Raw genomic sequence first — 50,882 nt, 5'->3', positions numbered from 1 at the left:
CCAGGAGGCTGAAAACCCCGCGCCCCCGCCCACCCTCCTTTGACCCCCTCTGTTCAACCCCGGGGGGGGGGGGGGGCCCCCCCCGCGCCCCCCCCAACGCCCCCTTTCCATGTCGCGAAGCGGCCTTCTAGGTCCGGACGGCACCGAACCGTATGTCGTACGACGACTCCGGGTGCATGACACGCAGCATCCGCTCCCCCTCCGCGGTGACCTCGTCCCGCTGGGCCCGGGTGAGGCGGTCGAAGGGCTCGATCACGAGTGCGTCCCCCTCCAGCCTCCACAGCCCCGCGAGGAAGCCGTCGACGAGGAGCGTGCAGTAGGCCAGGTTCCCCTTCCACGAGCGGCCCCGGTGCTCGGGCGGGACGACGCGGGTGCGGTCGGCGTGTGAGAGCAGCAGGTTGTCGAACTCGGGCAGGAAGCGCGGCGGCGCGGGGGTGTCCGGCTCGGGGCGGGGGGCGTCCGGGAGGTCGAAGAGTTCGACGCCGCTGTCGTCCCGGAAGGTCACGAGCTGCGGGCGGAGGCGTTCGAAGGCGTCGCGCAGGCGGGTCAGGCCGGCCCAGGTCTGCATGTCCTTCACGGAGGCCGGTCCGAAGGCGGCGAGGTAGCGCAGGACGACCGCGTCGGGCGTGGGGGCCGGCTCCGCGGGCCGGCCGAGCCAGTGCTCGGCGGTCGTGAGCCTGACCTGTCCGCTCCGCCCCCACAGACCGCGCGGCGTCACCTGCACGAGCGGGAGGCGGCAGCGGGCGGCGACGGCCAGGGACTGCGGATCGGCGTCGGGCCACTCCTGGAGCAGGGCCTCGCGCAGCTGCTTCATGGTGCGGGGCTCGGCCTCGACCAGGTCGCGGGCGAGTGCGGCGAGCCGGTCGAGGTCGACACCGGCGAGTCCGGCACGGAAGTTGACCAGTTCCCGGTCCCGGGCGGGCTGCACCAGTGGCCGCAGGGTGAGGCAGTCGTCCGCGGTGTGGGTGTGGATGGTGGAGCGCATCGTGACGATCCGAACGGCCTCGCGGTCCGCCATCAGCCGGGACAGCGCCTCGGGGGCGAACCCGTCGAGGCGGGCGGCGAGTGCGTAGTAGGGAGGCTTGACGTTCTGCGCCTGGAGCCCGAGCAGGTGCTCGACGGCCGCCGCGACGGAGAGCCGGGCGGGGCGCAGGAGCAGCTGCCGGTCGAGGGTCGCGCGGTTGAGGGCACGCGTGCCGAGCAGGGGTGCCGTGCCGGTGACGCTCCGCTTGGTGTTCGTCATGTGAGGCACGGTAGCGGGGCTTGCGGACAGGTTCTGGCCGCGACTCCCGCGCGGACGGCCGGAGGCTGCCGTTCTCGTAGCCGCGTATCCTGCTCGTGTTCCGCTGCGTGATCACGCGTCCGTACGCTCGACCGAGAGGCAGCCGCGATGCCCCAGCGACGCGCCCGCCCCGCCGAGGAGAACCAGCCCGCGGCGCCGCCGCAGCCGGTGAACCACACCTCCCGCAAGTCGGTCTGGCGCCGCGCCCTGACCTCGCCGCAGCCGCCCGCACCCCACCCTCCGGGCATCGGCGCCGGCACCGGCGCTCCACCGGGCCGGGGTGGGACCGCCGAGGTGGCGAGCGTCGTGGAGGCGGCCCTCTACCGCGACGGTGTCCGCGTGTCCTCCCCCGTCACCCTGGCCGACACCTACCGCGCACTGCGCGAGCAGCCGGCCGGTATGGCGTGGATCGGCCTGGCCCGCCCCACCGACGGTGAACTCCTCTCCCTGGCGGCGGAGTTCGATCTGCATCCGCTCGCCGTCGAGGACGCGCTGGAGGCTCACCAGCGCCCGAAACTGGAGCGCTACGGCGAGACGCTGTTCGTGGTCCTGCGGGCCGCCCGCTACCTCGACGCTCCCGAGGTCGTCGACTTCGGCGAACTGCACGTGTTCGTCGGCCCCGACTTCGTGATCACGGTCCGCCACGGCGCGGCCCCCGACCTGTCGGCCGTACGCCGCCGCATGGAGGAGACGCCGGAGCTGCTGAAGCTGGGCCCCGAGGCGGTGCTGTACGCGATACTCGACGCGGTCGTCGACGGCTACGCGCCGGTGGTCGCGGGCGTGCAGAACGACATCGACGAGATCGAGACCGAGGTGTTCCGCGGCGACCCCGAGGTGTCCCGCCGGATCTACGAACTCTCCCGCGAGATGGTCGAGTTCCAGCGCGCCACCCGCCCCTTGGTCGGCATGCTGCACGGCCTGATGGCGGGGTTCGCCAAGTACGGCACGGACGAGGAACTCCAGCGCTATCTGCGGGACGTGGCCGATCACGTCACCCACACCAGCGAGCGCGTCGACACGTTCCGCCAGGCCCTGACCGAGATCCTCACGGTGAACGCCACGCTGGTCACCCAGCAGCAGAACACGGAGATGCGGGCGCTGGCGGAGGCGGGGTTCGAACAGAACGAGGAGATCAAGAAGATTTCAGCCTGGGCCGCAATTCTCTTTGCACCCACACTCGTTGGAACTATCTACGGCATGAACTTCGACACCATGCCGGAGCTGCACTGGGGCTTGGGTTACCCCTTCGCGATCGCCTTGATGGGGGCCGTTTGCACCAGTCTGTACGTGATTTTCAAGCGTCGAGACTGGCTATAGCGGTCGACCGACTCCCCTCACCCGGCGCACAGTGTTTGCTTCTGCACCTCCCGAGCGAAACGGTCATATGGGCGCTGGGGAGTCCCTGGGGAGAAGTGATGCGGGTGATCTCCTCACCCTCCCCTCAAGGGGCCGTCTGACCTGTGAATTTTGAGGCGCCACGAGCGTGGGGAGAATCTGGGGAGAGCCGGAGCCGCCAGCCGTGCCCCGAGTCCCCAGCATCAAGCCACCCCACTGTCCAGTCGACCACCCTCGGCCCGGCTCACCAATGTCGCCGCACATCACACTCGGTGACCCTCGAGACTTAGCCGAGGTTGGTCCTCATCCCGCACTCGCTGTGATCGTGCCCTTCTCCGCGGTCAAGCGCGCCGACTTGCCCCACGCCGACCACCCGGACGTGCCGCCCGCGAGCGCGGACTTCCACACCTCGACGTTGAAGATGTTCGCCCGGATCGCGTTGCCATACGTCGTGGTCAGGACGAGCGGGAGACCTGCCTGTCCCGCTCGAGCTCCGGGCCACCCGACGGCAGCTCGACCTCGACGTTCCGCCACCGCGACGGACGCCCCCTTGCCGACGAAGAACAGGCCCTCGCCGATGACACCACCCTCGAAAAGCTCCAGGCCGCCGACGTTCACGTCCACAACCCCGAAGCCGAGGCTGAATCAGCGGCAGCTGCGAAGGAACTGCCCAAGCTGCTGTGCGGATACGCCGTAGGTCCTCACGAAGTCCTCGTCCCGTTCATAACGCACGAGGACTTGCTCGAGTACGTCCGACTGGGCAGCGTCATCGCTGCGGGCGCCAATACATTGGAGAGCAGCGCGAGCCGTGACCGGCGCCGCGGGCGAGCGCGACCATCCGACGCGCCGGCGGAACGTCGGCCCAGGCCCGCCCCATCAGGTTCACGGGGTCCACGTGCTCCCCGGCAGCGCCGCCGCCCCTCCAAATGACGTTGAGAATCGCCCGCCACGCTCCAGCCCCTCCGACATGCAGCACTCGCGATGAGTAGCGGTGGGGTCGGCCGTGAGCGCTCCCGCGAAGTCGAGGATCAGACCTTTCCGGTCATTCTCGTCGGCGGCGCCATTGCTGTGCAGCATCCCATGGCGTCCCTTCCCTGATGAGCTCTACGGGCGACGCAATCGCGCGCCCAGAACAGTGAGGTACGAGACCTCCCGAGCGATCCGAGAGGTCGGTCACGCGCTCAAGCGAGGTCTGAACCAACGTCGTTTGAGCCCGGTGTATCGCCCTTCGCCGACCGCCTGATATCGCCCCACGGGCATCGCTCGCAACTCGGCCCGGGGTTGTCAGTGGTGGGTGGTAAGCCTGTTCTCCTGACGGTCATCTTCTCGGGTGAAAGGCGAACTGCTATGTCGGGAGAGCGTTACGTCGACCACAGGGTCCTCAAGGCATTCGCGCAGAGCAAGGTCAACGTGCCAGCGGAGGAGGCAAAGGAGCGCCGCCGACAGGTGAACCACCTGCGGGAGCGCCTGGAGGAGTACATCGCCGCCCACCCGGACTTCGACCTGGTGAAACTCCGAGCCTCTGGCAGCACGGCCAAGCATACGGCGATCCGACGCAAGAGCGGCACGGGATCCGACGCGGACGTCGCGGCGTACCTGCGTGTTGGAGACCCCGCGGTCGACGTCTCGACCGTGCTGGCCTGGCTGGAGGAGCGCTGCAAGGAGGTCTACGGCAAGACGAAGGTCGCGGAGGACTTCAAGCCGTCCGACCACGCGGTAGGCATCACCATGCGCGGCTCCGACCTGAAGATCGACGTGGTGCCGGTGCTCTACACCGGTGAACCGGACGACAGGGGCTACCTGGTCACCAGCGACGGCACCAAGGTGCTCACCTCCGTCACACTGCACCTGCGCTTCATCGAGAAGCGCAAGGCGGTGGCCGGCGACGGCTACCGGGAGCTGATCCGCCTGCTGAAGGCGTGGATCCGCGAGAGCAAGGAGATCGACCCGCAGCTGCGCTGCAAGTCGTTCCTGATCGAGCTCCTGGTCGCACACCTGTGGGACGTCGGCTGGAATGGCAAGCCACTCCAGGTCAACGACTACCCGGCAGCGATCGAACAGGTTCTCGCCTACATCGTCCGCACCGGCCTGAAGACGCCGATCCTTTTCACGGACTACTACAAGGCCAACGCGGTGAGCGCGACGACGAAGCCCATCCAGGTCTGGGACCCGGTCAACCCGGAGAACAACGTCGCACGGGGTTACAACGAGGCCCACCGCGTACGGCTGGTGAACCACGCCAAGACCACCCTCGACACCCTCACGATGGCCGCCTACGCGGCCACCAAGAGCGAGGCGCTCGACGCCTGGCGGGAGCTGTTCGGCCCTACTTTCCCGGGAGAATGACCATGACTGGCTCGTACACCAGATCCACCTCCTCCTCGTTCACGATCACTGACGCCCGCTATGTCGGAGGCAGAGTCGCTGCCGACCTCCGCCTCCTGTTCAACCTCTATGGCGAGCCCTCCCTCGACCGAATCGACAACTCAGCCGAAGAGGTCGCCCTGCTCCTGCGCGACGGCTATCTCGACACTGTCGACTACGGCTTCCGCGACACGGCCAACAACGCCTGGAAGCTCCGCCTGCGCTACAAGGCCACGACCGGCGGTCAGCTCGTGGACTCCCGGCCAGGCAACTTTCCCGACCCGGTCAACCTCACCGGCTACGGCTTCTACAGCTTCCTGACCTATAGCTCCACCTTCGACCTCCTGACCGGCACCCAGCAGGCGACGGTCAAGGGAGCTCTGCCGATCTCCCGGACGACCGGCGTCGCCCCGAGCGCTCTCTCAGGCAACACCACTGCAGGGCATAGCTACGCCCGTAACGGCGCTGGCGTCTCACGCGACGTGTACCTCGCCTACTAAGCCCAGTGCTATCAGCAGGAGGATCAAGAAGGTGACCAGCCAGGACGACCTGTTTCACCCCGTCATCGAACTGCCCGAGCCCACCCGCCGCGCCCGCTACGACCGGCTGATCGGCCTGGACAGCACAAAGCTGCGCCTGCGTAAGGAAGCGGCGCTCCTCGCTGATCCGCGCAGACTCCAGGCGTGGGCCGTCACCCATCATGGCGGCGATGTAGCCGCCCTCACTCTCTTCGCGGACCGGGCACCACTGTTCGTCTTCGCAGGCGATGTCGGCTCCGGCAAGTCGGCCCTGGCCGAGTCCTTCGGCTGCGACCTCGCCGACTTCCTCAGCCTGCCCGTCTACCTGTACCGGCTCAAGCTCGCGACCCGCGGCAGCGGCCTGGTAGGCGAGATGACGTCGCTCATCGGCGACGCCTTCACCCACATGCACACGGTAGGCAGGCGCGTCTCCGGCCCCCAGGGTGCTCGCGCCGTGCAGATCCTCGTCGTCGACGAGGCCGACGCCCTGGTCCAGTCCCGCGAGGCCCAGCAGATGCACCACGAGGACCGAGCCGGCGTCGACGCATTCCTGGCCGGAATCGACAGCCTGGCCGGTGCCCAGCTCCCCGTCGTCGTCGTGTTGTGCACCAACCGGCTCGGCGCCCTCGACCCGGCCGTCATGCGCCGCGCCGCGGCCACCTTCACCTTCGCTCGCCCCGACGACGCGCAGCGTCACGCGGTCCTCACCCAGGCGCTCGACGGGCTCGGCATCCGCCCGGAAACAGTCCGCAAGGTCGTCGAGCTCACTGGTCCCACCACCATCCGCCCCGGCTATACCTTCTCCGACCTCACCCAGCGCTTGGTCCCAGCTGCCGTCTTCCGTGCCTTCCCCGACCGACCGGTCACCGACGACGACCTCCTCGCCCTCGTCGAGGAGCTGGAGCCCACCCCCGTCTTCACCGAGGAACGCTGATGCCCCATCTCCCCGCTCCTGGCCCTACCAGCGTTCGCACCACCGGTGACTACTACCAGTGGCTCGTCGCCTGGGAGAGCTGCCTGACCCTCCTGCGGGAGAACGCCACTCGCTCGCACAACCCAATCCGCGCAGTCGGCGTCGAGCTCGACGGCGTGGGCAACCTCGATGATGTCGTCCTGCTGCGTGACGCTCCCCCGAACACCTACAAGCAGGTGAAGTACGCGGTTGACAGCACCACTCCGGTCAACGAGGAGTACCTGACCAAGCCCAGTGCCAGCGGCGGTCCGTCGATTCTCAAGAAGATCGCCAAGACATGGAGGGAGTTGACCGCCGACGGTGGAAGTGCCGACGTGCGCCTGGTAACCAACCGGGCGGCCGACCCCGAGGACGACTTGATGGCGGGCCGCGACGCCCGTACCGGCCTCCTTATGCCCAAGGCAGCCGTCGGCGGAGCCAAGTCGCTCCGAGGTAAGGCCCGTGCCCGGTGGGCCCAGGAGACAGGAGTAACAGAGGCCGAACTCATCGATCTCCTGTCGGTGCTGCGCTTCGACCTGCCTCTGGACATGGTCAGGTTCCAAGAGAACCTCCAACTCCTGATGACTGTCACCGGCCTTCGTCACGACCAGCAAGCACTTGAAAAGGGTGTCGGCTGGGTCGCCAAGATGGTCCGCGAGGGCCACCGAAAGCTAACGAAGACGATGATCGAGGCTGCCGTCACCGAGCTTGAACTCAAGGCTGGGCCTGCCCGAGCCATTCTGTCGATTGCCACTCTCAAACCGGACCCGCTGGCGTCGGAAGCTGACCACGCCATCGACTGGATCGATCGCTTCGACGGAGACTCCGACTACACCAAGCGTCGCCCACTGTCACCGCACACGTGGGATCAGCTGCAGACGGACATCGAGGCCGCGCCTGGACACCTGCCCGCCGGGACAACCGCTGTCTCCGTCACGGGCAGCATCCGTCTCGCGCCAGCCTTCCTCGTGGGCACCACCTTTCGCATGGTCACCGGTACCGACCTCGCAGCAGTTCAACGCGGGAGGACTGGTAGCCAACTCTGGTCCACCAACGATCCATTCGACACCCCTCAGGCGCCCGGAGTCATCGAGCACGACATCAGCCAAGGCGACGAGATCGCTGTCGCCATCGCCGTTGCAACGGACCCCACCGATGACGTCTTGGATTACCTGGACGAGCAGAACCTCCCCGTCAGCAAGCTCATCGTCCTCACCCCGCCGAGCGGCACAGCAAACGACGGATCCGTCCCCAACAGCACCGCCGCCAACGCCTTGGCCGTCGGCATCCGCGACCACGTCCGCCGCTCCACGCGCCGAGTCCGCCGAATGCACCTCTTCCTCGCCTGCCCCATGGGGCTCGCTGTTCTACTGGGCCACCGATGGAACCGCCTTTGCCAGACCATCGTGTATGAAGACATCAAGATCGATGACGGATACGAAGCAGCTTTCACCATCGAGGCATAGTGAGCCCGGTCGAACGGCGACAGAGCACCGCGGATCAGGCACACGCGGCGGCCCGTGACCTAGCCATGGCCACGGGCCCCACCACCCTCACATCCCGAAAACGCCCGGGGGTGTCAGGACGGCCGACTCCCAGGTACGTCCCGTGCAGGTCAGAGCCACCCCCTCCCCCATCCACCGAGCACCTTTTAAGCACTGCCCCTATCGCGCAAACCGGATCAAACCACCTCATGCCGGAGCATCCTCGGCGGCCCGCGGTAGATGGTTTCCGCTGTGCCCATGCCATAGTCCGCCTCGGAGATTCCCGCGAATACGGAGGCGCGAAGGGCTCGGCATGTGGCGGTGGCTCGCGCTGTGCGAGCGGTCGGGCAGACTCACCCGAGGCACGGCAACGCCGCGGGGCGCGCCGAGACGGGGGTGGGACATGAGCGACGGTGTCATCTTGCGAGGACCCCTTGGGGAAATGGCGCAGGCAGAAGCCGGCGCTGCTGGGATCGATCCGTCGGACCTCTACGCGGCGGCGATCAGCTGGTGGTCTGCGTCCATCACCCCAGCGGTCTCGGTCAGTTCATGGCCGGACGCCCCGATGACGGTCTGGACATCTCTCGTGCGTTCTCACGGGTGTGCAGGCGAGCCGATCGATCATCTCCTGGGCCGTCTCCTCGACGGGCTGGGTCCGTTGGCAATTCGCCGCAACGTCACGGACGAACGACGGTTCGGCGCTGCCGCTCACGCCACCCGCCGAGCGGACAACGCCGGCGGAGGCACGCCCGTGTTCCTCCTGACCGGTTCTCCATTCACGTCAGGTCGCAGCGGCTCCGCGATCAGCACGGCCATGGAGAGGCAGATACGCATGGCATGGGACGGGCGGCACACACTGCCCACGCGGGGCGTCGGACGCTATCGGGCAACGAGGAGACCCGTCCCGCCGCACGTGGGAGCCGCGTGGGACGTGTCCATCCGGGATTGGCGAGGCTTTCTGTCCACGGACGCCGCCACGTACTCCCGCGTCCTGCACTTCGTTCGGCGAGCAGCGCCAGTCGCCCTCCGCGTGGACTCGGCGTCGGGCGACTGGCGGGACGCGCTCGCCGCGGCGTACGCCTGGGCCTTCAACACCCGTCCCGTCCTCACCTACACCACGCGCGCAGCGTTGCAGTGGGACATGGTTCGCGCAGCGGAAGCCGAGTGGGACACCGTTCTGCCCGAGCCGCACGCCGACTTCTTCGTCCGGGTCGGTGACCATGTCTCGCGTATCGCCGGCACGCTCGCCGCGACTGAACACACCGCCATCCACAGCGTTCACATTCAAGCCGCCTGGACACTGGTCCGCCGCGCCGTACTGGACACCGCACGCCTCAGCGCCATGGACCGAAGCACGGTAGATCGGCTCATCCGAGCGCTGGACGACGGACTGGGTGGCATACCGGGACCTGAGGAAGACGCCCCGCCGCTTCTCCCGAACGCACCCGAGGCCGGACACTGGGGGTCGACGGGAAGAAGAGGCACTTATGGGGGCCGGCCGCAGGCCGATAGCAGTGCCGTCCGCAAGCTGAAGGAGTGGTATCAAGACCGCTGCCAGATTTGCGGCACCGTCCTGGTCCTGCCCCCGCCTCGCCATCGATCCAGCGAAGCAGCCCATATCCGAGCGAGGGAGGACGGTGGGCCCGACGTCGTCGAGAACCTGCTGTGCCTCTGCCCGAACTGCCACACGCGCTTTGACGCGGGAGCATTGGTCCTGACCGACGGTCTCGTGATCCTCGACACGGTGACAGGCAAACTCCGAGAGAAGATCGCACTCCACCGGTGGCACTTCATCGACCCCCGGTACGTTCGCCACCACCGCCACCGCTGGACCACCAGCGGCCCGGCACCGCTCGCAAGCGCACCGAAGCCGGCGGAGCACTGAGGCAGACGGGCGGCACCCGCCCTCAGGAACTGGGCGCAGTGCACACCTGGGGGGACACCACCGCAACACCTGGGAACTTCCCGGTGGTTGCGTGGAGCCGGGGCGAGACATTCGCCGAGGCCGCGGCACGAGAACTTGCCGAGGAGTCCTGCCTCGACGCGGGCAGCGGGGCACGGGCGTTCGCTTACGACAGCACCCACAGGGATCGCCCGCTTCCCCACGTGTTCAGGCCAAGATGTCCGCCTTACGTTTTCGGACGGCCATGCCTGCGCAGCCTTCAGCGCAGCACCAGTGAGTGCTACTCGCTGCACCCGGGGGGATGCCACCGTGCCGACTGAGCCGACCGAAACAGCGTGGAAGATCCAGTTGGCCGTCGCGGATGCAACGGCCAAGGCTGATTCGAAAGCCGCGCTCGCCTTGACCCTGCAGTCCACCACGCTGGCCGTACTGAGTCTGCTGGCGAGTTCCCGGCGGGCGGTGGGCGGGTTCGAGTCCGCCGCATCGCAGGCGCTGTTGTGGCTCGGCATCGTGCTCATCATGGCGGGTGCCTGTTGTGCCGCATGGGCTGTTTCTCCCCGGCTCCGCAAGGAGCGGCGAGGGCCAGAACCGGATGGCGACTTCCTGTACTTCGGACACCTGCGGCTCATGGAACCAGCCGTACTGGAGAGCGCGCTGCGGAACACAGACCCACTGCCTTCGCTTACCCGGCAGGTGGTGGTGATGAGCGAGATCGCGTGGGCCAAACACCGTCGGGTGCAGTGCTCGCTCGTCCTGGCAGTTGCGGGCTGCGGCTGCTTCGCCTTGGCCGCCGCCTTCGCGTGAGGGCGAGGAGGTGTCACGGTGAACTTCCTTTCCCTCGTCTCTCCTGAGGTATGGCGAGACTTGATCGACCGCGGGCATCGGCGGACCTACCGGAGCCAGGCGGTGCTCCTGGCACAGGGCGAGTCCCCCGACGGTGTGATCGCGCTGGTCGACGGTCTCGTCAAGGTAGTGCAGGGCAATGAGGCCGGGGACCGTCTGACGTTGATGCTCCGCGGCCCCGGCGAAGTCCTCGGCGAGATGGGCGTGCTGCTCGACCGGCCGCGTTCGGCGACCGTGACCGCGGTACGGCCCTGTACCGGGGTCGTCATGGCCGCACACGCCTTCCGTGGATTCGTGACCCGGCATCGCCTGGAGCCGGTCGTGTACCGGCTGAGCGTGGAACGGCTGAACAGCCAGGAGCGTCTGCGCGCCGACCTTGCTCATCTGCCGCCGCCGGCGCGCCTAGCACGGGTGGTCGTCTATCTCGCGGACGAGGTGGGTCACCGCGACAGGAGTGGTGGTCTCGTCGTCGAACTCGGCATACCCAGAGAGGACTTGGCGACGATGGCGGGCATGAGTCGGTCATCAGCGTTTGCCGCCCTCGCGCGTCTCCAGGCCGACGGCATTGTCACGCTCGGCCGTCGGCGGCTCGTTGTCAGGGATGCTGCCCTGCTGAGAGCAGCAGCTCAGGACGACGGGGTGGGAGACGGCGGCCGGCCCCGCGCGGAGCTCCCGTGATGTGACGTGCCGCACACCCGTACCGTCCAGTGCTGGACGGTCGGCTCCCGGCTCCTCGAACAGGGTGGTGCTCTCCCCGCCGCGTGGGCGGGGAGGCGACGAGAGGAGCGGCGCATGTTGCCGTCATGGGAGCCCTTGTGGCCCTACCGGGCCGTGCTGGCCGTGGACGCCAGGGACTTCGGAACACTCGACAGCAAAGGGATGCAGCTGGTAAACGCCGACATCCCACCTCTGCTGGCCCAGGCGCTGAGCGCCAGCAACGTCAGCGCGCACTGGGAGCGGCGCGTGTTCGGCCAGCACACGGGCGACGGTTACGTCGCCGGTATGGACCCCGAGGTCCTGCCCGCGCTGGTGGGGCACTTTCCCGACGCGCTTCGCCAGGCGCTCGCCCGTCGGCGGGCTGATAACCCGCACCTCAAACCGCTGCAGCTGCGGGTCAGCATCCACGTCGGGCCGTTGCCTCAAAGCGGTCTGGGCGTGCCCATGGTGCACACCCACCGGCTCTTGGACGACAAGGCGCTGCGGGCGGTGCTCGAACGTGGGCATCCCGAGATCACCAACACCGCCGTGATCGTCTCCCAGCGGGTGTACGAGGACGTCTTCGACAGCGGTTGCGTCAACGAAGACGTACTGCCGGCGCACTTCCACCGGCATCTGGTGAGGGTGAAGAAGTTCGAGCAGCCGGCCTATCTGCACCTTCCGGGTTTCGACTGGGGGCTCGCGGATCCGGACATCTTCGAGCCGTCCGCTGCGGCGGGTGATGAGGAGGAGCCGGGAGCCGGGGCGCATGTGGCGTCGGCTCCCACGGCTCCAGTGGGTTCCGGCGCGGTGACTTTCCACCAGTACGGCGAGCACGGCAAGCAGGGCTACAACTTCTACGACGAGCGGGGGCGGTAATGAGCGACCTCAGCAGCGAAGCACCCGACCCGACGTACCACGGAATCGATCCGGTGGGGCCCCAGGCGCACGAGGATCCGGCCGGCGCGCCGCCATCGAACGCGTCGGAGTTCCACCAATACGGCGACCACAGCGTCCAGGCGGTCCACTACGCCGTACACCTGAACGGTGACTACGTTCACCCCCTGCCCATCGACGGCCGCGACCCCGCTTACCGTGCGAGCGAAGATGGGCGCTTCGTCGAGCCCCGGGAACCGAACCGTCTGCCCGACGCCGCCAAGATCCTCGAAGCGCACGGCGTCGTGGTGCTGTGCGCCCCCGCTGGCAGCGGCCGGCGGACCGCGGCGGTACGGCTCCTGCGCCATACGGCGGGACCGCAGGAGCCGGAGCTGTTCGACCTGGAACCGGAGTGGACCAAGCCCGGGACCCAGTGCCTGCCGGTGCGCTCGGCGACGGGCTACCTGCTCGACCTCTCCGACCTCCCGGACGAGCCGCCCGCCCGCTTCGGTCAAGACTTGGTCCGTCATGGAGCGGCGCTGCGTAAACAGGGGTCTTTCCTGGTCGTGCTCGCCACCCCGGGCGACTGGCAGGGCGCATGGGCGAATGCCACTGGCGACGTCACCGTACGGCTGGAGTCCCCCGGTGCGCGGCGCCTGGTCGAGGCCGAGCTCGACGCGCACGGTCACGGGGACCGGCTGGCCTGGCTGACGGACGAGAAACTTTCCCCGATCTGGGAAGCCGACCCGTCCGCCCGTGAGGCGTGCCGGCTGGCCGTACTCCTCAGTGCGGTCAACGGCAGGGAACAGCTCAAGGAAGCCGTGGACCGTTTCGGGGACTGGCATACCACGGTAGAGAAGCTGCTCAACAGGCGCGGTGCGGTGGACGGGAGTCCGTCGTTGCTGTCCACTCGGGTCACGGTGTGGGCGGGAGCGCTGCTCGACGGAGGGCGGCGCGGTTCCATCGTCCGCGCGTCCGACGACCTGCTCGCCTCGCTGGGCCAGGCCCGCGGGCCTGCCGATGTGCTCACCGACGCGACGTCGTCCCGTCGGCTCCAAGCAGCCGAGATCGAGCCCGTCGGCGAACGTGCCCACCACGACCGCAGGTGTCAGGGGCTGCCTGCTGCCATCCTGCGTCATCTGTGGGACGAGTTCCCCACCCAGCATGACCTGCTGACGACGTGGGCGGTCGGTGTCGCCGCGAATCGGTCCGTCCCGGAGGACGACGCCCGTCTGGCAAGCGAAGCCCTACTGCACCTGGCGGTGCGTCGGCACGACAGGAAGGTGCTCGACGCTCTCGCGACGGGGCTCACCGGCCCTCGGCGCATCTTGGCCGTCGAGGCGCTCACGAAGGCCGCAACCGACGCCGAACTCGGCCGCTACGTCCGGGACCGACTCCTCAACTGGGCAGAGTCCAACAACGCCGAGAAGGTCGATCTGGTCATCGACGTCTGTGGCGGGCCCTGGGGCCTTGAGCAGCCGGCGCTCGCCCTCACCCGCCTGGGCAAGGCAGCGGGCGGAAAGGAATTCGGCGCCGAGAAGCTGGTCGATGCCTTCCAGGAGCTCGTCCGGCACGCTCCTGGCCTCGTGGACAAGACGGTCGTGCAGTGGCTGAAGAAGCATGGGGCCGAGGCCGATGGAAAGGCGCACCGCCAAGCTTTGGGGGCCTTCCTCGCACTCGTCTCCAGCGACACAGGTACGGACCTGGTCCTCGCCTCGGCCTGCGACGCGTCCAGCAGGGAGCACTTCGTCCATGCCTGGCAGACGCTGCTGTCCACCAACGACGCCGTGGACGCCGTTCTCGATCAACTAACCCGGTGGCAGAAGCGGTTCGAGCACGACGCCGACCAGAGGGAGGCGGTGATCGCCCTGCTTGCGGAGGTCTTCGCCCCGCCGCGGCTGCGGTTGCGGCTCGATCGACTCTTGGTGGCCGACGGAGCGGTAGTCCGGCCGTTCTGGCGGGACATCCTCGGCCACGCCATGCAGCACTACAGCCTCGTCCGGAAAGCGTCGGAGGCATGACCGATCGTCCCGGTCCCTGGTGGAGACGGCGGGTCGGCCGGTTCACGGCGTACTGGCCCACCTGCCTGCCGGGCGTCCGCTTCCTCGCGCGCGGCACTCTCACCCATCAGATCCCGCCCAGGGCGACCGGGACCCACCACGGGACCGCCGCGCGAGCGGCGGCCCGCCTGGCCCTAGATGAACTCGGCCGCGGCATCACCGGGGAGCACCAGCCCGAGGAACTGGAATGCGCTCAGCAGAGGCTCACCCTGGCGGTCTCGCCGTGGCACAGCCCCGACGGCTATCCCGGCCTCTGGCTCAGGGCACGACTCACCCTGCTGCTCCCCCAGCAGGACGCCGACCGGGCCCAGAGGCACCAGAACGCCCTGCGCGACGTTGAACTCCAGCTCGCGCAGGACCGGTTGCGTCGGCAGGAGCTGGCTCGGACCGTGTGCACCGACCGGGACACCGCCCGGATGTGGTGGCTGGAGCGGCATCTGGACGACCTGCCGGCCCTCAACTGGGCATCGTTCCAGGACACGATCCTCCCCCTGGTGGGAACGTCGGTCACCGAGCGGACGCAAGCCGAGCGGCTCGCCCACACCCTCCTCTACGTCTGGGAGCGATTGGACGACGTGCCGGGACGGCAGGCGCGGTTCATGGCCACCGCCCGCATGCTCTTCGAGCAGATGGGTTGGTCCGATGGGTTCCCCTGGCCCTCGCCCTCCGGCGACCTGGAGTCCGTGGCGCCCTCCCCCACGGCCGTCTCCTTCGCAACGGAGGACGATCAGTGAAGACCTCCGTACTGCGCTGGCTGCTCGACCCGCTCACCAGTCTGCTCGCACTCCGCCTGTGGTCCCGGGAGCGCGGCCGCAGGCCGTACGACGCGGCGTGGCGGCTAGCCAGAGTCATACGTCACCCGGACGAGCTCGTGTACCGGGTTCACGGCCACCGCCCCGATGATCCTGGAGACGCGCTTCCTTGATTACGGGCAATGCTGCTGCGAGACAGAGCCAAGTGGGCGCGGCCTGTTCATTGCCGGCGAGCCGGACGTCTCGAAGGGACCGGTGACACACGCGATCCGGTGGTACTGCCAGATATCATGGGCAGCATCGTGGGCCAGGATGGTGGCTGCGTTTAAGTTCGCAGCCACCTCCGCCCTGGGTCCTGCGAAGCCGTCGGGGCGGCGGAGCCCAACGTGCCGCCCGGCCTCCGAACGCTGCGTAGTCGACGTTCGCACGGCAAGACGACGGCCCGGCTGCTCCCTCTCAGCGCAGCTTTCGCTGGGGAGAATCTGGGGAGAATGACCACCGCTGGGGAGCGTCTGGGGAGAATCGACCGCGCAAATCTGCGGCACGGTGAAAGCCCCGGAAAGATGCAAAGCCGCAGTTCAGGATGCCTTCTGGAGCCGTCTGCGCAGGTCAGCGCCCCGAGGACGACAACTTCAAGAAGATCTCGTCCTGGGCGGCGATCCTGTTCGCCCCGACGCTGGTCGGCACGATCTACGGCATGAACTTCACGCACATGCCGGAGCTGCACTGGGTGCTCGGGTATCCGTTCGCGATCGTCCTGATGGGGGTGGTCTGCACGAGCCTGTACGTGATCTTCAAGCGGCGGGACTGGCTCTGATCACGAGGTGATCATCCGCGTTTGAGCCCACCGCACCGCCGGGTACTCAGCAGTGCATTCCCGGAACCCGCACCACACGCTCCACTCGGGAGATCCGATGCTCCGACTTCCACCCCGACCAGATCTCGCCGCAGGCCATGAGTGACAGCACCGGACGGGCGGTGGAAGGCATGGAACGAGGCGCAGACCCGACACGGTCGGCTCTGATCGTGATCGACATGATCAACACCTACGACCACGAGGACGCCGAGTTGCTCGTGCCCTCCGTCGAAGAGGTCGTGCCCGTGCTGACCGAGCTGCTCGGCCGGGCCCGCGAGGCGGACGTTCCCGTGATCTACGTGAACGACAACTTCGGGCTGTGGCGCTCGCACCACGGAGAGCTGCTGGACGCGGCCCTGTCCCAGCCGAACGCCCACCTGATCGAGCCGATCCGGCCCGACGACCAGTCGCTCTTCGTCATGAAGGCCCGCCACTCGGTCTTCTTCGAGACGCCCCTGTCCTACCTCCTGTGGAGCCTGGGCGTCGGGCACGTGGTCCTGACCGGCCAGGTCACCGAGCAGTGCGTCCTCTACTCCGCGCTGGACGCGCACATCCGGCACCTCGAGGTGACGATCCCGAAGGACGCCGTCGCCTCCATCCATCCCCACCTGGCGAACGCGGCCCTGGAGATGATGGAGCGCAACATGGGCGCCCGGATCATCACGGCGAAGGAGACCGACTTCGCGCCCCGTGAGGCCTGAGACCTCTTCCTTGCACCCTCCACCATTACCTGACTAAGGTCAGGGAATGGCGAAGGAGCAAGTGGAGCAGGTACGGCGGTTCAACCGGACGGTCGCCGAGCGGGTCGGAGTGCTGCACGACCACTATCTGGGCGGTGCGCGTCCGTACGGTCAGGCCCGGCTGCTCTGGCAGATCGGTGACGGCGGCACGCACGACGTGCGCGGCGTACGGGAGCGGCTCGGTCTCGACTCCGGCTATGTGAGCCGACTGCTGCGGGCACTCGAGCGCGACGGTCTCGTGACCGTCGAGCCCCACCCCCGCGACCGGCGGGTACGCACCGTGCGGCTGACCGAGGCCGGGCGGCGGGAGCGTGCTCTGCTCGACGACCGCAGCGACGCACTCGCCGCCGCGCTCCTCGACCCGCTCGATGCACGGCAGCGGGAGCGGCTGACCTCCGCCATGGCCGAGGTCGAGCGGTTGCTGACGGCCTCGACGGTGGCCCTGGAGGAGCTCGACCCGGACCACCCGGACGCCGCGTACTGCCTGCGGTCCTACGCCGCCGAGCTGCGGGAGCTCTTCGACGGCGGCTTCGACCCGGCGAACAGCCTGCTGCCCGACCCGGCCGAGCTGCGTGCGCCGCGCGGGGTGTTCCTCGTCGCCCGGTTGCACGGCGAGCCGGTGGCCTGCGCCGGGCTCAAGCTGCCGGCCGGGGCCCCCGCGGAGATCAAGCGGCTGTGGGTCTCCCCCCGGACCAGAGGACTCGGCCTGGCCCGGCGCCTGTTGTCCGAACTCGAGGCACGCGCCGCCCGGCACGGCAGCGATCGGGTGCGGCTCGACACCAACAAGGCCCTGGAGGCGGCCATGCGCCTCTACCGCGGCAGCGGGTACACCGAGGTCCCCGCCTTCAACGACGAGCCCTACGCGCACCACTGGTTCGAGAAGCGGCTGTGAAACGGCGGTGCACCGGGCCCGGCCGCAGCGGCGGCCCCGCCGGTCAGCGGTGCTCGGGGTTGTCGGCGCCGGGGGGCGACCGCCTGCGTGGCCGTGCTGGTCACGATCCGCGCCCTGGCCGACGAGGCGCTCGCGCGCCGGGCGGCCCCCTTCCTGGTCCTGGCCCCGGCGGCCGTGTGGATGGGCACCTCGGCCGACGCGTACTTCACGGCGGTGGCGGCGTGGGCGGTGGCGCTGCCGGCTCTGGCCGTCACCCGGTCGTCCCTGGGGTGCGCGGGGGCGTCCGGGCTGCTGTTCGGCCTGATCTGCTACCTGTCGTACGGCCTCACGCTCGTGGCGCTGATAGCGGCGGCGGTCCTGGTGCTCGGCCGCCACCGGGTCCGGGAGCGCCCGGCCCTGCCGGCGGCGTGGCTCGCCGGACTGGCCGTGGTCCCCACGGTGTTCACGCTCGGCGGCTTCGACTGGTGGGAGGCCTACCACCTGCTGGTGACGCGCTAGGGGGTGTCCGCAAAGTCGCGTCGTTCGCCCGGAGGGCGGGCCCCGCGGCGTTCGGTGCGTGCTCTCGGCGTGCCGGGCGGGCACCCGCGTACTGGTTGTACTCGGGTGTTCGCCCGGTGCGGCGAAAGTGCGTGCCGGGCGTCGCGGGGCAGGCGGGACTTTGCGGACACCCCCTACGGCCAGGGCGCGGGCGGCATCCGCCCCTACGGCTACTGGGTGTGGGCCAACCTGGCCTGCACCGTGCTCATCACGGGTCTGGCCACGGCGGCGGGGCTGCGGCGGACGGGGGCCGTCCTGGCCCGGCGTCGCACCGAGCCCCGAGCCGACGCCCGTCTCGCGTTCCTCGTGTCCGCCGCGCTGCTCGCCCTGCTGGTCGCCGACCTGAGCGGCATGAGCAAGGCGGAGACGGAACGCATCTGGCTCCCCTTCGCCCTGTGGCTGCTCCCGGCGTGCGCGTTCCTCACCCGCCCCCGCATCTGGCTCACCGCCCAGGCGCTGCTCGCGCTGCTCCTCAACCATCTGTTGCGCACCGGGTGGTGACCGCTGCCGGGAGAATGTCTCGTCGCGGCGTCAGGCGGCCGGGCCGGCGTCCATCATCACGTCGGCGTCGTCGGCGTCCTCGTCCGGCACCCGGCGCAGGTAGGCGGTGATCTGCTTGCCGTCGCCGAGGGACGAAACGGTGACTTCCGTGCTGACCGCGTGCACCACGTGCATCCCGTGGCCGCCGAAGCGCTGCCCGTCGCGCTGCCTGACCACCGGCTGCTCGGTGGAGGTGTCCCACACGGTGACGGCCAGTCCGTCACCGGACAGCAGGAGAACCATCCCGCAGGGGCCGGGAGCGTGCCGGAGCGCGTTGGTGACCAGTTCGCTGACCACCAGTTCGGCGTCGATCGCCAGCGGGGCCGGCACGGGAGGGCGGCCGGTACGCGGTACGTACGCCAGGAACGCCTGCAGCGCCCGGCGTGCCTCGACAGCGCAGACTGCGCCTTCGGCCCAGACCGCGCCGTAGCGCAGGGGGGCCTGCTCGTCCGCGCCCGGCTCATCTGCCGCCTGCTTCATAAGCGGGATGACCATGTGGGGCTCTTTCGTTGTTGTTCGTGTTGCTCGGGGTCTTTCGGTCGTTCGCTTACCCCGGCGTGGCCCGCGCATACTGCCGGCGGGCCGCCGCTGTGGTGTGCTCTTCGCCGCAGTCGCCCAGCCGCGTTCCCCGGTCCTTCCCGGCGGCGACGGCCGAGGCGGACAGGAGGGTCGCGGCGGCGAGGCTGCCCCAGAGGGCGGCCGGGCCGTGGGGGGCGAGAGCGGTGATGACCGTCGGGGAGACGGCGAGGCCGAGGCCCGAGGAGAGCTCGAAGCGGGCGAGGGTGCGGCCCAGGGCATGGGCGGGGGCGAGGTGGGTGACGAGTGCGGTGGCGCTGCCGGCGTAGACGATCTCGCCGAGGGTGCAGACCACGGACACCGCGGCGACGGCCGGGGCACCCCAGCCGGGTCCCAGGGCGGTGGCCGCGAGGAAGCCGAGGTAGGACGCGGTGAGGACCACGCCGGCGAGCACCAGCACGGTCCGCCGGGCGAAGCGGGACATCAGGACGGTGACCGGCACCTGAAGGGTGACCACCAGCACCGTGTTGGTCACGAAGACGGCTGCCGACCACACCGGCGACGCGTGCAACTGGGTCACCAGGATCAGCGGGAGCGCGATCTCGGGGACGTTGAGGCAGAAGACGTAGACGACGTTGGCGGCCAGCAGGGCGCGCATCCGGGGCGCGGGGCCGTGGTCCGTGCCGTCGCCCGGCGCGGCGGCCGGGTGTGCGCGCAGGTGGACCGACCAGGCCAGGGCCGCCGCGGCGAGACAGGCGAGTCCGGTCACGGCGGCCAGCGCCCGCAGAGCGGTGGCGCCACCCGTCAGGCACACGGTGGCGATGAGGGCGCCCACGCCCAGTCCGGCGTTGCGCAGGGCGCGGCCCGCCGCGAGAGCGGCGTCGCGTTCCCGGCCGTGGGAGACCGTGGCCACGACGGCCGCGTGGGCGGCGGGCCACGCCTGGTTGCCGATGCCGAGGAAGAGCGCCGCCGTCGCGAACGGCCAGACGTGCCCCGCCGGGGTGGCCAGCAGCAGCGCGACGCCCAGGACGCGCACCAGCATCGACACCGCCACGACCGTGCTGCGGGCACCCCGGTCCAGCCAGCGGCCGACCGCGGGCATGCACGCCAGGCCCGCGACGATGCCGACCGTCATGGCGATGCCGGTGACCGGCGCCGACAGCCGCAGCACCAGCACCCCGTAGAGCAGCAGGAAGGGCCGCAGCAGGCCGGTGCCGAGCGCGTCCACGGCCAGGGCGACGGCATAGCGGGGGCCTCCGCAGGCGCGGACGAGGGCGCGGGGCCGGATCTTGGTGGTGGTTGCCATGGCGTCACGGTGCGTGCGGCCGCCGGGCCCGGCACGTCGCTTGACGGACGTCGTCAAACGACGCCGGCGCCGGGCAACCGGCCCGTGATGATGGGGGGATGACGTTGAGGATCGACATCGGCGGCCTGCCGTCCGGGGGACTGCGGTTCGCCGCCTCCCCGCTGGCCGAGCTGACCGCGATGCTGCACGTGCTGGCCGAGCCCGGGCATCATCCGCAGTTCTCCGGCTGGGCCGCGGACGTGTGGGCCGGGCTGCGGCCGGAGCTGGCCGAGCGGCTGAGGGAGGCCGAGTTCCTCTGGCGGTCCTCACAGGCCGACTTCCTGCTGCCCGCCCGGCCCCGGCGGACCCTCGCCGAGGAACTGGACGACGTGGACCGGATCGACGACGACAGGTATGTGACCGCCGCGCTCGTCACCACGTGCGGCAGCACCCGGGTCCCCCTCGACGCGCCGTCGCCCCTCGCCGACGCGGCCGCGCGCGAGCGGGCCCTGGATCTGGCGCAGGCCCGCGGCGCACGGCAGGAGGCCTTCGCGGAACGGCTGCTCGACGACCCGGCGGCCGTGCGGGCCCGGGTGCGCCACACCCTCGAACAGTGCGCCGAGGCCTTCTTCGACGCCGCCTGGGCGGGCGTCGCCGTACGGCTCGCCGGCGACCTGCGCGTGAAGAACGACCTGTTGAAGCGCCAGGGCCTCGGAGCGGCACTGGCAGCGGTCTCCGCGGCGGTCACCCTGGCACCGGAGGGCGACTGCATCGTCGTGGACAAGCTCCAGGACAAGGCGACCACCGCCGACGGCGCCGGGGTGACCTTCATCCCCAGTGTCCACGGCCGTCCGCACCTGGTGGCGGTCCACGCGCCGGGGTGGCAGCCGGTGGTGCAGTACCCGGTGGCCGAGCCGGAACCGTCGGAGCCGGTGCCGCTGGACACGGTCACCCTGCGGCTGGAGGCGCTCGCGCATCCGGTACGGCTGCGGCTGCTGCGCACCCTGGCCCGCGGCCCGCACACCACCGGCGAGCTGGCCCACGTCTGGGGGCTCACGCCTCCGGAGGTCTCCCGCCACCTCGCCCTGCTGCGCCGCGCGGGCCTGCTCACCACCCGGCGGCACGGCCGTTACGTCCGCAACACCCTCGACGTGCCCGCCCTGACGTCCTTGGGCACCGACCTGCTGACAGCCGTGCTGCGCTGAGCCGATCAGTGCTTCGCCACGAGATCCTCGAGCGCGATGTTCAGTTCCAGGACGTTCACGCGGGGATCGCCCATAAAGCCCAGGGTGCGGCCCTCGGTGTGGCGGTCGACGAGCCGTTGGACCTGGCCGACGGAGAGGTGGTTGCGTGCGGCGACCCGGTGGACCTGGAGGTCGGCGTACCGCGGGGAGATGTCGGGGTCGAGGCCGGAGCCGGAGGAGGTGACGGCGTCGGCGGGGACGTCGGCGGGGTTCACCTCGTAGTCGGCGGTCGAGTTCTCCTTCACCACCTCGGCCTTGGCCGCCCGCACCGATCTGACCAGCTTCTCGTTGTCGGCGGAGAGGTTGGTGGCGCCGGACAGGATCAGCTTGTACCGCGTGTTGACCCAGTTCTCGCCCAGGCCGTTCGCGGGGCGTGGCTGGAAGTAGTCCAGGCTGTAGCCCTGTTGGCCGATCAGGGACGAGCCGACGACCCTGCCGCCCGACGTGATCTGCGAGCCGTTGGCGTGGCCGGGGAAGAGTCCCTGGGCGACGCCGGTGATGACCAGTGGGTAGAGGACGCCCGTCACCAGAGTCAGCACGAGCAGGGCGCGCAGGCCCGCCCCGAGCAGCCGGGTGGTGTTCTTGACGGAGTTGTTCATGGCCATCAGCCGATCCCGGGGATGAGGGAGACGATCAGGTCGATGAGCTTGATGCCGAGGAAGGGGGCGATCAGCCCGCCGACGCCGTAGACCGTGAGGTTGCGGCGCAGCAGCTTGTCGGCGCTGAGCGGCCGGTACCGCACGCCCCTGAGGGACAGCGGCACCAGCGCGACGATGATCAGCGCGTTGAAGACGACGGCCGACAGGATCGCGGAGTCGGGCGAGGACAGCCCCATGATGTTGAGCTTGCCCAGGCCCGGGTAGACCGCCGCGAACAGCGCGGGGATGATCGCGAAGTACTTCGCGACGTCGTTGGCGATGGAGAACGTCGTCAACGCGCCCCGGGTGATGAGGAGTTGCTTACCGATCTCGACGATCTCGATGAGCTTGGTCGGGTCGGAGTCGAGGTCGACCATGTTGCCGGCCTCCTTCGCGGCCGACGTCCCGGTGTTCATGGCCACGCCGACGTCCGCCTGGGCCAGTGCGGGGGCGTCGTTGGTGCCGTCGCCGGTCATCGCGACGAGTTTTCCGCCCGCCTGCTCGCGCTTGATGAGGGCCATCTTGTCCTCGGGGGTGGCCTCGGCGAGGAAGTCGTCGACACCGGCCTCCTCGGCGATGGCCTTGGCCGTCAGCGGGTTGTCGCCGGTGATCATGACGGTTCTGATGCCCATGCGGCGCAGTTCCCCGAACCGCTCGCGCATGCCGTCCTTGACGATGTCCTTGAGGTGGATGACGCCGAGCACCCGGGCGCCGTCCGCGTCCTCGACGGCGACCAGCAGTGGGGTGCCGCCCGCCTCGGAGATCCGGGCGGCGAGCCCCTCGGCGTCCTCGGCGACGGTGCCGCCCCGCCCCTCGACCCAGGCGACGACCGACGCCGTGGCGCCCTTGCGGACCTTGCGGCCGCCGGCGTCGACACCGGACATCCGGGTCTGCGCGGTGAAGGCGATCCACTCGGCACCGGCGAGCTCGCGCTCGCGCAGCCCGTGCTTCTGCTTGGCCAGGACGACGACGGAACGCCCCTCGGGCGTCTCGTCGGCCAGCGAGGACAGCTGGGCCGCGTCGGCGAGTTCGGTCTCGCTCACGCCGTTCACCGGCACGAACGCGGCGGCCTGCCGGTTGCCGAGGGTGATGGTGCCGGTCTTGTCGAGCAGCAGCGTGGAGACGTCACCGGCGGCCTCGACCGCGCGGCCGGACAGGGCGAGGACGTTGCGCTGGACCAGCCGGTCCATGCCCGCGATGCCGATCGCCGACAGCAGCGCGCCGATGGTCGTCGGTATCAGACACACCAGGAGCGCCACCAGCACGACCATCGTCAGCCGTGTCCCGGCGTGGTCGGCGAGGGGCGGCAGGGTGGCGCAGGCCAGCAGGAAGACGATGGTCAGCGAGGCGAGCAGGATGTTCAGCGCGATCTCGTTGGGGGTCTTCTGCCGGGTGGCGCCCTCGACGAGACCGATCATCCGGTCGATGAAGGTCTCGCCCGGCTTGGTCGTGATGCGGATGACGATCCGGTCGGACAGCACCTTCGTGCCGCCGGTGACGGCCGAACGGTCGCCGCCGGACTCGCGGATGACCGGGGCCGACTCGCCGGTGATGGCCGACTCGTCGACGGAGGCCACGCCCTCGACGACGTCTCCGTCGCCGGGGATGACGTCGCCCGCCTCGCAGACGACGAGGTCGCCGATCCTGAGCTCGGTGCCGGGAACGACGGTGCCGTCGACCTTGCGGGCCACACTGTCCGTCTTGGCCTTGCGCAGGGTGTCGGCCTGGGCCTTGCCCCGGCCCTCGGCGACCGCCTCCGCCAGGTTGGCGAAGACGACGGTCAGCCACAGCCAGGCGCTGATCGTCCAGCCGAACCAGTCGCCCGGGTCCTCGAAGGAGAACACGGTCGTCAGGACCGAGCCGACCCACACCACGAACATCACCGGTGACCTGACCATCACCCGCGGGTCGAGCTTGCGGAACGCGTCCGGCAGGGACCTGATCAGCTGCCTGGGGTCGAAGAGGCCCGCTCCGACGCGGCCCTCGGGGGTCCGGTGCCCCGTCGGCGTGTCCGGACGGGGTGCCAGGGTGGGAGTGGACATGGAGTCCTCGTGGGGTTCGGTGCGGGTGGTCATGACGCCAGCCCCTCGGCGAGGGGACCCAGCGCGAGGGCCGGGAAGTACGTCAGACCGGTGATGATCAGGACGGCGCCGACCAGCAGACCGGTGAAGAGCGGCTTCTCGGTGCGCAAGGTGCCTGCGGTGACCGGGACCGGCCGCTGCCCGGCGAGCGAGCCGGCCAGGGCCAGGACGAAGATCATGGGGAGGAAGCGGCCGAGCAGCATCGCGAGTCCGGTCGTGGTGGTGAACCAGTCGGTGTTCGCGTTCAGGCCGGCGAAGGCCGAGCCGTTGTTGTTGGCGGCGGAGGTGAAGGCGTAGAGGATCTCGGAGAAGCCGTGCGCGCCCGGGTTCAGCATCGAGTGGGGCGGGGTCGGCAGGGCCAGGGAGGCCGCGGTGAAGACCAGCACCAGGGCCGGGGTGACCAGGATGTAGCAGGCGGCGAGCTTCATCTCCCGCGCGCCGATCTTCTTGCCCAGGTACTCGGGCGTACGGCCGACCATCAGGCCGGCGACGAACACCGCGATGATCGCCAGGACCAGCATGCCGTAGAGGCCGGAGCCGGTGCCGCCGGGGGCGATCTCGCCCAGCATCATCGAGAGCATGGTGAGGCCGCCGCCGAGGCCCGTGAAGGAGGAGTGGAAGGAGTCGACCGCGCCGGTCGAGGTGAGGGTCGTCGACACCGCGAAGATCGAGGACGAGCCGACGCCGAAGCGGACCTCCTTGCCCTCCATCGCTCCGCCCGCGGCCTGCAGGGCCGGACCGTGGTGTGCGAACTCCGTCCACATCATCAGGGCCACGAAGCCCAGCCAGATCGTGAACATCGTGGCGAGGATCGCGTGGCCCTGCTTCACGTTGCCCACCATGACGCCGAAGGTGCGGGTCAGCGAGAACGGGATGACCAGCATCAGGAAGATCTCGAAGAGGTTGGTGAAGGGCGTGGGGTTCTCGAAGGGGTGGGCGGAGTTGGCGTTGAAGTAGCCGCCGCCGTTGGTGCCCAGCTCCTTGATGGCCTCCTGCGAGGCGACCGCGCCGCCGTTCCACTGTTGCGAACCGCCCATGAACTGACCGACCTCATGGATGCCGGAGAAGTTCTGGATCACCCCGCAGGCCACGAGCACGAGGGCGGCGATCGCCGCGGCCGGCAGCAGGATCCGCACGGTGCCGCGCACCAGGTCGGCCCAGAAGTTGCCGAGGTCGCCGGTGCGCGAGCCTGCGAAGCCCCGCACCAGGGCCACCGCGACGGCCATGCCGACGGCCGCGGAGAGGAAGTTCTGCACGGCGAGCCCGGCCGTCTGCACGACGTGCCCCATGGTCTGCTCGCCGTAGTACGACTGCCAGTCGGTGTTGGTCACGAACGACACGGCCGTGTTGAACGACTGCGCCGGGTCGACCGAGGCGAAGCCGAGCGAGCCGGGCAGGACGCCCTGGAGCCGCATGAGCAGATAGAGGAACAGCACGCCGACGACCGAGAAGGCGAGGACACCGCGCACATACGCGGTCCAGGTCATCTCCGCGTCGGGGTCGGCGCCGACAGCCCGGTACATCCACTTCTCCACCCGCAGGTGCCGCTGCGAGGAGTAGACCCGGGCCATGTAGGTGCCGGCGGGGACGTACGCGAGCGCCAGCGCCGCGGTGAGGGCGAGCAGCTGGAGGACGCCGGCGAGGACGGGGCCCATCTCAGAACCTCTCCGGGAAGATCAGCGCGAGGACGAGATAGCCCAGCAGGGCGACGGCCACGACCAGGCCGACGACGTTCTCGGCGGTCACAGCTTCGTCACCCCCTTGGCGACGAGAGCCGCCAGCGCGAAACCCGCGAGCACGGTGATGACGAAGGCCGCATCGGCCATCGCGAACTCCTGGAGTGAGGTGTGGGGAAACGGACGCTTCGAGGAAAGCGCTCGGACGGCCGGATCGGGTCGCCGTTGACGGGCCCCATACGGCGGTGGCCACGGCTTTGACGGGACCTTGACGCGCCCGGCCCCTGTGGGCGGATCCGTCGCCGGCATGGGCGCCGATCCCGGCCGCGACGGCAGGGAGAGCGAGGTCACAGCCAGGGCGAGGGCAAGGTCACAGCCGCACCCACTGCTGCTCGTTCGTTAACGTGGCCTAACATCCGAGCATGACGGTCCTGCCTGACGACGGGCTTGAGCTGGCCGGCGAGTTCCCTGACGTGCCCCATGAGCAGTGGCAGCGCCTTGTGGCGGGTGTGCTGCGCAAATCGGGCAAGGACGTCGAGGGCGCCGAGGCCGAGGAAGCCCTGTCCACCGCGCTGGAGGACGGGTTGCGCACCCGCCCCCTCTACACCGCCCGTGACGCCGCGCCCGAGCCGGGTTTCCCCGGTTTCGCCCCCTTTGTGCGAGGCGGCCGTGCCGAGGGGAACACGGTCGGCGGCTGGGACGTACGGCAACGGCACTCCACGGCCGACCGTGACGCGGTGATCGCGGACCTGGAGAACGGCGTCACCTCCCTCTGGCTGACGGTCGGGGAGGGCGGCATCGCGGTGCCGGACCTCGGCCGGGTCCTCGACGGGGTGTATCTCGATCTTGCGCCCGTCGTCCTCGACGCGGGAGGCGATGCCGAGCCCGCCGCGCGGGAGCTGCTGCGGGTGTACGCGGAGCGGGGTGTCGCCCGGGACGCGGCGCGCGGCAATCTGGGCGCGGATCCGCTCGGGCACGAGGCCCGGACCGGGCAGCGGTGCGATGCCGCGCCGACGGTGGAGCTGGCGCGGCGGTGCGCCGGAGAGTACCCGGGGCTGCGTGCGCTGACCGTGGACGCGCTGCCGTACCACGAGGCCGGCGGTTCGGCCGCCCAGGAGCTGGGCTGCTCGCTGGCCACCGCGGTGGCGTACCTGCGGGAGCTGACCGGCGCCGGGCTGGACGTCGAACAGGCCTGCGCGCAGCTGGAGTTCCGGTACGCGGCGACCGCCGACCAGTTCCTGACGATCGCCAAGCTGCGGGCCGCGCGCCGGCTGTGGGCCCGGGTGGCCGAGGTCTGCGGGGCGCCGCGCGCCGGGGCCCAGCTCCAGCACGTCGTCACCTCGCCGGTGATGATGACGCGCCGCGACCCGTGGGTGAACATGCTGCGCACCACCATCGCCACGCTGGCGGCCGGTGCCGGTGGGGCCGACGCGGTCACCGTGCTGCCCTTCGACCACGCTCTCGGCCTGCCGGACGCGTTCGCGCGCCGGATCGCCCGCAACACCTCCACGATCCTCATCGAGGAGTCGCACCTGTCCCGGGTGATCGACCCGGCCGGCGGCTCCTGGTACGTGGAGCGGCTCACCGACGAACTCGCCCACGCCGGCTGGGAGTTCCTCCAGCGGATCGAGCGGCGGGGCGGCCTGGCCGCCGCCCTGCGGTCGGGGGACCTCGCGCAGGACCTCGCCGAGACCTGGCAGGCCCGCACCGGCCGGCTGGCCAAGCGGCGCGAACCCATCACCGGCGTCAGCGAGTTCCCGTTCCTCGCGGAGAAGCCGGTCGTCCGCGCGGACGCGCCCGAGCCGCGCTCCGGCGGACTGCCGCGCGTGCGCCGTGACGAGGCGTACGAGGCGCTGCGCGCCCGCTCCGACGCCCATCTCGCCGCGACCGGCTCCCGGCCCCGGATCTACCTGGCCGCGCTGGGCCCGGCCGCCGCGCACACCGCACGCCTCACCTTCGCCTCGAACCTCTTCCAGGCCGGCGGCATCGAGCCGGTCACGGACGGCACCTTCGAGGAGAGCGGCGCGACGGAGGCCGTGCTGTGCTCCAGCGACGCGCTGTACGCCGAGCAGGCGGAGGCGGTGGCGGGGCAGCTGAAGGCCGCCGGTGCCGCGCATGTGTTCCTCGCCGGGCGGCCGGGGGACCACCCCGGTGTCGACTCGTACGTCTTCGCGGGCTGTGACGCCGTGGCCGTGCTGTCCGCCACCCTCGACCGCATGGGAGTGTCCTGATGGGAATCCCCGACTTCTCCGGGATCGAGCTGGGTACCCCGGCCCCCGACGGCGGCGCCGACGAGTGGCGTACGGCGGTCAAGAACGCCTCCGGCGGGGACGACCTGCTCTGGGAGACCCCGGAGGGCATCGCCGTCAAGCCCCTTTACACCGGCCGTGACCTGGAGGGCCTGGACTTCCTCGACACGTACCCGGGTGCGGCGCCGTACCTGCGCGGCCCGTACCCGACGATGTACGCCAACCAGCCCTGGACGATCCGCCAGTACGCGGGTTTCTCCACGGCCGAGGAGTCCAACGCCTTCTACCGCCGCAACCTCGCGGCCGGCCAGAAGGGCCTGTCGGTCGCCTTCGACCTGCCCACGCACCGCGGCTACGACAGCGACCACCCGCGTGTGACCGGTGACGTCGGCATGGCGGGCGTGGCGATCGACTCGATCTACGACATGCGGCAGCTCTTCGACGGGATCCCGCTGGACAGGATGACCGTGTCGATGACGATGAACGGTGCCGTGCTGCCGGTGCTGGCGCTGTACATCGTCGCCGCCGAGGAACAGGGCGTGCCGCCCGAGAAGCTGGCCGGGACCATCCAGAACGACATCCTCAAGGAGTTCATGGTCCGCAACACCTACATCTATCCGCCGAAGCCGTCGATGCGGATCATCTCCGACATCTTCGCCTTCACCTCCCAGCGGATGCCGCGCTACAACTCCATTTCCATCTCCGGCTACCACATCCAGGAAGCGGGCGCGACGGCCGACCTGGAGCTGGCGTACACCCTCGCGGACGGTGTGGAGTACATCCGGGCGGGCCGTGAAGCCGGCCTGGACGTGGACGCGTTCGCGCCTCGGCTGTCGTTCTTCTGGGCGATCGGCATGAACTTCTTCATGGAGGTCGCCAAGCTGCGGGCGGCGCGCCTGCTGTGGGCGAAGCTGGTGAAGCAGTTCGACCCGCAGAACGCCAAGTCCCTCTCCCTGCGCACCCATTCGCAGACCTCGGGCTGGTCGCTGACCGCGCAGGACGTCTTCAACAACGTCACGCGCACCTGCGTCGAGGCGATGGCGGCCACCCAGGGCCACACCCAGTCGCTGCACACCAACGCCCTCGACGAGGCGCTCGCCCTGCCCACCGACTTCTCGGCGCGCATCGCCCGCAACACGCAGCTGCTGCTCCAGCAGGAGTCCGGCACGACCCGGGTGATCGACCCGTGGGGCGGCAGCGCGTACGTGGAGAAGCTGACGTACGACCTGGCCCGGCGGGCCTGGCAGCACATCGAGGAGGTCGAGGCCGCGGGCGGTATGGCCAAGGCCATCGACGCGGGCATCCCCAAGCTGCGCATCGAGGAGGCCGCGGCGCGTACGCAGGCCCGGATCGACTCGGGCCGCCAGCCGGTCATCGGCGTCAACAAGTACCGCGTGGAGACCGACGAGCAGATCGACGTGCTCAAGGTCGACAACTCCTCCGTGCGCGCCCAGCAGATCGAGAAGCTGCGGCGGCTGCGCGCGGAGCGGGACGAGCGGGCCTGCCAGGAGGCGCTGGACGCGCTGACCCGGGCCGCCGGCGGCGAGGGCAACCTGCTGGAACTGGCGGTGCACGCGGCCCGCGCGAAGGCCACGGTCGGGGAGATCTCCGACGCCCTGGAGAAGGTGTACGGCCGGCACGCGAGCCAGATCCGTACGATCACCGGTGTGTACCGCAACGAGACGGGAGAGTCCCCGAGCGTGGACCGCACCCGCACCCTGGTGTCCGCCTTCGAGGAGGCCGAGGGCCGCCGCCCGCGCATCCTGGTCGCCAAGATGGGCCAGGACGGCCACGACCGCGGCCAGAAGGTGATCGCCACCGCCTTCGCCGACCTCGGCTTCGACGTGGACGTCGGCCCGCTGTTCCAGACGCCCGCCGAGGTGGCCCGGCAGGCCGTCGAGGCGGACGTGCACATCGTCGGCGTCTCGTCGCTGGCGGCCGGTCACCTCACCCTCGTCCCGGCGCTGCGCGAGGCGCTGGCCGAGGAGGGCCGCGAGGACATCATGGTCGTGGTCGGCGGCGTGATCCCGCCGCAGGACGTGCCCACGCTCCTGGAGATGGGCGCGGCGGCCGTCTTCCCGCCCGGGACGGTGATCCCGGACGCGGCGTACGACCTGGTGCGGCGGCTGTCGGACGGCCTCGGGCACGAGCTGTGATCGATGTCGACGCGTATGTGAAGGGCGTGCTCGACGGGAAGCGGGCGATCATCGCCCGTGCCATCACACTCGTCGAGTCGACCCGGCCCCAGCACCGCGCGCCGGCCCAGGAGTTGCTGACCGCGCTGCTGCCGCACAGCGGCCGGGCCCGGCGGATCGGCGTCAGCGGGGTGCCCGGCGTGGGCAAGTCGACGTTCATCGACGCGTTCGGCACGCTGCTGACCTCGCTCGGGCACCGGGTCGCGGTGCTGGCCGTCGACCCGTCCTCCAGCCGTACGGGCGGCTCCATCCTGGGTGACAAGACCCGGATGGAGCGCCTGGCGGTGGACCCGTCGGCGTTCGTGCGCCCCTCCCCCACCGCGGGCACGCTGGGCGGGGTCGCCAAGGCCACCCGCGAGTCGATCGTGGTGATGGAGGCGGCCGGCTACGACGTGATCCTGGTGGAGACGGTCGGCGTCGGCCAGTCCGAGACCGCGGTCGCGAACATGGTCGACACGTTCCTGCTGCTCACCCTCGCCCGCACGGGCGACCAGCTCCAGGGCATCAAGAAGGGCGTGCTGGAGCTGGCCGACGTGATCGCCGTCAACAAGGCGGACGGGCCGCACGAGCGGGACGCCCGGGCCGCGGCCCGGGAACTGGCGGGCGCGCTGCGGCTGATGCACGGCAAGGACGCGTTCTGGACCCCGCCGGTGCTGCATTGCAGCGCCCGCGAGTCGACCGGCCTGGACACGCTGTGGGAGCGCCTCGAACAGCACCGCACCCTGCTGGACTCCACCGGCCGCCTCACCGCCAAGCGCCGCGACCAGCAGGTCGACTGGACCTGGAGCATGGTCCGCGACGAACTCCTCGGCCGGCTCCACGCCGACCCGGCGGTACGGGCCCTGGCGCCCGTGCTGGAGCAGCGCGTCCGGGAGGGCGAGCTCACCCCGACGCTGGCCGCCGAGCAAATCCTCGGCGCGCTCGGCGGCGGCTCCGAGGCAGCGGATTCCTGAACCGGGAGCCCCAGGAAGACCCAGGAAGACCCAGGACGGCCCCCGGAAGACACCGTCAGACAACCGGAACGGCGAATTCACATACCCGGCTTGCATGACTATGCAAAGTGATACATACTCTTTCTATGTCCAAGGTCCTCACCTCCCTGCCCGCCGGCGAGCGCGTCGGCATCGCCTTCTCGGGCGGTCTCGACACCTCCGTCGCGGTCGCGTGGATGCGCGACAAGGGCGCCGTCCCGTGCACCTACACCGCCGACATCGGCCAGTACGACGAGCCCGACATCGCCTCGGTGCCCGGCCGAGCCAAGACCTACGGTGCCGAGATCGCGCGTCTGGTCGACTGCCGCGCCGCGCTGGTCGAGGAGGGCCTGGCCGCGCTGACCTGCGGGGCGTTCCACATCCGCTCGGGTGGGCGGGCGTACTTCAACACCACCCCGCTCGGCCGCGCCGTCACCGGCACGCTCCTGGTGCGGGCCATGCTGGAGGACGACGTCCAGATCTGGGGCGACGGGTCGACCTTCAAGGGCAACGACATCGAGCGGTTCTACCGCTACGGTCTGCTCGCCAACCCGCACCTCAGGATCTACAAGCCCTGGCTGGACGCGGCGTTCGTGACCGAGCTCGGCGGCCGCAAGGAAATGTCGGAGTGGCTGCTCGCCCACGGCCTGCCCTACCGGGACAGCACGGAGAAGGCGTACTCCACGGACGCCAACATCTGGGGCGCCACCCACGAGGCCAAGACGCTGGAGCACCTGGACACCGGCGTCGAGACCGTCGAGCCGATCATGGGCGTCCGGTTCTGGGACCCGTCGGTCGAGATCGCCGCCGAGGACGTCACGATCGGCTTCGTCGAGGGCCGCCCGGTGTCGGTCAACGGCAAGGAGTTCGCCTCCCCCGTCGACCTGGTCATGGAGGCCAACGCCATCGGCGGCCGGCACGGCCTGGGCATGTCGGACCAGATCGAGAACCGGATCATCGAGGCCAAGAGCCGCGGCATCTACGAGGCCCCGGGCATGGCCCTGCTGCACGCCGCCTACGAGCGGCTGGTCAACGCCATCCACAACGAGGACACCCTCGCCCAGTACCACGCCGAGGGCCGGCGCCTCGGCCGGCTGATGTACGAGGGCCGCTGGCTGGACCCGCAGGCGCTGATGATCCGCGAGTCGCTCCAGCGCTGGGTCGGCGCCGCCGTCACCGGCGAGGTGACGCTGCGGCTGCGGCGCGGTGAGGACTACTCCATCCTCGACACCACGGGCCCGGCCTTCAGCTACCACCCGGACAAGCTGTCCATGGAGCGCACCGAGGACTCGGCGTTCGGCCCGGTCGACCGGATCGGCCAGCTCACCATGCGCAACCTCGACATCGCCGACTCCCGCGCCAAGCTGGAGCAGTACGCCGGCATCGGCCTGATCGGCACCGGCAGCCCCACCATCGGCGCCTCCCAGGCCGCCGCGACCGGGCTGATCGGCACCATGCCGGAACTGCCGCAGGGCGGCGCCGAGGCCATCGCCTCCCGGGGCGCGGTCTCGGAGGAGGACGCGTGGCTGGACCGGGCGGCGATGGAGTCCGGCACGGACTGACCCCCGGCAGCACCGCCGAGAGGCCGGCTCGACACCACGTCGAGCCGGCCTCTCGCCGTTGTGATCAGCAGGACCGGCGGGGTGACGGGACGACCCGGCACGGCACCGCGAAGTCGCTCACCCGCTGTCGCACTTCGGCCGTCGCCACGAGTCGACCTGGGAGCCCAGCACCCATCAGGGCATCGACATCTGGGGCCATACCCCGTCGGACGGACGATCGTCGGCGAACTCGCCCGGTCCGGATCGCCGCACCGTCCCTCACACGCACCGGGGACACCGTCCCCGCCCTCGGCGGCAACGGTGTCCCCGGCGACTGAGCACTGTCTCAGCGCGTGCCGGCCATCTCCCGGACCGGTGCGTCGAGGGAGTCCAGGCCGCGCAGGATGTCCTCCACGCGCTGCTTGGCGTCTCCGAAGAGCATCTGGGTGTTCTCCCGGAAGAACAGCGGGTTCTGCACACCGGCGTACCCGGCGGCCATGGAGCGCTTGAAGACGACCACGTTCGCCGCCTCCCACACGTGCAGGACCGGCATGCCGGCGATGGGGCTGGAGGGGTTGTCGGTGGCGGCCGGGTTGACGGTGTCGTTGGCGCCGATGACCAGGACGACCGAGGTGGCGGCGAAGTCGTCGTTGATCTCGTCCATCTCCAGGACGATGTCGTAGGGCACGTTGGCCTCGGCGAGCAGCACGTTCATGTGCCCGGGCAGCCGGCCGGCGACGGGGTGGATGCCGAAGCGCACCTCCACGCCCCGCTCGCGCAGCTTGCGCGCCAGTTCGGCGACCGGGTACTGGGCCTGGGCGACGGCCATGCCGTAGCCCGGGGTGATGATGACCGAGGTGGCGTCGCGCAGCAGTTCGGCGGTCTCCTCGGCGGTGATCTCGCGGTGCTCGCCCTGCTCGCCGTCCTCGGCGGACGCCGCCGGGGTGCCGAAACCGCCCGCGATCACCGAGAGGAAGGAGCGGTTCATCGCCTTGCACATGATGTACGACAGGTAGGCGCCGGAGGAGCCGACCAGCGCGCCGGTGACGATGAGCAGGTTGTTGGAGAGCAGGAAGCCCGAGGCCGCCGCGGCCCAGCCGGAGTAGCTGTTGAGCATGGAGACGACGACCGGCATGTCACCGCCGCCGATGGAGGCGACCAGGTGTGCTCCGAGGGCGAGCGCGATCACGGTGACCGCGATGAGCAGGCCCATGCCGGGGCGTGCGACGAACGCCACCGTGAGCGCGACGAACGCGACGAGCGCGCCGATGTTGAGGACGTGCTTGCCGGGCAGCGTGAGCGGGCGGGAGTTGATGCGTGCCGACAGCTTCAGGTACGCCACGACGGAACCGGTGAAGGTGACGGCTCCGATGAACACCCCGATGAACACCTCGGCGTGATGGATGCCCAGCAGGGAACCGGACAGCTCGGCGTCGACATCGAGGTAGCCGTTCCAGCCGACGAACGCGGCGGCGAGGCCGACGAGGCTGTGCATGATGGCGATCAGCTCGGGCATGCCGGTCATCTCGACCACCCGGGCCCGCCACAGGCCGATGCCCGCGCCGAGAGCGGTGGCGACGGCGATCAGCACGAGGCCGGTCGCGGTGATGCTGCCGGAGGCGAGCCCGACCGTGGCGGCCAGGGCGACGACCATGCCCGCGATGCCCCAGACGACTCCGGAACGGGACGTCTTGTGCTGGGAGAGGCCGGCGAGGCTGAGGATGAACAGCAGCGCGGCGACGACGTAGGCGGCCTGTGCGGCCGTGTCTGTGGTCATCCGTGATCAGCCCTTCGAGAACATGCCGAGCATGCGGCGAGTGACGGCGAATCCGCCGAAGATGTTGATGCTCGCCAGCAGGATCGCGGCGAAGGACAGCACGGTGACGGCGGTGTTCCCGTGCCCGATCTGCAGCAGCGCGCCGACCACGACGATGCCGGAGATGGCGTTGGTGACCGACATCAGCGGGGTGTGCAGCGCGTGGTGCACATGGCCGATGACGTAGAACCCGATGACGATCGCCAGTACGAACACCGTGAAGTGGCCGATGAGTTCGCTCGGGGAGAAGGCCGTCACGAGGAACAGCGCGAGCGCTCCGGCGGCCACGAGCGCGTACGAGGACCAAGCCGGGCGGGCGGGCTTGGCCGGTGCCTCGGAGGGGGCCGGTTCCGGCTTCTTCGCCCCGTCCGGGGCAGGTGCCGCGGACACCTGGACCGGGGGCGGCGGCCAGGTCTTCTCACCCTCGCGGACCACGGTCATCGAGCGCTGCACCACGTCGTCGAAGTCCAGGACGAGCCGGCCGTCCTTACCCGGAGTGAGCAACTTCAGCAGGTTGACGACGTTCGTGCCGTACAGCTGCGAGGCCTGGGCGGGCAGCCGGCCGGGCAGATCGGTGTAGCCGATGATCGTCACGTCGTTGTCGGTGACGACGGCCTTCCCCGCGACCGTCCCCTCGACGTTGCCGCCCTGGGCGGCCGCCATGTCGACGATCACGCTGCCGGGCTTCATGCGCGCGACGTCCTCGGCGGTGATCAGCCTCGGCGCCGGGCGGCCCGGGATGAGCGCGGTGGTGATGATGATGTCGACGTCGGCGGCCTGCTCGGCGTACAGCTGCGCGGCGAGCCGGTTGTAGTCGTCGGAGGTGGCCTTGGCGTAGCCGTCGGTGCTCACTTCCTGCTGGGCGCCCACCGCGAGGAACTCCCCGCCCAGCGAGCGCACCTGCTCGGCGACCTCCGGCCGGGGGTCGGTGGCGCGGACCACGGCACCGAGGCTGCGGGCGGCGCCGATCGCGGCGAGCCCTGCCACCCCAGCCCCGGCCACCAGCACCTTGGCCGGCGGCACCTTGCCGGCGGCGGTCACCTGACCGGTGAAGAACCGGCCGAAGGCGTGCGCGGCCTCGACCACCGCCCGGTATCCGGCGATGTTCGCCATCGAGCTGAGCACGTCCAGGGACTGGGCCCGCGAGATCCGCGGGACGGCATCCATGGCGAGCACGGTGATCGGCCGTCCGGCCAGTTCTTCCACCAGCTCCGGGTGGAGCGCGGGACCGATCAGCGCGATCAGCGTCGCCCCGTCACGCAGCCGGCCGATCTCCTCGGTCGAGGGGGCGTTGACCTTCAGCAGGACCTCCGCCTGCCACGGGTCACCGAGCCGCGCTCCCGCCTCCTCGTAGGCCGCGTCGGAGAAGCGGGACGAGGCTCCCGCTCCCGGTTCGACCGTCACGTCATACCCGAGCGCGACGAGTCTCCCCACGGTGGCCGGCGTGGCCGCCACCCTGGTCTCGCCCGCAGTGGATTCGGCCGGTATGCCGATCCCCTGGGGTTGCGGTTCCGCTGGGACCATCGTCTGCCTCTCCCGTCGTTCGACTGCCTGTCCTCCTTGGTGCCCGCATCCTGCACGTTCGACGCGGCATCCGTGGCGGACCGTGGTCACATGGCCGAGGAGGTCGTCCTCACACCGCCGAAGGGTTGCCGAGGGACGCGTTCGGCGGTATCGGTGTGCCCCCCGGGGCGGAAGAGTCCTGTGATGCGACACGGCATCGCCGAGCGCAGACTGATGGGGTGAGCAGCACGCGCCCGGGGCGCGGCGAGGCCGCGACCCCCTCCCGATCCGCACCGCGGCAGACCATCGCGCTGGCGGCGATGATGTTCGCCGTCGCCATGACCTTCATCGACCAGACCATCGTGTCCATCGCGGCCCCGGACATCGTCCGCGAACTGGGTCTGTCGTCCTCCGGCATGCAGTGGGTGGTCAACGCCTACCTGCTGGCCCTCGCCGCGTTCTTCGCCCTCGGCGGCCGCCTCGCGGACCTCTACGGGCCACGCCGGGTCGTCGTGATCGGCACGCTGGTGTTCGTCGTCTCGTCGGTGCTGTGCGGCTGCGTCCCCGAGGGCGGCGCCGCGCAGGCCTGGCTGATCATCTTCCGCGCCACCCAGGGGCTCGGGGCGGCCCTGCTGTTCCCGGCGGCCCTGGCCGTGGTGGTGGCGGTGTTCCCGGTCGAGCGGCGGGGCCGCGCCCTCGCCCTGTTCTTCGGGGTCACCGGCGCGCTGACCGCCATCGGCCCGCTGCTGGGCGGCTGGCTCACGAACTGGACCTGGCGCGCCGTGTTCTGGGTGAACGTGCCGGTGGCGATCGTGGCGCTGGTCCTCACGGCCCTGGCGCACATCTCCGACCGGCGGCGGTCCGGCACCCTGGACGTCCCGGGCGCCGCCCTGATCGCGGCCGGTATGGGCCTGAGCGTCCTGGGCTTCCAGCAGGCCTGGTCCTGGGGCTGGGACAGCTGGGCGACCTGGGTGTGCATCGCGGGCGGCCTCGCGCTACTCGCCGGGTTCGTCCGCTACGAGCAGCGGGTGGAGCATCCGCTGATCGACCTGCGGGTCTTCCGGGACAAGGCGTTCACCGTGGACGCGGCGGTGCTGTTCTTCTCGATGCTCGCCTTCGTCCCGCTGTTCTTCTTCACCTCCGTGTACGCCCAAGTCTCCTTGAGCGCCTCACCGAACCAGGCGGCCCTGTTCCTGCTGTACTTCTTCGTGGGCTTCGCCATCGCCTCGCAGTGGGGCGGCCGGATCCTCGACAAGAAGGGCGCGCGCCCGGCCCTGAAGCTGGGCACGGCCGTGGGCTGTGTCGGATTCGCCCTGTGGGCGGGCAAGCTCACCGACCTGTCCATGCACGACCAGTGGCCCTACGCGGCCCTCGCCGGGGCCGGCATCGGCTTCGTCCTGGCGCCGGCCTCCACGGACGCCGTCAACCGGGCCATCGGCGCCTCGTACGGCGAGGTCACCGGCATCACCCAGACCGTGCGCAACTACGCGGCGAGCGTGGGCCTGGCCGTCTACGGCACGATCCTGACGCACGTCACGACCGACAACGTGGTGGGCACCCTGACGTCCCGGGGCATGTCCACCGCCGACGCGGACACCGCGGCCCGCGACGTCACCGAGTCGATCACCGGCAGCGGTGACTCCCGGCCGCCCACCGGCACCGGCCAGGCCGCCGAGGCGACCCGGGAGTCGATGTCCGCGATCCGCATGGACTTCGCCGAGGCGAACCAGTGGGTGTTCTACGGCATGGCCATCGCCCTGGGCATCGGCTTCCTGTGCGCCCTGCGGCATCCGGGCGGCAAGGTGGACGCGAACGCGAAGGTGGAGGAACCGGCCACCCGGGCCCACTGACGCCGCCCGTCAGGAGGGGAACAACGCGTCCGTGCGCTCCTGGATCTGGTCCGGCGTCAGGTCCTCGATCGTCTGGGAGATCATCCAGAGATGGCCGAACGGGTCGGCGAGGCGGCCGCCGCGCTGTCCGTAGTGCTGGTCGGCGACAGGGTGCACCACCGTCGCCCCGCCCCGCAGCATGGCCTCGGCCACGGCGTCGGCGTCGGACACGTCGAGGGCCATGATCACCGGGCTGCCGCCGAGGGAGGTCGGCGCCGGGTCGCCGGCGTCGGCGTCCTTGACCGCGATCGATGCGCCGCCCAGACGCAGCATGGCGTGCACGATCTTCCCGTCCGGGCTTGTGTACCGCTCGATCTCCTCGGCGCCGAGCGCGGTCCGGTAGAAGTCGATCGCCCGGGGCCCGTCGGGAACCACGAGCCGGGCGTAGAGCCGGGTGACGGTGTGCTGTGCGTGTGCGTTCGTCATGCCTTCACGATCGCCGGTGCCCGGGGATCGTGGATTGTAGAAAACGGCCGGCCCGGACCGTTCACCTGTCCAGCGGCACGTGGTTGCGTTCCAGCGGTGAGCGCGGTGCGTACGCGGTCGGGGTGATCCCGGCCAGCGCCCGGAACTCGTGGATCAGGTGCGCCTGGTCGTGATAGCCGCAGTCCGCGGCGAGCACCGCCCAGTCCGGCGCCCCCTGCCCGGCGTTGACGCGGCGCAGGAGCCGCTGGAAGCGCCGTACCCGGGCGTACCGCTTGGGTGCGAGTCCCAGCTGGTCGCTGCAGCGGCGGGCCAGCCGCCTGGCGGTCCAGCCCAGCCGGTCGGCGACCTCGGCGACGGGCGTGCCCCGGTCGAGCAGTGCGGCGGCGAGGCGGACGGCCGGGTCGGGCTCCAGGGGGCGTCGCGCCCGCGCCAGCATCGCCGCCTCGAGCTCCCGCAGCCCGGCCTCCGGGCCACCTGCGGCCATGGCCTCCAGCAGTCGCTCGCGCAGCACCGCGCCGTCCGTGCCCCACAGCTCGTCGAGCCCGGCCAGTTCGTCTCGGACGGCGGAGACCGGGGCGGTGAGGAAGGGGTGGACGCCCCCGGGCCGGAACGCCACCCAGACGACGGCCCGCTGCTGTGCCGGGTCGATCAGGGCCGGCTCCGTGTACGGCCCGTGCACGGCCGCGCCGCGGGTACGCCGGTGCGGGCCCCGCAGCGGGGAGGAGGACAGGGCGTCCCCGTCGAGGTTGACCAGCAGCTGCGCCCCACCCGTCGGCAGGGCCAGCTCGGCGGAGTGCGCGAACCGCCCCTCGGCGTAACCCATCGCGCCGATCAGCGGCACCAGGGCGCTCGCCGACGGGCGGACCGTGAGCGAGACCGGCGTCGGCCCCGCCGCAGGAGCCGGACGTGTCATGGGTCCAGCGTACGGCCGGTCGACACCGGTACGGGAGCTACACCGCCAGCCACACCGCCTGGTCCGGCCCCAGTACACCGCCCTCGACCGGGCCACTGGCCGCCAGGATCGCGGAGTGTCCGGGCAGCCCGTACGGCTCGGCGGAGAGGTTGACCACGCAGACGAAGCCCGGCTCGCGGCGGAAGGCCAGCACCCCGTCGGGGGTGTCCAGCCAGGTCATCGTGGAGTCGCCGAGCGCGGGGTGGTCGCGGCGGATACGCAGGGCGGCCCGGTAGAGCTCCAGCATCGACCCCTCGACGCCGGTCTGGGCCCCGACGCTCAGCCCGGCCCAGTGCGCGGGCTGCGGCAGCCAGGGCTCGGCCGTGGCACCGTCGGGGCTGAAACCGTAGGGAGCGGTGAGGCCGGACCACGGGATGGGGACGCGGCAGCCGTCGCGGCCCCTGTCGGTGTGCCCGGAGCGTTCCCAGATCGGGTCCTGGAGGACGGACTCGGGCAGGTCCTCGACCTCGGGCAGGCCGAGTTCCTCCCCCTGGTAGACGTAGGCGCCGCCGGGCAGGGCGAGCATCAGCAGGGCGGCGGCCCGGGCGCGCCGGGTGCCGAGGTCCGGATCCAGGGGGCCCTCGGGTTCGTAGCGCGAACTGACCGTCCAGCTCCGCGCGGCGGTACGGCCGTAGCGGCTGGGGTGGCGCATCACGTCGTGGTTGGAGAGGACCCAGGTGGCCGGTGCGCCCACCGCCCCGAGCATGCCGAGGGAGTCGTCGATGACGGCCCGCAGGTCCTTGGCGTCCCAACCGCACATGAGGAAGTCGAAGTTGAAGGCCGTGTGCAGTCCGTCCGCACGGACGTAGGCCGCGAGACGCTCCGGGGTGTCCGCCCACGCCTCGGCGACGAACGAGCGGTCGCCGGGGAACTCGTCGGCGACCTTGCGCCAGGACCGGTAGATCTCGTGCACCTCGTCCCGGTCCCAGTGCGGATGGTCGAGGTGGTGCCGTATCTCGTCGCGGCGGGTGAGCGGCCCCACCACGGCCGGTTCCGCCCGGGGCGGCAGGTCGGGCAGCTCCGGGTGCTTGATCAGGCCGTGGGCGACGTCGATGCGGAAGCCGTCGACGCCCCGGCTGAACCAGAACCGCAGGATCGACTCGAACTCCGCCCGCACCTCGGGGTGTCGCCAGTTCAGGTCGGGCTGCTCGGGGGCGAACAGGTGCAGGTACCACTCCCCGTCGGGCAGCCGGGTCCAGGCCGGGCCGCCGAAGCAGGAGACCCAGTCGTTCGGCGGTTGCGAGCCGCCGGGTCCCCGGCCGGGGCGGAAGACGTAGCGTGCGCGTTCCGGGCTGCCGGGGCCGGCCGCCAACGCGGCCTGGAACCAGGCGTGCTGGTCGGAGGTGTGGTTCGGCACGATGTCGGGGATGACGCGGATCCCGTGCTCGTGCGCCTCCTCGATGAGCCGCTCGGCGTCGGTCAGGGTGCCGAAGAGGGGGTCGATGTCGCGGAAGTCGGCGACGTCGTAGCCGTGGTCGGCCATGGGCGACGTGTACCAGGGGTTGATCCAGATGGCGTCCACGCCCAGTGACTTGAGGTAGGGCAGGCGGGAGCGGATGCCGGCGATGTCGCCGACGCCGTCGCCGTTGCCGTCGGCGAAGCTGCGGATGTAGACCTGGTAGATGACGGCACTGCGCCACCAGGGTGCGGAACGGGGCATGTCACTCCTCACAGAGGACCGGGGTGGCTACTTCGCGGCGCCGGCGGTGAGTCCGGCGACGATGCGGCGCTGGAAGAGCAGCACCATGACCACCAGCGGAATGGTCACGACGACGCCCGCGGCCATCTGGCTGCCGAACGGCGTCTGGTAGGTGGTGGCGCCGGAGAACTTGGAGATGGCGACCGTGGCGGTCTGCATGCTCGGCTTGTTGGTCATCGACAGGGCGATGAGGAACTCGTTCCAGGCGGCGATGAACGTGATGATCGCGGTGGTGAAGATGCCCGGCGCGGCCAGCGGCACGATGACCCTGCGGAAGGCCTGGCCGCGGGTGCAGCCGTCGACCATCGCCGCGTGCTCCAGCTCGTCCGGCATCTGCCGGAAGAACGTCGTCAGGTTCCACACCGCCAGCGGCAGGGTGAAGGACATGCTCGGCACGATCATCGACTGGTAGGTGTTGATCCAGCCGATGTCGGTGAACAGCTTCAGCAGCGGGACCACGATCGACACCACCGGGAACATCGAGGTGGCGATGATCAGCGTCAGGATCAGCCGCTTGAAGCGGAACTCCAGCCGGGCCATGGCGTAGGCGGTGAAGGTGGCGAGGAGCAGGGACAGGGCGGTCGTGACGCCGGCGACGATCAGGCTGTTGAGCAGCGCCCTGTTGAATCCTTGGCCCGCGCTGAACACCGACCGGTAGTTCTCGAGGGACAGCGGGGAGGGGATCAGCGACGTGCTGAAGATGTCGCTGCCGGGGCGGAGGCTGGAGACCAGCATCCAGTAGAAGGGGGCCAGGCAGTAGGCCACCACCAGGGCGATGCCCAGATAGGGCAGCCACTGCCGCCACTTGGGCGTGAGGGTCATGCCGTCACCTCCTGCATGCGGCGCAGCGGCACCCGGGCTGCACGGCGCCTGCTCCTCTTCGTGCCGCCGGCGTCCCCGAGGAGATCGGCGCCCAGGAGCCGGACGAAGGCGAGCGCGATGAGGAAGACGTAGAGGAAGAGGAGGACCGCGTAGGCGGCGGCCGGTCCGAAGCGGACGTTGGACGCCTCGTTCTGCGCGAGCATCGACAGTGTCTCCACGGAGCCCTTCTGGGCGCCGATCAGGATGTAGGGCAGGTCGAACATGCGCAGGGCGTCGAGGCAGCGGAACAGCACCGCCACCAGCAGCGCCGGCTTCACCAGGGGCAGGGTGATGCGCCAGAACTGCTGGAGTGCGCTCGCCCCGTCGAGCCGGGCCGCCTCGTAGACCTCCTTGGGGATGACCTGGAGGCCGGCCAGCACGAGCAGGCCGATGAACGGGGCGGTCTTCCACACGTCGGCGATGACGACCGCGATCTTGGCGGAGAAGCCGTCGGCGGTCCACAACACCTGGTGCCCGAGGAGGACGTTGGCGATGCCGTCGGCGTTGAAGATCCACTTCCAGAGGAGTCCGGAGATGGCCGTGGGGATCGCCCAGGGCACCAGGATGCTCGCCCGCACCAGGCCGCGGCCCCGGAACGCCCGGTGCATGATGAGCGCCATGGCCACGCCGATCACCGTCTCCAGTGAGACCGTGACCACGGTGAAGAAGGTGGTGTTCCAGAAGGCGTTCCAGAAGCGGTCGCCGGCCTGGGTGAAGATGTCGGTGTAGTTCTTCAGCCCGACGAACGGCTCGGTGGCGCTGATGAACCCGGTTCTGGGGTCCAGGCCCTTCGGCCCGTACAGGGACTCGTCGAGCGCCATGAGCGTCGGGTAGAGCACGACGATCGTCAGCACCAGCAGGGTCGGGGAGACCAGGAGTGCGGCCAGGCGGCCCGCGCCCGCGGTGGCCCGGGGGCGCGGGTGGCGGGGGTGCTGCCTCACTGCGCCGTCAGCTTCTGCAGGTCCGACTGCAGGTCCTTCAGCGCCTGGGCGCTGCTCTTCTTGCCGGTGAGGGCGGCGTAGACCTCGTTCTGGACGGCGGCGGTGACATCGCCGTACTGCACGACGCGGGGGCGTGGCACGGCCTTGGTGATGGACCGCTTGAGGTCCGGCAGGTACGGGAACTGCTTGTCCAGTGCCTTGTTGTCGTACAGGTTCGCGTACGGCGAGGCGAGCGAGGCGTTCTTCAGGAAGTAGGTCGAGCTCTGCTCGCTGGTGAAGAACTTCATGAAGTCGAGCGCGGTGGCCTTGTTCTTGGCGAAGGACGACAGGGCCAGGTTGGAGCCGCCGAGGCTGGAGGCGCCGGGGCCGTTCAGGCCGGGCAGGGGTGCGACGGCGAACTTGCCCTCGACGGCGCTCTTCTGGGCCAGGGAGTACACGTAGGGCCAGTTGTTGAGGAAGATCAGCTTGCCGGACTGGAAGGCCTGCCGGCCGTCCTCCTCCTGGTAGGTGATGGCCTCCTTGGGGATCGTCCCGTCCTTGAAGGACTTGACGAGGAAGTCCAGGCCCTGCTTCGCCTGCGGGGTGTCGACGTCCGGTTTGCCGTCTGCGTCGACGATCCGGCCGCCCGCGGAGTTCACGGCCTCGGCGAAGTTCACCGTCAGGCCCTCGTACTTCTGGAACTGCCCGGCGTAGCAGGACATGCTCTTCGCCTCGGGCAGCTTCTTCACCTTGGCGCAGTCGGCGGTCATCTGGGCCCAGGTGGTGGGGGGCCGGGTGACCCCGGCCTTCTTCAGCAGGTCGGTGCGGTAGAACAGCAGGCCGCCGTTGGAGCTGGCCGGTACCGCGTAGAGCTTGCCGCGGTACTTGCCCGTCTCCACGACCGGCGCGAGCATCTTGCCGAGCGGGAACTGGTTCGCGGGCAGCGGCTCGATCCACTGATGGGCGGCGAACTCCGACGTCCACACGACGTCCGTGGCGAGCACCGTGTAGGCGTCGGACTTCGTCTCCGCGTTCTGGATCATCTGCTGGCGCTGCGAGTCGGCGTCCGTCGGCAGCTGGATGAAGGTGACCTTCTCCTTGGGGTGCGCCTTGTTCCAGCGGTTGATGATGGTCTGGACGGTGCCGGTGGTGTCCTTGCCCGCGACGTACGTGATGGGGCCGCGGCCCTTGAACGACGCCGTGGTGGCCTGCGCGGACTGTCCGGAGCCGCTGCTGCCGCCGGACGAGCCGCACGCGGTGAGGAGGAGCCCGGCGGCGGCGAGCGCTGCGGAACACTGGATCGCTCTGGCGGTGCTGGTCTTCACTGTCTCTCCTGGTCTGACGAACCGAAGTCGTGTCTGTTCCCCCGGATTGGCTTTGGTCATGAGATTGCGTTGCCACGGCATTGCACTGCTAAAAACCGCAGTTGACAGCGGGTGAGAGGCGTCCCTCCGAGGCGTCTTCGAACCTGTCGAGACAACGCTTGCACGCTAGGAGCGGCCCGTGGGGAAGTCAATGCGCCCCAACGTCGTAAGAGGGCAAGAATCAGGTGAGACAGCGCTGCCAAGGGCGGCCGCCGGATGGGGTGTACCCGTGCTAGCGTTCGGCGCATGCCTCCAGGTCAGCGGCACCCCACGATGGCTGACGTCGCGGAGCGGGCCGGAGTGTCCACCTCCACCGTCTCGCGCACCCTGCGCGGCCTGTCCACCGTCTCGCCACAGGTCCGCGCCCGGGTCGAACAGGCGGCCCGGGAGCTGGACTTCGCGGTCTCCCGTCATGCCGCGAGCCTCGTGACGGGCCGGACCCGCAATGTCGCGGTGCTCGTGCCCACCCTCAGCTCGTGGTTCATGGGTGCGGCTCTGTCGGGCCTCGCCGGCGTCCTGCGGTCGGCCGGCATGGAACTGACGGTGTATGTGATCCCCGAGATGGCCGAGCGCACGGCGTTCTTCGAGCATCTCCCGGCCCGGCGCAACGCGGACGCACTGCTGGTGTTCTCCTTCGACCTCACCGAGGAGGAGACGGCGCGGCTGGACGACCTCGGCATGCCGGTCGTCTACGTCAGCCAGCACGTCGACGGACGGCCCAGCGTCTACGTCGACGACGTGGCCGGTGCCCTGCGCGGCACCCGGCATCTGCTGAACCTCGGCCACCACCGGATCGCCTATGTGCGGACGGAGGGCGCCCGCGGGTTCTCCTTCAGCTCGCAGGAGCGGCTGGTCGGTTACCGGCAGGCGCTGACCGAGGCCGGTCTGCCCCTCGACGACGACCTCGTGGTCGCCACCCCGGCGGGCGACAAGCGGGGCGCCGCCGAGGCGGTCGGCGGGCTGCTGGGGCTGCGGGAGCCGCCGTCCGCGGTCTTCGCCGAGCAGGACGAGGTGGCCGTCGCCGTGATCTGGACGCTGCGCGCGACGCGGATCGAGGTGCCCGGCCAGGTGTCGGTCGTCGGCTTCGACGACCAGCCGGTGGCGCAGTGGTTCGACCTGACCACCGTGGCCCAGTCGCCCTCGGCCATCGGCCGGGAGGCAGGGGAGTTGGCCCTGTCGCTCATCGACGACGCCGGCGCGGACCGCGAGCGGCACATCGTGCTGCCGACCCATGTGATCCCCCGGGCCACCACCGCCCCGCCTCCCGCCCCCAGGCACGCCCCGGAGCCCCGACTGCCGCCGGACTGAAGGAAATCAACGCACCTCGTCGAGGGCCCTGTCTACACTCGGCCCGACACAAGGGGGCTGCCGTATGACCACCGGGGCGAACACCGTCGGAGACGTCTTCAGCGCGGGAGCGGAGGAGTTCCACCGCTGGTCCGGGGCGCTGTGGGACCCGGTCGGCGAGGCCACGACCGCCGTGGCCGCGCCGGCCGACGGCGAGTCCGTGCTGGACGCCTGCTGCGGGGCGGGGGCGTCGGCCCTGCCGGCCGCGCGGGCCGTGGGTCCGGCGGGGCGGGTGGACGCCGTGGATCTCGCGGCCGGGCTGCTGGCGATCGGCGAACGCCGGGCGCGGGAAGAAGGCCTGGACAACCTCCGCTTCCACCGCCACGACGTCACCTCGTGGCCTGTGACCGGCGACGGCTACGACCTCGTGCAGTGCGCCCTCGGCGTGTTCTTCTTCCCGGACATGGACCGGGACGCCGCGGCCCTGACCCGGAAGGTGCGCCCTGGCGGCCGGTTCGTCGTGACGGTCTGGGAGAAGGGCGCGCTCGACGGCTGGCAGTCGGCGCTCCGGGACGCGGTCCTGACGGAACGCGACCTCCCGCGCCCCCCGCAGCGGGACCAACTCGCCCGGATCGACACCGCGGACACCCTCACGGCCTGGCTCCAGGACCTCGGCGGCAGCGTGCCCCGGGTCGTCCGGCGGCAGTTCGACACTCCGCTGTCCCCGGACACGGCCTGGGTCCTCGCCACCGGCAGCGGCACCCGCGGGATGCTCACCGGACTCTCACCGGCCGCCGTGGGGCGGGTGCGCACCGAGTTCACCACCCGGATCGCCTCGGCCGCGGTCACCGACCTCGACGTACGCATCCTCACCGGAACGGCCCGCTTCCCCGGCTGACCCCGGCCGCCCCGGGGCCGAGCCGCTCGCCGTCCTCGTGCGTCACGCCTGCGCGAACCGTTGACCACGGCAAAGGCACCCCTTATCTTCTGACCCACTTCATGGCCGACTTCTCGAACTACGTTCGAAATACCGGACAGAGGTGGCTCGTTCCCACTCCCCGATCACCCGCTGGAGAACCCCCTTGAGACGCATAGCCGTTCGGCTGCTCCTGGCCGTCCTCATGGCCTTCGCGACCTGCCTCGCGGGCGCGCCCGCCCAGGCCGCCGTGCCCGACTCCCCCGCCGTCACCTACACCAACCCGGTCGCGGAGAAGCGGGCCGACCCGCACATCTTCAAGCACACCGACGGTTACTACTACTTCACCGCGACCGTCCCCGAGTACGACCGCATCGTGCTGCGCCGGGCGACCACCATCCAGGGGCTGAGGACGGCCCCCGAGACCACCATCTGGACCAAGCACGCCAGCGGTGTGATGGGTGCCCACATCTGGGCGCCGGAGATCCACTTCATCGACGGCAAGTGGTACGTGTACTTCGCGGCCGGCGCCACCAACGACGTGTGGGCGATCCGGATGTACGTCCTGGAGGGCACCGGCGCCAACCCGCTCACCGCCTCCTGGACGGAGAAGGGCCAGATCAAGACCCAGTGGGAGAGCTTCTCGCTCGACGCCACGACGTTCGTCGTGGGCGGCGTGCGCTACCTGGCCTGGGCGCAGCGCGACCCGTCCGTGAACAACAACACCGACATCTACCTCGCGAAGATGGCCGACCCCTGGACGATCACCGGCACTCCGGTGATGCTGTCGCGGCCCACCTACTCCTGGGAGACCGTCGGCTACAAGGTCAACGAGGGGCCGGCGGTGATCCAGCGCGGCGGCAAGGTCTTCATGACGTACTCCGCGAGCGCCACCGACGCCAACTACTGCCTGGGCATGCTCACCGCCTCCGCGAGCGCGAACCTGCTCAGCCAGGCGTCCTGGAGCAAGAGCCCCACCCCGGTGTTCGCCAGCAGCGCCGCGACCAGCCAGTACGGTCCGGGCCACAACTCTTTCACCGTCTCCGAGGACGGAAAGAGCGACATCCTCGTCTACCACGACCGCAGCTACAAGGACATCAGCGGCGACCCCCTGAACGACCCCAACCGCCGCACCCGGGTGCAGAAGGTGTACTGGAACGCCGACGGCACCCCGAACTTCGGCATCCCGGTGGCCGACGGGGTCACCCCGCAGCGCTTCTCCTCGTACAACTTCCCGGACCGGTTCGTCCGGCACTACGACTACCGGGCGAGGATCGAGGCGAACGTCACCAAGCTCGCCGACTCGCAGTTCCGGGTCGTGCCGGGTCTCGTCGGCAGCGGCACCGTCTCGCTGGAGTCGGCCAACTTCCCCGGCTACTACCTGCGGCACAAGAACTTCGAGGTGTGGCTGGAGAAGAACGACGGCAGCGCGCAGTTCGCGTCCGACGCGACCTTCCACCAGCGCGCCGGACTCGCGGACCCGGCGGGCGTGTCGTACGAGTCGTACAACTACCCGGGGCGATTCGTCCGCCACTGGGAGTACCTGCTGAACGTGCAGGCGGTGAGCACGGCCACCGACCGGGCGGACGCCACCTTCTACACTCAGTGACAGCACGGTAAATGCGCGTAATGCCCTGAATGTCTTCCCGAGGGGCGGGCACTCAGGGCGTGTGCACACACAAGAGCGCAAGCGACCGCGCAGGGTGCTGCTCACCGGGTGGTTCAGCTTCCGGGACAGGGAGGCGACCGCCGGGGACGTGCTGGCCCTGCGCCGGGTGGAGGACGTGCTGCGGGGGACGGGCATCCCCTACGACGTCGCATGGAGTCCCCGTTTCCGTCCGGAGGCCCTGCATCTGGACCGGCTGTGGCCCGAGGACTACACCCACCTGGTGTTCGTGTGCGGCCCGCTGCACGGGCCGCAGGTCGAGGAGCTGCACCGGCGGTTCGCGCACTGTGTGCGGATCGCCGTCGGCACCTCGGTGATCGACCCCGGCAGCGCGGCCGTGACCGGCTTCCACCGGGTGCTGCCCCGGGACGGGCCGGACAGCGAGCCGGTGGAGGACCTCGCGGCCCGCGCCCCGGACGTACCGGCGCGGCCCGTCGTCGGGGTGATCCTGGCGCACGGCCAGCACGAGTACGGACACCTGCGGCGGCACGGGCAGGTCGCCGAGGAGGTGACACGCTGGCTGGCCACGAAGGACTGCGGCCGACTGGAGCTGGAGACCCGGCTGGACACGCACGACTGGCACCTGAGCGCGACGCCCGCGCAGCTGCAGTCCGTGCTGGCCCGGCTGGACCTCGTCGTCACCGACCGGCTGCACGGGCTGGTGATCGCGCTGCGGGTGGGCACGCCGGTGCTGGCGGTCGACCCGGTCGCGGGCGGCGCCAAACTGACCGCGCAGGCCCGGGCCTGCGGCTGGCCCGCGCTGGTGCCCGCCGAGCGGCTGGACGTGCGGCAGCTGGACCGCTGGTGGGACTGGTGCCTGACCGGTGGCCGGGTGACTGCCCGGCAGATCCGCGACGGATTCCGCGAGGGCACCGTGCCCGACAGCGCGGACCGGCTCGTCGAGGCGCTGGCACGGCCGGTGCCCGGTTAGCCCGGGGCCACCTCGGGGCATCCGCTTGTACGTCCCCCGCTGTACTTCCCCCGCCGCACGTCCCCCCGGGAGGAGAGACGGTCCGGCCGCCCGGAAGGAGTAAGCGTGTCCATCGGCCGACTTCCCGAGAACGAGCAGCGCATCCTCGACGAGATGGAACGCGCCCTGCGCCGCGACCGTCGCCTCGCCCGCAGGCTGCGCACCCACCGAGTGAGCCGCTGCCCCGATCCCGCCCGGGTCCTGGCCCGTCTGGCCTCCTACCGTCCCCGTGGCTGGACCGTGGCGGTCCTGCTCGCGGTGTCGGTCGGGCTGATGGTGGCCGGGATCGTCACGTCCGAGCCGGGTGTGATCTGGGCGTTCGCCGCGCTGTGGCCCCTGACCCTGTTCGCCGCGTTCCGGCTGATGTGCCGGTGGTGCGGGAGCTGAGCGCGGTCCTTCCCGCTACGCCCGCGCCGCGCCGGGCAGTTCGCCGACGGCGTGCAGGACGTCCTCGGGGGTGATGCGCAGGAGTGCGGGGTCGGGCCGTCGGCCGTGCGGGTCTCCCTCCGGGCCGTACCACAGGGCGCGGTGGCGTGGGCCGGGCGGCGGGCCCCAGCGGCTGGGCGCGACCGGGCCGAACAGGGTGACGGAGCACGTGGCGTGGGCGACCGCGAGGTGGGCGATGCCGGTGTCGCCGCTGATCACGGCGCAGGCCCCGGCGACGAGGGCGGACAGCCGTCCGAAGGGCAGGCCGCCGCCGAACACGTCGGTGTCGGGCAGGCCGGCCTGCTTGGCGAGCCGGGCCACGAGGTCGCCCTCGGCCGGGCCGCCGGTCACCACGACCCGCAGGCCCCGGGCACGCAGTTCGGCCGCGACGGCCGCGTACCGCTCGACGGGCCAGCAGCGCGCGGGTGATCCGGCGCCGGGATGCAGAACGACCGCACCGGGCGCCGGGGACGCGATCCGCGGGCGGGGCAGCAGCAGATCGTCCGGGTCGGCTTCGATGCCGTACGCCCGCAGCAGCCGGCACCAGCGGTCCCGTTCGTGTTCCTCCGCGTACCAGGGCGGGCCGTCGATCCCGGGCAGATCCGGGTGGGCGAAGGCGAGCAGCCTCAGCGGGCGCAGGCCCATGAGCAGCCGGTGGCTGGGCGGGCCGTTGCCGTGCAGGTCGACGGCGACGTCCGGGGGCGGGCCGGTCCAGTCGAGGGTGCGCGGGACCGCCCGGCCGGGGGCGGAGGCGGGCAGCAGCCGGTCCACGGCCCCGGTCACCGCCGCGACGGGCGCGAGTTCGGCGGGCGCGGCGAGCACGAGTTCGTGCTCCGGGTGGGCCCGCCGCAGGGCGCGCAGCGCGGGGACACCGGCGAGCAGGTCACCGAGCCCGAGGGCGCGCAGGACGAGGAGGCGGGGGCGTGCGGGCTGCGCTGTCCGGTCCTGGGTCATGCCAGCAGCCTGCCGTGCGCCCGCCGGGTCCGCCGCCGCTGACCCGCCCATCGGGTGCCGCCCGCCACCGACGCGGCCGGGTCGGTGAGGAGTGACGGCTCAGGTGCCCGGGCGGCCCTCACAGTGCCCGGGGCCGTCGCATGGTCGGCCTCTTCCTCATCCCGGCCGCGCGCTCGTGAACTGCTGGACGTCAGAGCACCAGCGGCC

General features: G+C 70.6%; 42 protein-coding genes and 4 pseudogenes. 28 read left to right on the top strand and 18 right to left on the bottom strand.

Annotation, left to right across the window (positions count from 1 at the left end; genetic code table 11):
- Positions 1 to 127: 127 nt before the first annotated feature.
- Complete coding sequence (locus tag ACIRDU_RS07010) at positions 128 to 1,243, bottom strand: winged helix DNA-binding domain-containing protein (protein WP_403575592.1); 1,116 nt, start codon at positions 1,241 to 1,243, stop codon at positions 128 to 130.
- Between the two features lie 147 nt (positions 1,244 to 1,390).
- On the opposite strand from ACIRDU_RS07010, the gene ACIRDU_RS07005 reads away from it, so the two are divergent.
- Positions 1,391 to 2,599 (top strand): magnesium and cobalt transport protein CorA, encoded by a 1,209-nt coding sequence (locus tag ACIRDU_RS07005; protein ID WP_403575590.1) that lies wholly within the window; start codon positions 1,391 to 1,393, stop codon positions 2,597 to 2,599.
- Positions 2,600 to 2,920: 321 nt separating this feature from the next.
- Here the strand turns inward: ACIRDU_RS07005 and ACIRDU_RS07000 are convergent, their stop codons facing one another.
- On the bottom strand, positions 2,921 to 3,235 hold the full coding sequence (locus ACIRDU_RS07000; RefSeq protein ID WP_403575588.1) for a hypothetical protein: 315 nt from the start codon (positions 3,233 to 3,235) through the stop codon (positions 2,921 to 2,923).
- A 170-nt stretch (positions 3,236 to 3,405) separates the two neighbouring features.
- Positions 3,406 to 3,694, bottom strand: a pseudogene (locus ACIRDU_RS06995) (HAD family phosphatase); the annotation flags it as partial.
- Between the two features lie 270 nt (positions 3,695 to 3,964).
- Here ACIRDU_RS06995 and ACIRDU_RS06990 point away from each other — a divergent pair.
- The 16 genes and pseudogenes from ACIRDU_RS06990 to ACIRDU_RS06915 form a co-directional block, all read left to right on the top strand.
- Positions 3,965 to 4,963 (top strand): CBASS oligonucleotide cyclase, encoded by a 999-nt coding sequence (locus tag ACIRDU_RS06990; RefSeq protein ID WP_403575586.1) that lies wholly within the window; start codon positions 3,965 to 3,967, stop codon positions 4,961 to 4,963.
- A 2-nt stretch (positions 4,964 to 4,965) separates the two neighbouring features.
- Positions 4,966 to 5,481: a hypothetical protein gene (locus ACIRDU_RS06985; protein ID WP_403575584.1), complete on the top strand. Its 516-nt coding sequence runs from the start codon at positions 4,966 to 4,968 to the stop codon at positions 5,479 to 5,481.
- A 31-nt stretch (positions 5,482 to 5,512) separates the two neighbouring features.
- Positions 5,513 to 6,433, top strand: coding sequence for an AAA family ATPase (locus ACIRDU_RS06980; protein ID WP_403575582.1), 921 nt, complete (start codon positions 5,513 to 5,515; stop codon positions 6,431 to 6,433).
- A complete protein-coding gene (locus ACIRDU_RS06975; protein WP_403575580.1) occupies positions 6,433 to 7,917 on the top strand; it encodes an SAVED domain-containing protein in 1,485 nt (494 codons plus the stop codon). Before ACIRDU_RS06980 ends, ACIRDU_RS06975 begins: the two co-directional genes overlap by 1 nt.
- A gap of 460 nt (positions 7,918 to 8,377) precedes the next feature.
- Positions 8,378 to 9,820 (top strand): HNH endonuclease, encoded by a 1,443-nt coding sequence (locus ACIRDU_RS06970; RefSeq protein WP_403575578.1) that lies wholly within the window; start codon positions 8,378 to 8,380, stop codon positions 9,818 to 9,820.
- A gap of 327 nt (positions 9,821 to 10,147) precedes the next feature.
- The gene (locus ACIRDU_RS06965) at positions 10,148 to 10,642 is read left to right on the top strand and encodes a Pycsar system effector family protein (RefSeq protein ID WP_403575576.1); all 495 of its coding nucleotides are present in this window, start codon (positions 10,148 to 10,150) and stop codon (positions 10,640 to 10,642) included.
- Positions 10,643 to 10,660: 18 nt separating this feature from the next.
- Positions 10,661 to 11,359 carry a Crp/Fnr family transcriptional regulator gene (locus tag ACIRDU_RS06960; RefSeq protein WP_382676785.1) on the top strand — a complete coding sequence of 233 codons (699 nt, stop codon included), beginning with the start codon at positions 10,661 to 10,663 and terminating at the stop codon, positions 11,357 to 11,359.
- 162 nt (positions 11,360 to 11,521) lie between these two features.
- Positions 11,522 to 12,256 (top strand): hypothetical protein, encoded by a 735-nt coding sequence (locus ACIRDU_RS06955; RefSeq protein WP_403575574.1) that lies wholly within the window; start codon positions 11,522 to 11,524, stop codon positions 12,254 to 12,256.
- Positions 12,256 to 14,274 carry a hypothetical protein gene (locus tag ACIRDU_RS06950; protein WP_403575573.1) on the top strand — a complete coding sequence of 673 codons (2,019 nt, stop codon included), beginning with the start codon at positions 12,256 to 12,258 and terminating at the stop codon, positions 14,272 to 14,274. Before ACIRDU_RS06955 ends, ACIRDU_RS06950 begins: the two co-directional genes overlap by 1 nt.
- Positions 14,271 to 15,047 carry a hypothetical protein gene (locus ACIRDU_RS06945; RefSeq protein WP_403575571.1) on the top strand — a complete coding sequence of 259 codons (777 nt, stop codon included), beginning with the start codon at positions 14,271 to 14,273 and terminating at the stop codon, positions 15,045 to 15,047. The genes ACIRDU_RS06950 and ACIRDU_RS06945 overlap by 4 nt, the downstream gene beginning before the upstream one ends.
- Positions 15,044 to 15,238, top strand: coding sequence for a hypothetical protein (locus ACIRDU_RS06940; RefSeq protein ID WP_403575569.1), 195 nt, complete (start codon positions 15,044 to 15,046; stop codon positions 15,236 to 15,238). The genes ACIRDU_RS06945 and ACIRDU_RS06940 overlap by 4 nt, the downstream gene beginning before the upstream one ends.
- Before the next feature lie 458 nt (positions 15,239 to 15,696).
- Positions 15,697 to 15,882, top strand: a pseudogene (locus tag ACIRDU_RS06935) (CorA family divalent cation transporter); the annotation flags it as partial.
- A gap of 170 nt (positions 15,883 to 16,052) precedes the next feature.
- On the top strand, positions 16,053 to 16,622 hold the full coding sequence (locus tag ACIRDU_RS06930) for an isochorismatase family cysteine hydrolase (protein ID WP_403575567.1): 570 nt from the start codon (positions 16,053 to 16,055) through the stop codon (positions 16,620 to 16,622).
- A gap of 46 nt (positions 16,623 to 16,668) precedes the next feature.
- Positions 16,669 to 17,553 carry a GNAT family N-acetyltransferase gene (locus ACIRDU_RS06925; RefSeq protein WP_403575565.1) on the top strand — a complete coding sequence of 295 codons (885 nt, stop codon included), beginning with the start codon at positions 16,669 to 16,671 and terminating at the stop codon, positions 17,551 to 17,553.
- A gap of 60 nt (positions 17,554 to 17,613) precedes the next feature.
- Positions 17,614 to 18,048: pseudogene (locus ACIRDU_RS06920) on the top strand (hypothetical protein); the annotation flags it as partial.
- A 177-nt stretch (positions 18,049 to 18,225) separates the two neighbouring features.
- Positions 18,226 to 18,591, top strand: a pseudogene (locus ACIRDU_RS06915) (hypothetical protein); the annotation flags it as partial.
- Between the two features lie 30 nt (positions 18,592 to 18,621).
- Here the strand turns inward: ACIRDU_RS06915 and ACIRDU_RS06910 are convergent.
- Both ACIRDU_RS06910 and ACIRDU_RS06905 read right to left on the bottom strand, forming a co-directional pair.
- Positions 18,622 to 19,125 carry an ATP-binding protein gene (locus tag ACIRDU_RS06910; protein ID WP_403575563.1) on the bottom strand — a complete coding sequence of 168 codons (504 nt, stop codon included), beginning with the start codon at positions 19,123 to 19,125 and terminating at the stop codon, positions 18,622 to 18,624.
- A 52-nt stretch (positions 19,126 to 19,177) separates the two neighbouring features.
- Positions 19,178 to 20,452: an MFS transporter gene (locus ACIRDU_RS06905; protein ID WP_403575561.1), complete on the bottom strand. Its 1,275-nt coding sequence runs from the start codon at positions 20,450 to 20,452 to the stop codon at positions 19,178 to 19,180.
- A 98-nt stretch (positions 20,453 to 20,550) separates the two neighbouring features.
- Here ACIRDU_RS06905 and ACIRDU_RS06900 point away from each other — a divergent pair, with 98 nt between their 5' ends.
- Positions 20,551 to 21,636, top strand: coding sequence for a DUF5937 family protein (locus ACIRDU_RS06900; protein ID WP_403575559.1), 1,086 nt, complete (start codon positions 20,551 to 20,553; stop codon positions 21,634 to 21,636).
- Between the two features lie 5 nt (positions 21,637 to 21,641).
- Here the strand turns inward: ACIRDU_RS06900 and ACIRDU_RS06895 are convergent, their stop codons facing one another.
- Genes ACIRDU_RS06895 through kdpF form a run of 4 tightly spaced genes read right to left on the bottom strand, consistent with a single transcriptional unit; the run spans position 21,642 to position 26,140 of the window.
- Entirely contained in the window at positions 21,642 to 22,274 is a 633-nt protein-coding gene (locus ACIRDU_RS06895; RefSeq protein WP_403577284.1) for a potassium-transporting ATPase subunit C, read from the bottom strand.
- 5 nt (positions 22,275 to 22,279) lie between these two features.
- Positions 22,280 to 24,388, bottom strand: coding sequence for a potassium-transporting ATPase subunit KdpB (gene kdpB, locus ACIRDU_RS06890; RefSeq protein WP_403575557.1), 2,109 nt, complete (start codon positions 24,386 to 24,388; stop codon positions 22,280 to 22,282).
- Positions 24,385 to 26,049, bottom strand: a complete 1,665-nt coding sequence (gene kdpA / locus ACIRDU_RS06885; protein ID WP_403575555.1) for a potassium-transporting ATPase subunit KdpA — start codon at positions 26,047 to 26,049, stop codon at positions 24,385 to 24,387. The genes kdpB and kdpA overlap by 4 nt, the downstream gene beginning before the upstream one ends.
- Before the next feature lies 1 nt (position 26,050).
- Positions 26,051 to 26,140, bottom strand: coding sequence for a K(+)-transporting ATPase subunit F (kdpF, locus tag ACIRDU_RS06880; protein WP_009326374.1), 90 nt, complete (start codon positions 26,138 to 26,140; stop codon positions 26,051 to 26,053).
- Positions 26,141 to 26,492: 352 nt separating this feature from the next.
- Here kdpF and ACIRDU_RS06875 point away from each other — a divergent pair, with 352 nt between their 5' ends.
- The 4 genes from ACIRDU_RS06875 (at position 26,493) to argG (ending at position 33,047) form a co-directional block, all read left to right on the top strand.
- Positions 26,493 to 28,301, top strand: a complete 1,809-nt coding sequence (locus ACIRDU_RS06875) for a methylmalonyl-CoA mutase family protein (RefSeq protein WP_403575553.1) — start codon at positions 26,493 to 26,495, stop codon at positions 28,299 to 28,301.
- Entirely contained in the window at positions 28,301 to 30,475 is a 2,175-nt protein-coding gene (gene scpA / locus ACIRDU_RS06870) for a methylmalonyl-CoA mutase (protein WP_403575551.1), read from the top strand. The genes ACIRDU_RS06875 and scpA overlap by 1 nt, the downstream gene beginning before the upstream one ends.
- Positions 30,472 to 31,467 (top strand): methylmalonyl Co-A mutase-associated GTPase MeaB, encoded by a 996-nt coding sequence (meaB, locus tag ACIRDU_RS06865; RefSeq protein ID WP_403575549.1) that lies wholly within the window; start codon positions 30,472 to 30,474, stop codon positions 31,465 to 31,467. The genes scpA and meaB overlap by 4 nt, the downstream gene beginning before the upstream one ends.
- Before the next feature lie 125 nt (positions 31,468 to 31,592).
- On the top strand, positions 31,593 to 33,047 hold the full coding sequence (gene argG, locus ACIRDU_RS06860; protein WP_403575547.1) for an argininosuccinate synthase: 1,455 nt from the start codon (positions 31,593 to 31,595) through the stop codon (positions 33,045 to 33,047).
- Between the two features lie 325 nt (positions 33,048 to 33,372).
- On the opposite strand, the gene pntB is transcribed toward argG, so the two are convergent.
- Both pntB and ACIRDU_RS06850 read right to left on the bottom strand, forming a co-directional pair.
- Complete coding sequence (pntB, locus tag ACIRDU_RS06855) at positions 33,373 to 34,803, bottom strand: Re/Si-specific NAD(P)(+) transhydrogenase subunit beta (RefSeq protein ID WP_403575545.1); 1,431 nt, start codon at positions 34,801 to 34,803, stop codon at positions 33,373 to 33,375.
- A 6-nt stretch (positions 34,804 to 34,809) separates the two neighbouring features.
- The gene (locus tag ACIRDU_RS06850) at positions 34,810 to 36,366 is read right to left on the bottom strand and encodes a Re/Si-specific NAD(P)(+) transhydrogenase subunit alpha (RefSeq protein ID WP_403575543.1); all 1,557 of its coding nucleotides are present in this window, start codon (positions 36,364 to 36,366) and stop codon (positions 34,810 to 34,812) included.
- 299 nt (positions 36,367 to 36,665) lie between these two features.
- On the opposite strand from ACIRDU_RS06850, the gene ACIRDU_RS06845 reads away from it, so the two are divergent.
- Entirely contained in the window at positions 36,666 to 38,195 is a 1,530-nt protein-coding gene (locus ACIRDU_RS06845; protein WP_403577282.1) for an MFS transporter, read from the top strand.
- A gap of 9 nt (positions 38,196 to 38,204) precedes the next feature.
- On the opposite strand, the gene ACIRDU_RS06840 is transcribed toward ACIRDU_RS06845, so the two are convergent.
- The 6 genes from ACIRDU_RS06840 to ACIRDU_RS06815 all read right to left on the bottom strand — a co-directional run bounded on the left by ACIRDU_RS06840 (position 38,205) and on the right by ACIRDU_RS06815 (position 44,417).
- Complete coding sequence (locus ACIRDU_RS06840) at positions 38,205 to 38,660, bottom strand: VOC family protein (protein WP_403575541.1); 456 nt, start codon at positions 38,658 to 38,660, stop codon at positions 38,205 to 38,207.
- Between the two features lie 61 nt (positions 38,661 to 38,721).
- Positions 38,722 to 39,573 (bottom strand): helix-turn-helix domain-containing protein, encoded by an 852-nt coding sequence (locus ACIRDU_RS06835; protein ID WP_403575539.1) that lies wholly within the window; start codon positions 39,571 to 39,573, stop codon positions 38,722 to 38,724.
- A 37-nt stretch (positions 39,574 to 39,610) separates the two neighbouring features.
- Complete coding sequence (locus ACIRDU_RS06830; RefSeq protein ID WP_403575537.1) at positions 39,611 to 41,272, bottom strand: glycoside hydrolase family 13 protein; 1,662 nt, start codon at positions 41,270 to 41,272, stop codon at positions 39,611 to 39,613.
- Between the two features lie 27 nt (positions 41,273 to 41,299).
- On the bottom strand, positions 41,300 to 42,133 hold the full coding sequence (locus ACIRDU_RS06825) for a carbohydrate ABC transporter permease (RefSeq protein ID WP_403575535.1): 834 nt from the start codon (positions 42,131 to 42,133) through the stop codon (positions 41,300 to 41,302).
- Positions 42,130 to 43,113: a carbohydrate ABC transporter permease gene (locus tag ACIRDU_RS06820; protein WP_403575533.1), complete on the bottom strand. Its 984-nt coding sequence runs from the start codon at positions 43,111 to 43,113 to the stop codon at positions 42,130 to 42,132. The genes ACIRDU_RS06825 and ACIRDU_RS06820 overlap by 4 nt, the downstream gene beginning before the upstream one ends.
- Positions 43,110 to 44,417, bottom strand: a complete 1,308-nt coding sequence (locus ACIRDU_RS06815; RefSeq protein ID WP_403575531.1) for an ABC transporter substrate-binding protein — start codon at positions 44,415 to 44,417, stop codon at positions 43,110 to 43,112. The genes ACIRDU_RS06820 and ACIRDU_RS06815 overlap by 4 nt, the downstream gene beginning before the upstream one ends.
- Before the next feature lie 312 nt (positions 44,418 to 44,729).
- On the opposite strand from ACIRDU_RS06815, the gene ACIRDU_RS06810 reads away from it, so the two are divergent.
- The 5 genes from ACIRDU_RS06810 (at position 44,730) to ACIRDU_RS06790 (ending at position 49,682) form a co-directional block, all read left to right on the top strand.
- The gene (locus ACIRDU_RS06810) at positions 44,730 to 45,764 is read left to right on the top strand and encodes a LacI family DNA-binding transcriptional regulator (RefSeq protein WP_403577279.1); all 1,035 of its coding nucleotides are present in this window, start codon (positions 44,730 to 44,732) and stop codon (positions 45,762 to 45,764) included.
- 64 nt (positions 45,765 to 45,828) lie between these two features.
- Positions 45,829 to 46,641 (top strand): class I SAM-dependent methyltransferase, encoded by an 813-nt coding sequence (locus ACIRDU_RS06805; protein ID WP_403575529.1) that lies wholly within the window; start codon positions 45,829 to 45,831, stop codon positions 46,639 to 46,641.
- Positions 46,642 to 46,825: 184 nt separating this feature from the next.
- A complete protein-coding gene (locus tag ACIRDU_RS06800; protein ID WP_403575527.1) occupies positions 46,826 to 48,268 on the top strand; it encodes a family 43 glycosylhydrolase in 1,443 nt (480 codons plus the stop codon).
- A gap of 61 nt (positions 48,269 to 48,329) precedes the next feature.
- Positions 48,330 to 49,256, top strand: a complete 927-nt coding sequence (locus tag ACIRDU_RS06795) for a polysaccharide pyruvyl transferase family protein (RefSeq protein WP_403575525.1) — start codon at positions 48,330 to 48,332, stop codon at positions 49,254 to 49,256.
- Positions 49,257 to 49,361: 105 nt separating this feature from the next.
- Positions 49,362 to 49,682, top strand: a complete 321-nt coding sequence (locus ACIRDU_RS06790; RefSeq protein ID WP_403575523.1) for a DUF3040 domain-containing protein — start codon at positions 49,362 to 49,364, stop codon at positions 49,680 to 49,682.
- 15 nt (positions 49,683 to 49,697) lie between these two features.
- On the opposite strand, the gene ACIRDU_RS06785 is transcribed toward ACIRDU_RS06790, so the two are convergent.
- Entirely contained in the window at positions 49,698 to 50,675 is a 978-nt protein-coding gene (locus ACIRDU_RS06785) for a glycosyltransferase family 9 protein (protein WP_403575521.1), read from the bottom strand.
- Positions 50,676 to 50,882: the final 207 nt, after the last annotated feature.

The sequence above is a fragment of the Streptomyces sp. NPDC093598 genome (assembly GCF_044764825.1).
Classification (GTDB): Bacteria; Actinomycetota; Actinomycetes; order Streptomycetales; family Streptomycetaceae; genus Streptomyces.
This window is presented reverse-complemented; position numbering and strand designations above follow the sequence as displayed.

Excerpts from the sequence above, each read along its gene's own strand:
- ACIRDU_RS07010 (WP_403575592.1), bottom strand. The coding sequence starts at position 1,243 with ATGACGAACACCAAGCGGAGCGTCACCGGCACGGCACCCCTGCTCGGC.
- ACIRDU_RS07005 (WP_403575590.1), top strand. The coding sequence starts at position 1,391 with ATGCCCCAGCGACGCGCCCGCCCCGCCGAGGAGAACCAGCCCGCGGCG.
- ACIRDU_RS06990 (WP_403575586.1), top strand. The coding sequence starts at position 3,965 with ATGTCGGGAGAGCGTTACGTCGACCACAGGGTCCTCAAGGCATTCGCG.
- ACIRDU_RS06985 (WP_403575584.1), top strand. The coding sequence starts at position 4,966 with ATGACTGGCTCGTACACCAGATCCACCTCCTCCTCGTTCACGATCACT.
- ACIRDU_RS06975 (WP_403575580.1), top strand. The coding sequence starts at position 6,433 with ATGCCCCATCTCCCCGCTCCTGGCCCTACCAGCGTTCGCACCACCGGT.
- ACIRDU_RS06970 (WP_403575578.1), top strand. The coding sequence starts at position 8,378 with ATGGCGCAGGCAGAAGCCGGCGCTGCTGGGATCGATCCGTCGGACCTC.
- ACIRDU_RS06950 (WP_403575573.1), top strand. The coding sequence starts at position 12,256 with ATGAGCGACCTCAGCAGCGAAGCACCCGACCCGACGTACCACGGAATC.
- ACIRDU_RS06945 (WP_403575571.1), top strand. The coding sequence starts at position 14,271 with ATGACCGATCGTCCCGGTCCCTGGTGGAGACGGCGGGTCGGCCGGTTC.
- ACIRDU_RS06930 (WP_403575567.1), top strand. The coding sequence starts at position 16,053 with ATGGAACGAGGCGCAGACCCGACACGGTCGGCTCTGATCGTGATCGAC.
- ACIRDU_RS06925 (WP_403575565.1), top strand. The coding sequence starts at position 16,669 with ATGGCGAAGGAGCAAGTGGAGCAGGTACGGCGGTTCAACCGGACGGTC.
- ACIRDU_RS06910 (WP_403575563.1), bottom strand. The coding sequence starts at position 19,125 with ATGGTCATCCCGCTTATGAAGCAGGCGGCAGATGAGCCGGGCGCGGAC.
- ACIRDU_RS06905 (WP_403575561.1), bottom strand. The coding sequence starts at position 20,452 with ATGGCAACCACCACCAAGATCCGGCCCCGCGCCCTCGTCCGCGCCTGC.
- ACIRDU_RS06900 (WP_403575559.1), top strand. The coding sequence starts at position 20,551 with ATGACGTTGAGGATCGACATCGGCGGCCTGCCGTCCGGGGGACTGCGG.
- ACIRDU_RS06895 (WP_403577284.1), bottom strand. The coding sequence starts at position 22,274 with ATGAACAACTCCGTCAAGAACACCACCCGGCTGCTCGGGGCGGGCCTG.
- kdpB (WP_403575557.1), bottom strand. The coding sequence starts at position 24,388 with ATGACCACCCGCACCGAACCCCACGAGGACTCCATGTCCACTCCCACC.
- kdpA (WP_403575555.1), bottom strand. The coding sequence starts at position 26,049 with ATGGGCCCCGTCCTCGCCGGCGTCCTCCAGCTGCTCGCCCTCACCGCG.
- ACIRDU_RS06875 (WP_403575553.1), top strand. The coding sequence starts at position 26,493 with ATGACGGTCCTGCCTGACGACGGGCTTGAGCTGGCCGGCGAGTTCCCT.
- scpA (WP_403575551.1), top strand. The coding sequence starts at position 28,301 with ATGGGAATCCCCGACTTCTCCGGGATCGAGCTGGGTACCCCGGCCCCC.
- argG (WP_403575547.1), top strand. The coding sequence starts at position 31,593 with ATGTCCAAGGTCCTCACCTCCCTGCCCGCCGGCGAGCGCGTCGGCATC.
- pntB (WP_403575545.1), bottom strand. The coding sequence starts at position 34,803 with ATGACCACAGACACGGCCGCACAGGCCGCCTACGTCGTCGCCGCGCTG.
- ACIRDU_RS06850 (WP_403575543.1), bottom strand. The coding sequence starts at position 36,366 with ATGGTCCCAGCGGAACCGCAACCCCAGGGGATCGGCATACCGGCCGAA.
- ACIRDU_RS06845 (WP_403577282.1), top strand. The coding sequence starts at position 36,666 with ATGATGTTCGCCGTCGCCATGACCTTCATCGACCAGACCATCGTGTCC.
- ACIRDU_RS06840 (WP_403575541.1), bottom strand. The coding sequence starts at position 38,660 with ATGACGAACGCACACGCACAGCACACCGTCACCCGGCTCTACGCCCGG.
- ACIRDU_RS06835 (WP_403575539.1), bottom strand. The coding sequence starts at position 39,573 with ATGACACGTCCGGCTCCTGCGGCGGGGCCGACGCCGGTCTCGCTCACG.
- ACIRDU_RS06830 (WP_403575537.1), bottom strand. The coding sequence starts at position 41,272 with ATGCCCCGTTCCGCACCCTGGTGGCGCAGTGCCGTCATCTACCAGGTC.
- ACIRDU_RS06825 (WP_403575535.1), bottom strand. The coding sequence starts at position 42,133 with ATGACCCTCACGCCCAAGTGGCGGCAGTGGCTGCCCTATCTGGGCATC.
- ACIRDU_RS06810 (WP_403577279.1), top strand. The coding sequence starts at position 44,730 with ATGGCTGACGTCGCGGAGCGGGCCGGAGTGTCCACCTCCACCGTCTCG.
- ACIRDU_RS06805 (WP_403575529.1), top strand. The coding sequence starts at position 45,829 with ATGACCACCGGGGCGAACACCGTCGGAGACGTCTTCAGCGCGGGAGCG.
- ACIRDU_RS06785 (WP_403575521.1), bottom strand. The coding sequence starts at position 50,675 with ATGACCCAGGACCGGACAGCGCAGCCCGCACGCCCCCGCCTCCTCGTC.